The sequence below is a fragment of the Allobosea sp. FG18 genome, from assembly GCF_057809495.1.
On record NZ_JBMDKB010000001.1, the window covers coordinates 167503 to 222818 of the forward strand.

At 66.5% G+C, this 55316-nt stretch carries 54 protein-coding genes and 1 tRNA gene (2 of these 55 only partly in view); 32 read left to right on the forward strand and 23 right to left on the reverse strand.

The genetic code is table 11. The features are described from left to right. The 4 genes from epmA to ACODTJ_RS00845 form a co-directional block, all read left to right on the forward strand. A protein-coding gene (epmA, locus tag ACODTJ_RS00830; protein ID WP_454658143.1) for an EF-P lysine aminoacylase EpmA crosses the window boundary here: on the forward strand, nt 1-280 show its end. It extends 785 nt beyond the left edge of the window; 280 of the gene's 1065 nt are visible here — the last part of the coding sequence; its start codon lies off the left edge, out of view; its stop codon occupies nt 278-280. Then, nucleotides 277-1347 (forward strand): lysine-2,3-aminomutase-like protein, encoded by a 1071-nt coding sequence (locus ACODTJ_RS00835; protein WP_454658142.1) that lies wholly within the window; start codon nt 277-279, stop codon nt 1345-1347. Before epmA ends, ACODTJ_RS00835 begins: the two co-directional genes overlap by 4 nt. A gap of 10 nt (nt 1348-1357) precedes the next feature. Further along, nucleotides 1358-2020, forward strand: a complete 663-nt coding sequence (locus ACODTJ_RS00840; RefSeq protein ID WP_454658141.1) for a DsbA family oxidoreductase — start codon at nt 1358-1360, stop codon at nt 2018-2020. Nucleotides 2021-2162: 142 nt separating this feature from the next. After that, nucleotides 2163-2387, forward strand: coding sequence for a hypothetical protein (locus ACODTJ_RS00845; RefSeq protein WP_454658140.1), 225 nt, complete (start codon nt 2163-2165; stop codon nt 2385-2387). A 139-nt stretch (nt 2388-2526) separates the two neighbouring features. On the opposite strand, the gene ACODTJ_RS00850 is transcribed toward ACODTJ_RS00845, so the two are convergent. Continuing rightward, the gene (locus ACODTJ_RS00850; protein WP_454658139.1) at nt 2527-3291 is read right to left on the reverse strand and encodes a TSUP family transporter; all 765 of its coding nucleotides are present in this window, start codon (nt 3289-3291) and stop codon (nt 2527-2529) included. Between the two features lie 179 nt (nt 3292-3470). Between ACODTJ_RS00850 and pyrF the strand changes: the two genes are divergently transcribed. From pyrF to ACODTJ_RS00865, 3 genes are read left to right on the forward strand one after another with little or no spacing between them, the layout of a single operon-like run. After that, nucleotides 3471-4175: an orotidine-5'-phosphate decarboxylase gene (gene pyrF, locus ACODTJ_RS00855; RefSeq protein WP_454658138.1), complete on the forward strand. Its 705-nt coding sequence runs from the start codon at nt 3471-3473 to the stop codon at nt 4173-4175. Nucleotides 4176-4217: 42 nt separating this feature from the next. Beyond that, nucleotides 4218-4505 (forward strand): DUF1330 domain-containing protein, encoded by a 288-nt coding sequence (locus ACODTJ_RS00860; protein WP_454658137.1) that lies wholly within the window; start codon nt 4218-4220, stop codon nt 4503-4505. 2 nt (nt 4506-4507) lie between these two features. Beyond that, nucleotides 4508-4816, forward strand: coding sequence for a DUF1330 domain-containing protein (locus tag ACODTJ_RS00865; protein ID WP_061965366.1), 309 nt, complete (start codon nt 4508-4510; stop codon nt 4814-4816). 155 nt (nt 4817-4971) lie between these two features. On the opposite strand, the gene ACODTJ_RS00870 is transcribed toward ACODTJ_RS00865, so the two are convergent. Together ACODTJ_RS00870 and ACODTJ_RS00875 are read right to left on the reverse strand one after the other, a co-directional pair. Then, the gene (locus tag ACODTJ_RS00870; RefSeq protein ID WP_454658136.1) at nt 4972-6108 is read right to left on the reverse strand and encodes a helix-turn-helix transcriptional regulator; all 1137 of its coding nucleotides are present in this window, start codon (nt 6106-6108) and stop codon (nt 4972-4974) included. 120 nt (nt 6109-6228) lie between these two features. Beyond that, nucleotides 6229-7170 carry a ribokinase gene (locus ACODTJ_RS00875; protein ID WP_454658135.1) on the reverse strand — a complete coding sequence of 314 codons (942 nt, stop codon included), beginning with the start codon at nt 7168-7170 and terminating at the stop codon, nt 6229-6231. Nucleotides 7171-7231: 61 nt separating this feature from the next. On the opposite strand from ACODTJ_RS00875, the gene ACODTJ_RS00880 reads away from it, so the two are divergent. From ACODTJ_RS00880 to ACODTJ_RS00920, 9 genes are all read left to right on the forward strand, one after another. Then, the gene (locus ACODTJ_RS00880) at nt 7232-8011 is read left to right on the forward strand and encodes a GntR family transcriptional regulator (RefSeq protein WP_454658134.1); all 780 of its coding nucleotides are present in this window, start codon (nt 7232-7234) and stop codon (nt 8009-8011) included. Nucleotides 8012-8198: 187 nt separating this feature from the next. Beyond that, nucleotides 8199-8807, forward strand: coding sequence for a helix-turn-helix transcriptional regulator (locus ACODTJ_RS00885; protein WP_454658133.1), 609 nt, complete (start codon nt 8199-8201; stop codon nt 8805-8807). A 115-nt stretch (nt 8808-8922) separates the two neighbouring features. Then, complete coding sequence (locus ACODTJ_RS00890; protein ID WP_454658132.1) at nt 8923-9717, forward strand: bestrophin-like domain; 795 nt, start codon at nt 8923-8925, stop codon at nt 9715-9717. Between the two features lie 135 nt (nt 9718-9852). Next, nucleotides 9853-11409, forward strand: a complete 1557-nt coding sequence (locus ACODTJ_RS00895) for an ABC transporter substrate-binding protein (RefSeq protein WP_454659042.1) — start codon at nt 9853-9855, stop codon at nt 11407-11409. A gap of 161 nt (nt 11410-11570) precedes the next feature. Further along, nucleotides 11571-12548: an ABC transporter permease gene (locus tag ACODTJ_RS00900; RefSeq protein ID WP_454658131.1), complete on the forward strand. Its 978-nt coding sequence runs from the start codon at nt 11571-11573 to the stop codon at nt 12546-12548. Beyond that, nucleotides 12545-13381 carry an ABC transporter permease gene (locus ACODTJ_RS00905; protein ID WP_454658130.1) on the forward strand — a complete coding sequence of 279 codons (837 nt, stop codon included), beginning with the start codon at nt 12545-12547 and terminating at the stop codon, nt 13379-13381. The genes ACODTJ_RS00900 and ACODTJ_RS00905 overlap by 4 nt, the downstream gene beginning before the upstream one ends. Further along, a complete protein-coding gene (locus tag ACODTJ_RS00910; protein WP_454658129.1) occupies nt 13378-14985 on the forward strand; it encodes an ABC transporter ATP-binding protein in 1608 nt (535 codons plus the stop codon). Before ACODTJ_RS00905 ends, ACODTJ_RS00910 begins: the two co-directional genes overlap by 4 nt. 131 nt (nt 14986-15116) lie before the next feature. Further along, nucleotides 15117-16406, forward strand: coding sequence for an ArgE/DapE family deacylase (locus ACODTJ_RS00915; protein WP_454658128.1), 1290 nt, complete (start codon nt 15117-15119; stop codon nt 16404-16406). A gap of 52 nt (nt 16407-16458) precedes the next feature. Next, the gene (locus ACODTJ_RS00920) at nt 16459-17379 is read left to right on the forward strand and encodes a DMT family transporter (protein ID WP_454658127.1); all 921 of its coding nucleotides are present in this window, start codon (nt 16459-16461) and stop codon (nt 17377-17379) included. Nucleotides 17380-17385: 6 nt separating this feature from the next. On the opposite strand, the gene ACODTJ_RS00925 is transcribed toward ACODTJ_RS00920, so the two are convergent. After that, nucleotides 17386-18243, reverse strand: coding sequence for a LysR family transcriptional regulator (locus ACODTJ_RS00925; protein ID WP_454658126.1), 858 nt, complete (start codon nt 18241-18243; stop codon nt 17386-17388). Between the two features lie 264 nt (nt 18244-18507). Here ACODTJ_RS00925 and ACODTJ_RS00930 point away from each other — a divergent pair, with 264 nt between their 5' ends. From ACODTJ_RS00930 to ACODTJ_RS00940, 3 genes are read left to right on the forward strand one after another with little or no spacing between them, the layout of a single operon-like run. Further along, the gene (locus ACODTJ_RS00930) at nt 18508-19101 is read left to right on the forward strand and encodes an ankyrin repeat domain-containing protein (protein ID WP_454658125.1); all 594 of its coding nucleotides are present in this window, start codon (nt 18508-18510) and stop codon (nt 19099-19101) included. A gap of 14 nt (nt 19102-19115) precedes the next feature. Beyond that, entirely contained in the window at nt 19116-19589 is a 474-nt protein-coding gene (locus tag ACODTJ_RS00935) for a nucleoside deaminase (RefSeq protein WP_454658124.1), read from the forward strand. Between the two features lie 4 nt (nt 19590-19593). Further along, nucleotides 19594-20811: a cyanate transporter gene (locus ACODTJ_RS00940; protein WP_454658123.1), complete on the forward strand. Its 1218-nt coding sequence runs from the start codon at nt 19594-19596 to the stop codon at nt 20809-20811. On the opposite strand, the gene ACODTJ_RS00945 is transcribed toward ACODTJ_RS00940, so the two are convergent. Next, nucleotides 20790-21179, reverse strand: a complete 390-nt coding sequence (locus ACODTJ_RS00945) for a RidA family protein (RefSeq protein ID WP_257733860.1) — start codon at nt 21177-21179, stop codon at nt 20790-20792. The genes ACODTJ_RS00940 and ACODTJ_RS00945 overlap by 22 nt on opposite strands. 224 nt (nt 21180-21403) lie before the next feature. Here ACODTJ_RS00945 and ACODTJ_RS00950 point away from each other — a divergent pair, with 224 nt between their 5' ends. Beyond that, a complete protein-coding gene (locus ACODTJ_RS00950) occupies nt 21404-22567 on the forward strand; it encodes a helix-turn-helix transcriptional regulator (RefSeq protein WP_488847381.1) in 1164 nt (387 codons plus the stop codon). 345 nt (nt 22568-22912) lie between these two features. Here the strand turns inward: ACODTJ_RS00950 and ACODTJ_RS00955 are convergent. The 4 genes from ACODTJ_RS00955 to ACODTJ_RS00970 form a co-directional block, all read right to left on the reverse strand. After that, a tRNA-Thr gene (locus ACODTJ_RS00955) sits at nt 22913-22987 on the reverse strand. Nucleotides 22988-23098: 111 nt separating this feature from the next. Then, on the reverse strand, nt 23099-23818 hold the full coding sequence (pdeM, locus tag ACODTJ_RS00960) for a ligase-associated DNA damage response endonuclease PdeM (protein WP_454658121.1): 720 nt from the start codon (nt 23816-23818) through the stop codon (nt 23099-23101). Beyond that, nucleotides 23815-26319 carry a ligase-associated DNA damage response DEXH box helicase gene (locus ACODTJ_RS00965; RefSeq protein ID WP_454658120.1) on the reverse strand — a complete coding sequence of 835 codons (2505 nt, stop codon included), beginning with the start codon at nt 26317-26319 and terminating at the stop codon, nt 23815-23817. Before ACODTJ_RS00965 ends, pdeM begins: the two co-directional genes overlap by 4 nt. A gap of 231 nt (nt 26320-26550) precedes the next feature. Then, nucleotides 26551-27489: a class I SAM-dependent methyltransferase gene (locus tag ACODTJ_RS00970; RefSeq protein WP_454658119.1), complete on the reverse strand. Its 939-nt coding sequence runs from the start codon at nt 27487-27489 to the stop codon at nt 26551-26553. Nucleotides 27490-27626: 137 nt separating this feature from the next. Between ACODTJ_RS00970 and ACODTJ_RS00975 the strand changes: the two genes are divergently transcribed. Next, the gene (locus ACODTJ_RS00975; protein ID WP_454658118.1) at nt 27627-28697 is read left to right on the forward strand and encodes a ligase-associated DNA damage response exonuclease; all 1071 of its coding nucleotides are present in this window, start codon (nt 27627-27629) and stop codon (nt 28695-28697) included. 7 nt (nt 28698-28704) lie between these two features. Here ACODTJ_RS00975 and ACODTJ_RS00980 read toward each other — a convergent pair whose 3' ends face one another. After that, a complete protein-coding gene (locus tag ACODTJ_RS00980; protein WP_454658117.1) occupies nt 28705-29463 on the reverse strand; it encodes an SGNH/GDSL hydrolase family protein in 759 nt (252 codons plus the stop codon). 125 nt (nt 29464-29588) lie between these two features. Between ACODTJ_RS00980 and ACODTJ_RS00985 the strand changes: the two genes are divergently transcribed. From ACODTJ_RS00985 to ACODTJ_RS00995, 3 genes are all read left to right on the forward strand, one after another. Beyond that, nucleotides 29589-31226 carry a cisplatin damage response ATP-dependent DNA ligase gene (locus ACODTJ_RS00985; RefSeq protein ID WP_454658116.1) on the forward strand — a complete coding sequence of 546 codons (1638 nt, stop codon included), beginning with the start codon at nt 29589-29591 and terminating at the stop codon, nt 31224-31226. A 147-nt stretch (nt 31227-31373) separates the two neighbouring features. Beyond that, nucleotides 31374-32054, forward strand: a complete 681-nt coding sequence (locus tag ACODTJ_RS00990) for a response regulator (protein ID WP_454658115.1) — start codon at nt 31374-31376, stop codon at nt 32052-32054. 281 nt (nt 32055-32335) lie between these two features. Then, the gene (locus ACODTJ_RS00995; protein ID WP_244638997.1) at nt 32336-32590 is read left to right on the forward strand and encodes a DUF6460 domain-containing protein; all 255 of its coding nucleotides are present in this window, start codon (nt 32336-32338) and stop codon (nt 32588-32590) included. A gap of 3 nt (nt 32591-32593) precedes the next feature. Here the strand turns inward: ACODTJ_RS00995 and ACODTJ_RS01000 are convergent, their stop codons facing one another. Both ACODTJ_RS01000 and ACODTJ_RS01005 read right to left on the reverse strand, forming a co-directional pair. Continuing rightward, nucleotides 32594-33682, reverse strand: coding sequence for a quinone-dependent dihydroorotate dehydrogenase (locus ACODTJ_RS01000; RefSeq protein WP_454658114.1), 1089 nt, complete (start codon nt 33680-33682; stop codon nt 32594-32596). Continuing rightward, nucleotides 33679-34023, reverse strand: coding sequence for a DUF952 domain-containing protein (locus ACODTJ_RS01005; RefSeq protein WP_454658113.1), 345 nt, complete (start codon nt 34021-34023; stop codon nt 33679-33681). Before ACODTJ_RS01005 ends, ACODTJ_RS01000 begins: the two co-directional genes overlap by 4 nt. Nucleotides 34024-34189: 166 nt before the next feature. On the opposite strand from ACODTJ_RS01005, the gene ACODTJ_RS01010 reads away from it, so the two are divergent. Continuing rightward, complete coding sequence (locus tag ACODTJ_RS01010) at nt 34190-34819, forward strand: S24 family peptidase (RefSeq protein ID WP_454658112.1); 630 nt, start codon at nt 34190-34192, stop codon at nt 34817-34819. Nucleotides 34820-35075: 256 nt separating this feature from the next. Here ACODTJ_RS01010 and ACODTJ_RS01015 read toward each other — a convergent pair whose 3' ends face one another. The 4 genes from ACODTJ_RS01015 to ACODTJ_RS01030 form a co-directional block, all read right to left on the reverse strand. Further along, on the reverse strand, nt 35076-36524 hold the full coding sequence (locus ACODTJ_RS01015; RefSeq protein ID WP_454658111.1) for a sensor histidine kinase: 1449 nt from the start codon (nt 36522-36524) through the stop codon (nt 35076-35078). 11 nt (nt 36525-36535) lie between these two features. Next, nucleotides 36536-37981 carry an FAD-dependent oxidoreductase gene (locus ACODTJ_RS01020; RefSeq protein WP_454658110.1) on the reverse strand — a complete coding sequence of 482 codons (1446 nt, stop codon included), beginning with the start codon at nt 37979-37981 and terminating at the stop codon, nt 36536-36538. 105 nt (nt 37982-38086) lie between these two features. Further along, nucleotides 38087-40423, reverse strand: coding sequence for a putative bifunctional diguanylate cyclase/phosphodiesterase (locus ACODTJ_RS01025; RefSeq protein WP_488847389.1), 2337 nt, complete (start codon nt 40421-40423; stop codon nt 38087-38089). A gap of 153 nt (nt 40424-40576) precedes the next feature. After that, the gene (locus ACODTJ_RS01030; RefSeq protein ID WP_454658108.1) at nt 40577-41518 is read right to left on the reverse strand and encodes an enoyl-CoA hydratase-related protein; all 942 of its coding nucleotides are present in this window, start codon (nt 41516-41518) and stop codon (nt 40577-40579) included. A 648-nt stretch (nt 41519-42166) separates the two neighbouring features. On the opposite strand from ACODTJ_RS01030, the gene murA reads away from it, so the two are divergent. The 5 genes from murA (at nt 42167) to ACODTJ_RS01055 (ending at nt 46408) form a co-directional block, all read left to right on the forward strand. Next, nucleotides 42167-43456, forward strand: a complete 1290-nt coding sequence (gene murA / locus ACODTJ_RS01035) for a UDP-N-acetylglucosamine 1-carboxyvinyltransferase (protein ID WP_454658107.1) — start codon at nt 42167-42169, stop codon at nt 43454-43456. Between the two features lie 31 nt (nt 43457-43487). After that, nucleotides 43488-43934 (forward strand): DUF2948 family protein, encoded by a 447-nt coding sequence (locus ACODTJ_RS01040; protein WP_454658106.1) that lies wholly within the window; start codon nt 43488-43490, stop codon nt 43932-43934. A 208-nt stretch (nt 43935-44142) separates the two neighbouring features. Then, complete coding sequence (hisD, locus tag ACODTJ_RS01045) at nt 44143-45435, forward strand: histidinol dehydrogenase (RefSeq protein WP_454658105.1); 1293 nt, start codon at nt 44143-44145, stop codon at nt 45433-45435. A 38-nt stretch (nt 45436-45473) separates the two neighbouring features. Then, nucleotides 45474-45962, forward strand: a complete 489-nt coding sequence (locus ACODTJ_RS01050) for a UPF0262 family protein (protein ID WP_454658104.1) — start codon at nt 45474-45476, stop codon at nt 45960-45962. Nucleotides 45963-46003: 41 nt separating this feature from the next. Then, nucleotides 46004-46408 carry an arsenate-mycothiol transferase ArsC gene (locus tag ACODTJ_RS01055; protein WP_257733984.1) on the forward strand — a complete coding sequence of 135 codons (405 nt, stop codon included), beginning with the start codon at nt 46004-46006 and terminating at the stop codon, nt 46406-46408. 6 nt (nt 46409-46414) lie between these two features. Here ACODTJ_RS01055 and ACODTJ_RS01060 read toward each other — a convergent pair whose 3' ends face one another. Next, nucleotides 46415-46582: a hypothetical protein gene (locus ACODTJ_RS01060; RefSeq protein ID WP_454658103.1), complete on the reverse strand. Its 168-nt coding sequence runs from the start codon at nt 46580-46582 to the stop codon at nt 46415-46417. 72 nt (nt 46583-46654) lie between these two features. After that, a complete protein-coding gene (locus tag ACODTJ_RS01065; protein ID WP_454658102.1) occupies nt 46655-47041 on the reverse strand; it encodes a TadE/TadG family type IV pilus assembly protein in 387 nt (128 codons plus the stop codon). 176 nt (nt 47042-47217) lie between these two features. On the opposite strand from ACODTJ_RS01065, the gene ACODTJ_RS01070 reads away from it, so the two are divergent. Both ACODTJ_RS01070 and ACODTJ_RS01075 read left to right on the forward strand, forming a co-directional pair. Next, nucleotides 47218-47592: a hypothetical protein gene (locus tag ACODTJ_RS01070; RefSeq protein ID WP_454658101.1), complete on the forward strand. Its 375-nt coding sequence runs from the start codon at nt 47218-47220 to the stop codon at nt 47590-47592. Further along, nucleotides 47589-49046, forward strand: coding sequence for a methyl-accepting chemotaxis protein (locus ACODTJ_RS01075; RefSeq protein WP_454658100.1), 1458 nt, complete (start codon nt 47589-47591; stop codon nt 49044-49046). The genes ACODTJ_RS01070 and ACODTJ_RS01075 overlap by 4 nt, the downstream gene beginning before the upstream one ends. Nucleotides 49047-49049: 3 nt before the next feature. Here the strand turns inward: ACODTJ_RS01075 and ACODTJ_RS01080 are convergent, their stop codons facing one another. The 5 genes in view from ACODTJ_RS01080 to ACODTJ_RS01100 are tightly spaced (at most 7 nt apart) and all read right to left on the reverse strand, a layout consistent with a single transcriptional unit that may run on beyond the window. After that, nucleotides 49050-50267 carry a phosphopentomutase gene (locus tag ACODTJ_RS01080; RefSeq protein WP_454658099.1) on the reverse strand — a complete coding sequence of 406 codons (1218 nt, stop codon included), beginning with the start codon at nt 50265-50267 and terminating at the stop codon, nt 49050-49052. A gap of 2 nt (nt 50268-50269) precedes the next feature. Next, nucleotides 50270-51898: an ABC transporter ATP-binding protein gene (locus ACODTJ_RS01085; protein ID WP_454658098.1), complete on the reverse strand. Its 1629-nt coding sequence runs from the start codon at nt 51896-51898 to the stop codon at nt 50270-50272. Then, the gene (locus ACODTJ_RS01090; protein ID WP_454658097.1) at nt 51895-53067 is read right to left on the reverse strand and encodes an ABC transporter permease; all 1173 of its coding nucleotides are present in this window, start codon (nt 53065-53067) and stop codon (nt 51895-51897) included. Before ACODTJ_RS01090 ends, ACODTJ_RS01085 begins: the two co-directional genes overlap by 4 nt. A gap of 2 nt (nt 53068-53069) precedes the next feature. After that, nucleotides 53070-54158, reverse strand: a complete 1089-nt coding sequence (locus ACODTJ_RS01095) for a microcin C ABC transporter permease YejB (RefSeq protein ID WP_454658096.1) — start codon at nt 54156-54158, stop codon at nt 53070-53072. 7 nt (nt 54159-54165) lie between these two features. After that, nucleotides 54166-55316, reverse strand: the 3' portion of a protein-coding gene (locus ACODTJ_RS01100; protein ID WP_454658095.1) for an extracellular solute-binding protein. It continues 718 nt past the right edge of the window; 1151 of the gene's 1869 nt are visible here — the last part of the coding sequence; its start codon lies beyond the right edge, outside the window; the stop codon is at nt 54166-54168.

Sequence of the window (55316 nt, forward strand, 5' to 3'; positions counted from 1 at the left end):
GCTCTATGCTTGCGGCGTCGAGCTTGCCAATGCCTTCGGCGAGCTGACCGATCCGGCCGAGCAGCGCCGCCGTTTCGAGGCCGATATGGACGAGAAGGAGCGCATCTATGGCGAGCGCTATCCGGTCGACGAGGATTTCCTGGAAGCGCTGGCGCTGATGCCGGCGGCATCCGGCATCGCGCTCGGCTTCGACCGGCTCGTCATGCTTTGCGTCGGCGCACGCCGGATCGAGGATGTGCTCTGGACGCCGGTCGCGGAACCGGGCAGGGGAGGGGCATGACCGTTCATCAGCCCCCCGGTGGCCAGCCGCTGCGCAGCATCGACGCGCTCGTCGAGGCCGGCTTGGCCGCGCCTGAGCGCCGCGAAGCGCTGCAAAAGGTGGCGGAGCGCTATGCCGTTTCGGTGACGCCGGCCGTCGCCGGGCTGATCGATCCGGCTGATCCGGCCGACCCCATCGCGCGCCAGTTCGTCCCCGACGCGGCCGAGCTCACGACGCTGCCGCAGGAGCTGGTGGATCCGATCGGTGACGACGCCCATTCCCCGGTTGAGGGCGTGGTTCATCGCTATCCCGACCGCGCGCTTCTTAAGCTCGTCCATGCCTGCCCGGTCTATTGCCGCTTCTGCTTCCGGCGCGAGATGGTCGGTCCCGGCGGCGATGCGCTGACCGGTGCGAAACTCGACGCCGCGCTCGCCTATCTCGCCTCCCGTCCCGAGATCTGGGAGGTGATCATGACCGGCGGCGATCCCTTCATCCTCTCCGCCCGCCGCGTGCGTGAGGTGGCCAAGCGCCTGGCCAGCATCCCGCATATCAAGGTCGCGCGCTGGCATACCCGCGTGCCCGTCGTCGATCCCGGCCGGATCACGCCGGATTATGCGCGGGCGCTGCGCATCCCCGGCAAGGCGAGCTATATCGCCATCCACGCCAATCATCCGCGCGAATTCACTGATGACGCCCGCGCCGCGATCGCGACGCTGGCCGATGCCGGCCATGTCCTGATCAGCCAGTCCGTACTGCTCAAGGGCGTCAATGCCGATGTCGAGACGCTGGGTGCGTTGATGCGCGCCTTCGTCGAGAACCGCATCAAGCCCTATTACCTGCACCATCCCGATCTCGCGCCCGGAACCTCGCATTTCCGGCTGACGCTGGAAGAGGGGCAGGCGCTGGTCAAAAGCCTGCGCGGAAACCTTTCCGGCCTGTGCCAGCCGACCTATATCCTCGACATCCCCGGCGGTGCCGGCAAGATTCCGGTCGGCCCCGCCTTCCTCTCCGGCTGCGAGACGCCGGGCGTGGAGGCGGTCGCCGAAGACCGTCACGGTGGGCAGCATCGCTACCCGCCTGAGACCTGAGGATATCGATATGCAGGACAAGATGCCGCTCGCGATCGTCTCGGACATCGCCTGCCCCTGGTGCTTCATCGGCAAGGCCCGGCTGGAGACGGCGCTGGAGCGCTACGGCCTGAACGAGCGCTTCGCCATCACCTGGCTGCCCTATGAGCTGAACCCGGAAATGCCCGAGGAGGGCATGGACCGCACGCAATATCTTGAAAGCAAGTTCGGCCCGGGCAAGCGCAAGGAAATCGAGGTCCGTTTGTCGGAAGCGGCGCTGGAGAGCGGCGTCACTTTCAACTGGGGGAAGGTGACGCGGAGCGTCAACACCCGCATGGCGCATATGCTGGTCGCTGCCGCCTCCACCGTGCAGCGCGGCGGCGACATGACGGCCGCCCTGTTCCGGGCCTATTGGCAGGACGGCCGCGACATCGGCGATATCGAGACGCTGGTCCAGATCGCGGTCGAGCAGGGCTTCGACGAGCAGGCCGCCCGCGATGAACTCGCCAATGACGAACTGCGCGAGACCGTGATCGGACTGGAGGATCACGCTCGCAAGGTCGGCGTTACCGGCGTGCCCTTCTTCATCGTCGACGGCAAGCTCGCGGTCTCCGGTGCGCAGCCACCGGATGTCTGGGGGCAGGTCTTCCAGCAGGTCTTTGCCGCGCAGGCTCCGCAGGAGCCGCAGTTCTGACGCGGTCGTTGCAAGATGCCAGATGGTGAGGCGTTTAAAGGGTGGATGCGGTAGAGAATCTATCGTTATTCTGAGTTGATATTCCAAGATCGAGCGCAATTAATCATCGTGTATCGCTTGTGAGTGTTTCATGGGATTATTGATGAGGAATTATATTGTAGTTATTGGAAGGCTGGTTGAAAATTGGTCGTCTTTGACTATCTCAAATATCTTGCTTCTGATATTTGCTGTAATTTTAGAGTTAACCGGTCTTTTAAATAAGTATACAGCAGTTGGATATGTGGTGATTTGTTGTTTTGTTGGATATCTAATTAATGTAGAGCGTCTTGAAAGAAAAGAAAATCAAAATAAAATTGATCTTGATTAAGTTTTTGCGTCAATTGAATACAAAGATATATTGAATTTTTATTTATATTGATATTCTGGAGATAATAATTTTGATCGATTTTCCTGGATGATTTGACGCGCAAGTAATAGCGCGTGATTTCGCGCGATATTGGCTGGTTTCAGAAACCGAGTAGATGGGCGACGGCTGGCGCGCCGAGCGAGACGCCCGACAAAAACAGCAGCAGGAACACGATCTGCCGCATCGCGGCCTGTGTGAGCGGGGGCGGGTAGCGCCGCGCCAGATGCGTGCCCAGCATCACCGCGGGAATGGCGAAGAGCCCTGAAAGCGTCGATGGCGCGGGAATCTGGTCGGTGGCGATGACGAGTCCCGTGCGGAACAGGGCGTTCAGCGCGAAGATCGTCACCAGCGTTTCCCGGACGACGACGAGCGGCATCGGCTGGCGATAAAAATGGTAGACCAGCGGCGGGCCTCCAGTGGAGAACATGCCGCTCATCAATCCCGCGATGCTGCCGAAGAACAGGTAGCTCGGCGCGCCCGACGGCTGCTTGAGCGGGTCCGGTTTCCGCGCCAGTTGCAGGCTGGAGACGATGATCACGAAACCCAACGCCAGTCGCAGGAGGTCGGCGCGGCTGGCGGCGAGCCATTCCAGCAGATGGAAGCCGATGAAGACGAAGGGCCAGCTCGCGATCAGCACCAATCCGAACTTGCGCCAGTCGACATCGCGCCAGCCCTTGAGCAGCATCTGCGTCGCATTGACCAGCGTGAGCGCGCTGATGAGCATCGCCGCATCCGGCAGTGAGAGCAGGCCGGTCAGGCCGACGCCGCCCATCGCGATCAGCCCGAAGGCGAAGCCGGTCAGCGTCTGCACATAGGCGGCCATGCCGGTCAGCAGCAGGAACCCGATCAGGGCAGCCAGGGACATCGATGGCGTCTCCGAGGAAGCGGAGCGCGACGCCTAGAGGATCGGCCCGAAAGCGGGAATAGATTTCTCGGCAAGGCGCCGATGCGTAGGAGGATGTTCTGCGTATCGGCGCCGGGGCTCCCGCGCTTGCATCCCGCTTCGAATCGTGCGCCTTCCCTCGAAACTCAGGGAATTGACCGATGCAGAAGATCAACGATGTCCGCGACCGCCTGATCGTCGCTCTCGATGTGCCGACCGTGTGGGATGCCTATCGCCTCGTCTCGACGCTCGGAGACGGCGTCACCTTCTACAAGATCGGTTATCGTCTCGCCTTTGCCGGCGGGCTCGATCTCGCGCGCCAGCTCGTCGCCGAGGGCAAGAAGGTCTTCCTCGACCTCAAGCTGCACGACATCGGCAATACCGTGACCGAGGGCGTGGATTCGCTGACCAAGCTCGGCGTCACCTTCCTTACGGTCCATGCCTATCCGCAGACCATGCGCGGCGCGGTCGAGGGGCGCGGCGATGCCGCCCTCAAGCTGCTCGCGGTCACCGCGCTCACCTCCTATGACGATGGCGATCTGCGTGATGCCGGCTACGGGCTGGCGGTGCGCGATCTCGTGCGCCTGCGCGCCGAGCAGGCCCGCACCGCCGGGATCGACGGCATCGTCTGCTCGGCCGCCGAAGCGGAGATCGTGCGCGAGGTCATCGGCAAGGACATGATCATCGTCACGCCCGGCATTCGCCCCTCCGGGAGCGCGGCGGGCGACCAGAAGCGCACGCTGACTCCGGCCGAGGCGATCCGCATCGGCGCCGACCATCTCGTTGTCGGGCGTCCCATTATCCGCGCGGCAGATCCGCGTGCGGCGGCGGGCGCGGTCATGGACGAGATCGTCGCGGCTTCGTAAGCTCCGCCTGTCTCAGACTCGTTTCAGCCAACGGATAGCACCATGCCCAAGGGATATGTCATCGGCCGCGCCAAGGTCTCCGACGCGACCAAGTGGGCGAGCTATGCTGCCAAAGCCTCCGAGGTCATCAAGCAATATGGCGGCACGCCGATTGTGCGCGGCGGCCAGATGACGGTCGGCGAAGGCGAGGGGCGGGCTCGTAACATCGTCCTCGAGTTCAAGGATTTCGAGACGGCGCGAGCCTATCTCTTCTCCCCGGAATATGCCGAGGCTCGCAAGCTGCGCGAAGGTGCCGGCGAGATCGATCTCGTCGCCGTCGAAGGGCTCTGACCGTGGCCAAGGGCTACTGGATCGCGCGCGTCGACGTCGAGAACGCCGAGGCCTACGCCAAGTATCGTTCGCTCAACGCCGTGGCCTTCGCCAAATATGGGGCGAAGTTCCTGGTGCGTGGCGGCGAATACAAGCTCGCCCGCGGCGAGGGCCGCAAGCACAACGTCGTCATCGAGTTCAAGGACGAGGAGACGGCCCGCGCCTGCTATGCCTCGCCTGAATATCAGGAGGCGGTGAAGCATCTCAGCAGCGCCGGCCAGTCCGATCTGGTCATCATCGGCGGCTATGACGGCCCGCAGCCGGGCGAATAGGCCTTTAAAGGCTGGGGGCGTCTCCGTCATTTGGATGACGAAAGGCGCGCGAGAGTTCCCTTAGTCTCTCCTTCGTAGCCTGACGGAGGGGATATCGGGCGGCGAGCCGGGCGAGGCTCGCGAATGCGTCCCGATCCAGCCCCGATGTCGATGTCTCAGCGTGGGCGCAAGGGGAGCGCCGCGCTGCGCAGCAGTGAAACGAGCTGACTTTGCTGGCGCGTGTTCGTCTTCTGGAAGATGCGCGCCAGATGCGTGCGTGCGGTCGAGATCCGGACGCCCTGGGTTTCGGCCGCCTCCGCCAGGGATGATCCGCTCGCGAGCGCGGAGGCGAATTTCGCTTCCGCATCGGTGAGATCGAACAGCTGGCGCGCGCATGTAACGAGATTGGTCGCCGTTTCCAGCCGCCGCAGCGCGATCAGCACCTTGCCGGCCGCATGAGCCTGCGGGGAAGAGGGCGCTGGCATGGCGCAGGCCGAAAGCGAATGAGAGCCGTCTTCGCCATGCAGGATCATGCTGGCCTGTGTCGGGGCGAGCGGGTCTTGCGCGCTGCGAAGGGCGCCTTCGACCAGCAGCCTGAGCTGGCGCTGGTCGGCCGGCTGGCGCGCGAAGAGCCGACCCTGCCGCAGGCCCACCGCGCTGTCGGGATCGGACAGGATCTCGTCGGCACCTTCATTGGCATAGGCGATCCTCATGTCCTGATCGAGGATCGCGATGCCCATCGCGACGCGGTCGAGCGCTCCGCGGGCCTCATCCCGCTGGACGGTCACCCGGCCGATATGGCGCCGCAATTCGACGACGCGCCTGAGCACCGGATAGAGCTTTTCGAGCAGGGCGACCTCCTCGGCGTCGAAGCTCTCCTGCTGCCGGCCGCGCTGGACGTCGAAGAACCAGAAGGCCTCGCCGTTCTTGGCGAGGCGGCAGGCCATGCCGCCATACATGTCCTGCGGCCGCATCCATTCCTGCCAGACGCGCGTGCTGCGCAAGGCTTCCTCGCCGAACACCTCGTTGTCGCGATAGATCGCGCCGAGCGGGATATCGCGCAGGGCGCCGCCCATCTCGATGAAATCGGAGGCGAGGTCACCGAAGCAGCGCTCCTGCAGCGCGGCATCGGGATTGGTCGCATGGGACGCCCAGTCTTCCGGGCTCGGCCCGAAGCTGGCGAAGCAGGCTTTCGAACCGTTGAACAATTGCCGCATCGCCTCGGCCGCGGCCTGCATCTGCTCTTCGTCCATCGCGCCGGCCAGCAACTGGTCGATCACGGACATGACGGTATCGACGTCGAGGCGCGGCATGAGAAATCCCGGCTGGCCACGGAAGGCGCATGCGTGATGCGCCACTCCGAGGCTAGCAGCATGGGCTGCTCTGGAAAAGTCCAAAAACAATCCAAAGATTTTTATCGATTCCGGCTGACCTCATGCGCCGATCATCGCTTTGATGGCGGCAAGGCTCGGGAGTGCGTCGAAGACGCCGTTCCGGGTCGTGGTCAGGGCTCCGGCGATCGCGGCATCGCGCAGAGATTCAGGCAAGGAACGTCCCGTCGCCAGCCGGACGCCGAGCGTCGCAGCAAAGGCATCGCCGGCGCCGAGCGAATCCACGGTCTCGACGGCGAAGCCGTTCTGTTCGGTGACCTGACCCTGCGCTGTAACGGCGATCGCTCCGGCTGCGCCCCGCGTCATGACGATGAGCTCCGGCCCGCATGTCATCAGCCTCGACGCCAACTCCGCTGCAAAGCGCTGCGGCTCCGTCGCTCCGTCTGGCCCCAGGCCCAGCGAGAGCGCCAAGCTGCCGGCCTCGGTCTCGTTGACGATCAGGATCGAGGTCAGCGCCAGCATAGCCTCTGGGATATTCCGGAAGGGCGAGGGGTTGAGCAGGGTCGGGACACCGGCCTGCCGGGCCAGGGCGAAAGCCGCCTCGATAGGCTGATCGCCGATCTCGAACTGGGCCGTCACCAGCGCGGCACCGGCGATGGCTCGCGCCCGTTGCAGGACATGTTCAGCCGACAGGGCGAGATTGGCGCCGGGGGCGACGGCGACGCAGGTCTCGCCCGCAGCGTCGGTGAAGCCGATGCCGCTGCCGGTGTGGCCCGTGAGCCGGACCAGCATGGAAGCCGGCAGGCCGGCTCGTTCGAGCGCCGGCAGGGCGAAGGCGGCGGCAAGATCGTCGCCGACAGCGAGCAGCCCCTCCACGTCGGCGCCGAGGCGGCGCGCCATGATCGCCTGGTTCAGTCCCTTGCCGCCGGGCTCGATCGTCACGGTCTCGGCGGCCAGCGATTCTCCCGGTCGCGGGAAGCGGGCAACCTTCGCCGAGCAGGCGACGACGAAGCTTCCGAGCACGAAGATGGGCTTGCCGGTCACGGCAGTCTCCGAGGATTTGATTTTGCCGTTCACGAACTGCTACGCGGGTTGTGACACGCTCATGCAAGCCACGACAGTGCCTAAGCCTATCGCCAAGCCGCCCTTCCAGAACCTGCTGGAACTGCGCACCGACACCGCCAAGCCGCTCTATCAGCAGCTCGAGGACCAACTGTCTCAACTGATCGGCGACGGCACCTTGCCGGCGGGCACGACCCTGCCGGCGGAGCGCCAGCTTGCCGAGCGCCTGAGCATCAGCCGCGCCACCGTGCAGCGGTCCTACAATGCCTTGCGCGAGCGGAAGTTGTTGAGTGCGCAGGGGCGCCTCGGCTCGATCGTGCAGGGCGCGGGGCCGCGCCTGCATTCAGGCATGGATCGGCTCAAGGGCTTCACCCAGGAGATGCAGGAACTCGGCCGGGTGCCCTCGTCACGGATCGTCGAGCGATCGGTGGTGAATGACCGCTCGATCGCCTCGATCTTCGGCCTCTCCTCGCATGCGCGCTTCCTCAAGCTGGTTCGCATCCGTTCGGGCGACGATATCCCGATGTCGCGCGAGGTCGCCTGGTACAATCTGGAGCGCGCGCCCGAACTGGCCGAAGGCGATCTCTCGGGCTCTGTCTATGCCCGGCTCGCCGCACTCGGCCTGCCGCTGACGCGCTGCGACCAGACCATCGAGGCGGCGGCCCCGACCGAGGAGGAATGGGCCATCTTCGGCTTCGACCGCCCGGTGCCTTGCCTGCTGATCAAGCGGCGCAGCTACGGTGCCGACGGCGACATGCTCGAATATGTCGAGGGCCTGTTCCGCGGCGATACCTATACCTACAAGCTGACGCTGACCGCCTGACATCCTGCGGTAGAGACGGCCGCTTCGGACTTCCCATTTAGATATCCAATAACAGCCCAAAGCCGGAGGGCTTTGAACCTCCCCGCGATCTGCTGCGACCAAGAGGAACGGAGCCGCATCCGGCAAGTCCAGGGTTTCCCGGACGAGGTCGCGCGGCGATCCGGGGATTGCAGGGATGGATATTGCGATGTCGCTTCATGTCTCGATTGTCGGCAGGACGAGCTACACCCCGTTTCCGCCGCGCCATGACATGGCCGCCGATGCCTTCGGGAAGGCATCCAGGCCGGTTTTCGTCATCGATGCCGAACTGAACCAGCGCTTCGGCAATCGCGGCGCGGAGGAGCTTGCCCGCGACGGGCTCGGCGGCCTCGACCGCTTCACCGCCTATGACAAGGGTTTCATGGCGCGCTTGCAGGTCTGGCTGAAGCGCTGCCGCTCCGGCAGTGCGGCCGGCGAGACGCGGCTGCCTCTGGTGCTGCGCAACGGCCGGCAGATCGCGGTCGATGCCGTCCATCTGACGAGCATCGAATTGTTCGTCCTGACGGTCGATGATCCCGAGAGCGCTATCGATCGCAATGTCGCCCGGGTCAGCGAAGCCTGCGGCCTGACGCCGACCGAGGAGCGCATGCTGGCTCTCATGGTCGAAGGGCTCGACACGATCATCGCCGCCAAGCGGCTGGGTATCGCGCCGACCACGGCCCGCACCCATCTCCAGCGCCTCTTCGCCAAGACCGGGACGGCCCGGCAGAGCGAGCTCGTCCGCTTCGTCGCGACCTATGTCGAGGAACTCCGCTGAAATGTGAGTGTCGGTGGCTGCACATCGCCGCCGCACATGTTGACAGGGCCTGCGATCGCACGCCCATCTGGGCCGATCTACGCAAGCACCGCATCCGCCCGGAACGATCGCGACCATGGCCGAGACGCTGGCAGCCTTCATCTTCTGTGCGCTGTTGAGCGGCAGTGCGATCTTCGGCGTCAAGCTGCGTGGCTGGCTGTCCGAGGAGCATCTCTCCGAGCGGACCCTTGAAGCCATCCGGCTGGTGACGAGCCTGCTCGTCACATTCGCCGCCCTGGTGCTCAGCTTGCAGCTCTCCAGCGTCAAAGGCGCATTCGATCAGGCCTATCGCGACCGCAATGCCGATGCGGCCGGGCTGGCTCAGCTCGATGAATGCCTGCGCGGCTACGGGCCCGAGGCTGACCCGATCCGGCTCGACCTGCGCAGTTATACCGCAGGCGTGATCGCCAGCACCTGGCCGCTGGAGCCGAAGCCCGAAGGCGTCTCCTACCCCGATACCACAGGCATGGCCCGCGAAGGCGCCGATCCCTCGCTCGGCGCCCTGATCTCGCGCATCGGCCGGGGGATCAACGGCCTGACTCCGACCGATGCCCTCCATGTCAATGTCGCGACTGAGTGCCGGGCGAGCTATCAACGGGTGCAGCAGCGGCGCTGGGCCGTCATCGAGGACGTTCGCGGCCCCATCTCGCCGCTGTTCACGAGCATCCTGACCTTCTGGCTGATGCTGGTCTTCCTGAGCTTCGGCCTGCAGATCCCGCGCAAGCGCCTCGCCGCGATCGTGCTCGCGATCGGCATCGTCTCGATCTCGACCGTGATGTTCGTGATCACCGATCTCGAGACGCATTACGGCGGCCTGTTCGGCATTTCCAGCGCCTCGATGCGGGACGCGCTGGCGAGCATGATGCACTGACGCGTCCGGGCAGTTGGCGCGGCGCTTGCCAAGAGACGCGTGATCGGGTGCGATGGCATCCGACGGTCCGAACAGGCCCGATTCAAACGATACGATCTCGATACGAGACAGGGGAACGAGCAGATGGTGCGTGGGATGACGGGATTGCGGTTGGGTCTGGCGCTGGCGGCGTCGGTTCTCGCGCTGGGTGCGGCAACCGCGCAGGAGCCGAAGAAGGGCGGGACGGTCCATGTCGTCGTCCAGCCCGAGCCGCCGATGCTGATGCAGGGCCTCAACCAGAACGGCCCGACCAACATGGTCGCCGGCAATATCTACGAGTCGCTGCTGCGCTATAACGAGAAGCTCGAGCCGCAGCCCTCGCTCGCCAAGAGCTGGGAGATCTCGCCGGACGCGAAGACCTACACCTTCAAGCTCCAGGAAGGCGTGAAATGGCATGACGGCAAGCCGTTCACGGCCGATGATGTCGTCTTCACCCTCGACAAGTTCCTGCGCGACGTCCATCCGCGCTGGCGCCCGATCGTCAACGCGCAGGTCGAGAAGATCGAGAAGGTCGACGATCTCACCGTGAAGATCACGCTGAAGCAGCCCTTCGGCCCGATGGTCATGACGCAGGAGGTCGCCTCCGCGCCGATGATCCCGAAGCACATCTATGACGGCACGGATTACCGCGCGAACCCCGCCAACAACACGCCGATCGGCACCGGCCCCTTCAAGCTCAAGGAGTGGAAGAAGGGCTCCTATATCCACCTCGTCAAGAACGAGGACTACTGGCTGAAGGGCAAGCCGAACCTCGACGAGATCTACTGGCAGATCATTCCCGATGCAGCCGCCCGCGCCGTTGCCTACGAGACGGGCAAGGTCGACGTGCTGACCGGCGGCTCGGTCGATGTCTACGACGTCGCGCGCCTCTCCAAGCTGCCCAATACCTGCATGACGACCAAGGGCTGGGAGATGTTCGCCCCCCATGCCTGGCTGACGCCGAACGTGCGCAACGGCATCCTTGGCAACAAGCAGTTCCGTCAGGGGCTGATGTACGCGATCGACCGCGAATTCGGGAAGGACGTGGTCTGGGGCGGCCTCGGCAAGCTGCCGACCGGGCCGATCTCGTCCAAGACCAAGTTCTATTCGGGCGATGTGCCGAAATACAGCTATGACCCCGCAAAGGCGAAGGAGCTGATCAAGGCTTCCGGCTACAAGGGCGAGACGATCAGGCTGCTCAATCTGCCCTATGGCGAGACCTGGAGCCGCTGGTCCGAGGCGATCAAGCAGAATCTCGAGGATGTCGGCGTCAAGGTGCAGATCGAGAACACCGACGTGCCCGGCTGGACGCAGAAGGCGTCGAACTGGGATTTCGACCTGAACTTCAACTTCCTCTACCAGCTCGGCGACCCCGCCATGGGCGTGGCGCGCTCCTACATCTCCTCCAACATCGCCAAGGGCAATCCCTTCGCCAATGTCGGCGGCTACTCCAACCCCGAGGTCGACAAGCTCTTCGCCGATGCGGCGATCGCGCCGACCGACAAGGAGCGCCAGGAGCTCTACACCAAGGTGCAGAAGGTCCTGGCTGACGAACTGCCGGTGCTCTGGCTGCTGGAGATGGACTTCCCGACCATCTACCGCTGCAACGTCAAGAACCTCGTCACCACCGGCGTCGGTGTGAACGACGGCTTCCGCGACGCCTGGAAGGAGTAAAGGCCCGAAGGGACGCGTCATCCCGGACACCGCGAAGCGGCGATCCGGGATCGTATCGGGGTTGGCTCCTGGGTCGCCCCATCCGACGACGGTCCCGCGTCTGCGCTGCGGCACTTCGCGCCGCAGTGCGTGCGGGATGACAGGCTTCACGAAAGTCCTGAATGAACCTCGCGCAATTCCTCGCCGGTCGGCTCGTGAAGGGCGTCATCGTCCTCTTCGCCATCGCCGTGCTGAACTTCCTGCTGATCCGTGCCGCGCCCGGCGATCCCGCCCAGGTGCTTGCCGGCGAGGCGGGTGCCGCCGATGCGCAGTTGCTCGAACAACTGCGCGCGCGCTTCGGTCTCGATCAGCCCTTCCTGACCCAGCTCTGGATCTATTTGAAGGGCTATCTCACCTTCGATCTCGGCTTCAGCTACCGCCAGCAACAGCCGGTGCTGAACCTGATCATGGAGCGCCTGCCGGCGACACTGCTGCTGACGGGCGCTGCCTTCGTCGTCTCGCTCGTCGTCGGCACGGCGATGGGTGCGCTCGCCGCCCGCCGGGCCGGAAAATGGTCCGACAGCCTGATCACCACGCTGGCGCTGGCCTTCTACGCCACGCCGCTGTTCTGGATCGCGCTGATGAGCCAGATCGTCTTCGCGCTGAAGCTCGGGTTCGTGCCCAATGTCGGCTACGAGACCATCGGCGCGAACTATACCGGCCTCGCCCGCGCGCTCGATATCGGCCAGCATCTCATCCTGCCTTCGCTCACGCTCGGCCTGTTCTTCACCGCGCTCTATGCCCGGATGATGCGGGCCTCGATGCTGGAGGTGGCGGGCGCCGATTTCGTCAAGACGGCGCGCGCCAAGGGCGTGTCGCAGCCTCGCGTCTGGCGCCGGCATGTCGCGCGCAACGCAATCCTGCCGGTGGTGACGCTGGCAGGCCTGCAAGCCGGCCAGCTCGTCGGCGGCGCCGTCCTGACCGAGACCGTCTTCGCCTGGCCGGGCATCGGCCGCCTGATGTTCGATGCGCTGGTCCAGCGCGATTATTCCGTCCTGCTCGGCGTCTTCTTCGTCTCCTCGGCGATGGTCGTCTGCTTCAACATCGCGACCGATCTGGTCTACCGGATCGTCGATCCGCGCATCGAGGCGCACGCATGAATTTCCTCAAGCGCTTCGCCCGCAACCGCGGCGCCGTCATCGGCATCCTCATCCTGCTCGCCGTCATCGCCTTCGCGATCTTGGCCCCGACGCTCTATCCGCAATCGCCCTGGCGTCCGGTGGCCCGGCCCTTCCTGGCGCCCTTCGTCAACGAACGCTTCCCGCTCGGCACCGACACGCTCGGCCGCAACCTCGCCTCGGGCCTCGTTCACGGCGCGCGCGTCTCGCTGATGATCGGCGTAGTCTCCACCCTCGTCGCGTTGGTGATCGGCGTGCCGCTCGGCGCGGTCGCCGGCTATGCCGGTGGCTTCGTCGATGACGCGCTGATGCGCTTCACCGAGTTCTTCCAGACCATTCCCTCCTTCGCGCTCGCGATCGTGCTGGTTGCGATCCTGCAGCCGCAATTGGGCTCGATCGTGCTCGCGATCGGCGTCGTCAGTTGGCCGCCCGTGGCACGACTGGTGCGCGGCGAAGTGCTCTCGCTGCGAAGTCGCGAATATGTCCAGGCGGCCGTCACCATCGGCCAGTCGACGCCGCGGATCATCTTCAGCCAGGTCCTGCCCAACACCATCGCCCCGATCATCGTCATGGGCTCGCTGATGATCGGCTCGGCGATCCTGCTGGAATCCTCGCTCTCCTTCCTGGGTCTCGGCGATCCCAACCTGATGAGCTGGGGCTACATGGTCGGCGCCGGCCGCACCCGCCTGCTCGATGCCTGGTGGATCTCGTTCTTCCCGGGTTTCGCGATTTTCCTGACGGTGCTCGCGCTCAATCTCGCCGGCGAGGGGCTGAACGATGCCTTGAACCCGCGTCTCGCACGGGGGCGCGAATGACCGCGCCCGCGCTCTCCATCGAAGGCCTGACGCTGGCGCTGCCGGCGATGGCCGACCGGCCGAATGCGGTCGAAAATGTCACGCTCGCCATCCAGCCGGGCGAGACGCTCTGCGTCGTCGGCGAATCCGGTTCCGGCAAGTCGATGATCGCCCATGCCGTGATGGGCCTGCTGCCCAAGGCGGTGAAGCCGGTCGCCGGTTCCATTAAGCTTGCAGGGCGCGATCTCCTCGCGCTTGACGAAGAGGCGATGCAGGACGTCCGCGGCCGCGAGGTCGGCATGATCTTTCAGGAGCCGATGACCTCGCTCAATCCGGTCATGCGCATCTCCGACCAGATCGTCGAAACCTTCGAGGCTCATGGCCTGCACGACAGGGCGACGCGCCGGGCCCGCGCCATCGATCTCCTGACCGAGGTCGGCCTGCCCGATCCGCCACGCCTCGCCAAGGCCTATCCGCATGAGCTCTCCGGCGGCCAGCGCCAGCGCGTGATGATCGCGATGGCGCTCGCCTTGGAGCCGAAGCTCCTGATCGCCGACGAGCCGACGACCGCGCTCGACGTGACCACCCAGGCGCAGATCCTCAAGCTCATCGACAACCTGCGCCATCGCCACGGCACGGCCGTGCTCTTCATCACCCATGACATGGGCGTGGTCGCCGAGATCGCCGACCGCATCGCCGTGCTGGAGAAGGGCGTGCTGGTCGAGGAGGGCACGGCCGATCAGGTGCTCGGCTCTCCCAGCCACCCCTATACGCAGAAGCTGCTCGCCGCAGTGCCGTCGCTGACGCCGGCCGTGCTGCCGCCGCTGCCGGACACGGCGCCTGTCATCAGCGTCGAGGGCCTCGGCAAGACCTACCGCAAGCGCTCGCTTTTCGGCGTCGCGCGCGAGGTCAAGGCGGCCGACGACATCTCCTTCGCGCTCGTCCGTGGCGAGACGCTCGGCCTCGTCGGCGAATCCGGCTCGGGCAAGTCGACGGTCGGGCGCTGCTGCCTGCGCCTGATCGAGCCCGATCGCGGCCGCATCGCGCTCGGCGATCTCGTCCTTTCCGAACTAAAGCCCGCCGAATTGCGCCGCCAGCGCAAGCGCATCCAGATGGTGTTTCAGGACCCGTTTGCCTCGCTCAATCCGCGCCAGACCGTTGGCCGCATCATCTCGGACGGCCCCGTCGCCCATGGCACGCCGCGCAAGGAAGCGCTGGCGCGGGCGAAGGAGTTGCTGGAGCTTGTCGGCCTTTCCGCCAATGCCATCGACCGCTACCCGCATGAATTCTCGGGCGGCCAGCGCCAGCGCGTCGGCATCGCGAGGGCGCTCGCGCTCGAACCGGATGTGCTCGTCGCGGACGAGGCGGTCTCGGCGCTCGACGTCTCCGTGCAGGCGCAGATCCTCAAGCTGATCAAGGACATCCAGAGCCGGCTCGGGCTCGCCATCCTCTTCGTCACGCATGACCTGCGCGTCGCCGCGCAGATTTGCGACCGCATCGCCGTGATGCAGCGCGGCCGCATCGTCGAGACCGGGCCGACGGCGGCGATCTTCGCCGACCCGCAGCACGCGTATACGCGGCAGCTGCTGGCGGCGGTGCCGGGCGGCGGGCGCTTCGGGCAGTAATAGGGCAGCGCTCCGCGTCATGGTCGGGCTTGTCCCGACCATCCACGTCTTTCCCTTCATCCATGTCGTAAGGCGTGGATGCTCGGCACAAGGCCGAGCATGACGGATTTGGCCTAAAGGAGACCCGCCCCATGCCTCTCGATCCCGCCTTGCGTGAAAAAATCCTCGCCGCCGTCGAGGCGGGCTTCGACGAGCAGGTCGCCTATACGCAGGAACTCGTCCGCTTCGCCTCGACCCGTGGGCAGGAGCATACGGTCCAGGATTTCATCTTCCGGGCGATGAAGCAGCGCGGCTTCACCATGGACCGCTTCGCCATGGACAGGGAGCTGATCGCGGCCCATCCCGGCGGCGCGCCCTTCTCCGACACGCATTCCGAAGCTCCGATCGTCGTCGGCATCCATCGCCCCAGGGAGGAGAAGGGCCGCTCGCTGATCCTGCAGGCCCATGTCGACGTCGTCCCGGCCGGCCCCGCCGATCAATGGAAGCACGCGCCGTTCGACCCTGTCATCGAGGGCGACTGGATGTATGGCCGCGGCAGCGCCGACATGAAGGCCGGTGCCGCCGCCAATCTCTTCTGCCTCGATGCGCTGCGTCGCATCGGCATGCAGCCGGCGGCGACGGTCTATGTCGAATCCGTCGTCGAGGAGGAATCGACCGGCAACGGCGCGCTGATGACGCATCTGCGCGGCTATCGCGCCGAGGCCGCGCTGATCCCGGAGCCGGAATACGAGATGCTGGCCCGCGCCAATGCCGGCGTGCTCTGGTTCCAGTTCGAGGTGCGCGGCATCCCCGCCCATGTCCGCGAGATGGGCACCGGCGCCAACGCGATCGATGCCGCCTATCGCGTCGTGGCGGCTTTGCGCAAGCTCGAGGAGCAGTTCAACATCGAGAAGGCCGGCCGCGAGCATTTCGAGGACGATCCGCATCCGATCAACCTGAACATCGGCAAGATCGAGGGCGGCGACTGGGCCTCCTCCGTGCCCTGCTGGTGCCGGGTCGACTGCCGTGTCGGGCTCTATCCCGGCGTCACCGCCAAGGAGACGGCGCAGCGCATCGAGGATTGCATCCGCGAGGCTGCGCGTAGCGATTCCTTCCTGGCGAACAATCCGCCGAAGGTGACGTTCAACGGCTTCTGGGCCGAGGGCTATGTGCTGGAGCCCGGCAGCGAGGCGGAAGCCGTGCTCGGCCGCGCCCATGAGGCGGCGCTCGGCAAACCGCTCAAGAGCTTCATGACGGCGGCTTATCTCGATGCCCGCGTCCATGCGCTCTACGACAAGATCCCGGCGCTCTGCTACGGCCCGATGGGCGAGAACATCCACGCCTTCGACGAGCGCGTCAGCCTCGCCTCGGTGAAGCGGATCACCGGCGCCATGGCGCTCTTCGTCGCCGAATGGTGCGGGCTCGAAAGCATCGAGGCTTGAGCACGGCCCGGGCATCGGACCGAAAAGTGGGAACCGGTTTTCGGAGCATCCGATGCTGAAGCAAGAAACGGGATCGCCCCGCGTCCGAGAGGACGCGGGGCGATCGGGCAGGGCGCTGCTGCTCGTTCCCCTGCTCGGGCTGCTCTGGGGCTTCAACTGGCCGGCGGTGCGGATCTCGCTGACCGAGATCGCGCCCTGGACCCTGCGCGCTGCCGGCATGAGCTTCGCCGGACTGGTGCTTGTCGGGATCGCGTTGGCACGCGGCGTCCCGCTTGCGGTGCCGCGCGCGCAATGGCCGCGGCTGGTCGTCGCCGGCTTCCTCTCGATCGCCGCCTTCAACGTGCTGCTCGCCTTCGCGCAATTGGCCGCGCCGACCTCGCGCGCGGCGATCCTGACCTTCACCATGCCGATCTGGGCGACGCTGCTCGCCCGCTTCGTGTTGGGCGAGGTTTTCGACGGCCGGCGCCTCGCCGGGCTCGCGCTCGGCATCTCCGGTCTCGTCTGCCTCGGCCTGCCGTTGATCCTCGCCGGGCAGCTTTCCTTCGGCCTGACGCTGGCGCTGCTTGCGGCGGTGAGCTGGGCATTCGGTACGATCGTGACCAAGCGCTGGCCGGTCTCGGCCCCGGCGCTGACCATAGCCGCCTGGCAATTGCTGATCGGCGGCCTCGTCGCGGGCATCGGCATGCTCGTCTTCGAAGGCCTGCCCGTGCCGAAACTGCTCTCGCCGCGCGTGCTGACGGCGCTGAGCTTCCACATCATCGGCGCGCAGGCGCTCGCCTACTTCTTGTGGTTCACGGTGGTGGCGCGTCTGCCGGCCGGCATCGCCAGCCTGGGCACGCTGATGGTGCCGGCTGTCGGCGTGCTGGGCTCGGTACTCTTGCTCGGCGAGCGGCCGACGCCGACCGATTGGCTGGGCCTCTGCCTCGTGATCGCCGCTTCCGGCGCGATCCTGATCCCGGCCCGTCGCGCCTGACGCGGCTCAGTTCGGCGCGGGGATGCTGTAGCGCTGGGCCAGAACCGCGCTCATCGCGGCGACGAGCTCCGCGATGAGCCCGCCCTTCTCCCAGGAGTAGATCGAGACCACCATCGCCGGCTCCACGCCGAAGGCCGCGTAGGGTCGGACGCGGCGGCCGATCGTGGTGCCGACGGGCAGGAGGGAGAGCCCGAGCCCGGCCTCGACCGCCACGATGACGTTGTAGAGATTGCTGCTCGACAGGGCGATGTACCAGCGGTGCCGCTCGCGCTCGATCCGCTCGAACATGGCGTCGCGATAGAGCCCGCCGGGCGGGAAGGTCACCAGCGGCAGCGGCTCGGGCCAGCTCTCCGGTGCCTCGGTGCTCTCGAACCAGGCCATCGCCTCGGGATAGCTGGCGCGGTGGTCGGCGCTGGCAGAGGGCTCCTTGACGATGACGATGTCGAATTCGCCGGCCCGGTAGCGCCGCGTCAACTCGCGGCTCAAGCCCGCGACCACGTCGAGGCGAACTTCGCGATGCTGCCGGGTGAAGCCGGCGAAGACCTGGGCCATGTTGCCGGTCACGATGTCGTCGGGCACGCCGATGCGGATGGAGGCTGTACCGGCGGAATCGCCGAGCATCGTCTCCGCCTCCTGCTGCAGCGTCAGGATGCGCCGGGCATAGCCGAGCAGGCGCTCGCCCGAAGCCGTGGCCTGGACCGGGCGGGCGACGCGGTCGATCAAGCCGCGCCCGACCGCTTCCTCCAGCCGCGCCAGCTGCTGGCTGATGGTCGATTGCGTCATGTTGAGTCGCTCGGCCGCCTGGGTGAAGCTGCCGGTATCGGCAATGGCGACGAAGGAGCGGAGCAGGCGGGGGTCGAGCATCGGTGCCGCAGATCGAAAACGAGGATGCTGACGATATTCGCAAAGCCACTGAGTAATATCCAGATATTTAATTTTCAGATGGACGTCGGGGCCGTTATCCAGAGATCAAGGCAAGCTTGCCTTGCTTTGCTCGATGGGGTGCCGCAGCGCCGGCCGATGCCGCCCGCGCCCCTTAGGGAGACGGAATTGACCCGATTTTCGCCGATCCTTGCTTTCGTTCTCCTCCTGCTGGCCTTGGGCCCGCAGACAGCCTTCGGACAAGCCATGACCGACACCAGATTGCATGCCGCCGCAGCCAAAGACGATGTCGCCGGAATCAAACGCCTCCTCGCCGAGGGTGTTGCCGTCGATGGGCGCGACAGCCGCTCCCAGACCGCCTTGCTGGTCGCGACCCATGAGAACCGCGTCAACGCCGCCCGCGCCCTGATCGAGGCCGGCGCCGACGTCAACGCCAAGGACGCGATGAACGACAGCCCCTATCTCTATGCCGGGGCGCGCGGTCACCTCGCCATCCTCAAGCTGACGCTCGAACATGGCGCCGACCTGAAGAGCACCAATCGTTATGGCGGCACCGCCTTGATCCCGGCCTGCGAGCGCGGCCATGTCGAGACGGTCCGCACGCTGATCGCGGCCGGCGTCAAGGTCGATCACATCAACAATCTCGGTTGGACCGGTCTGCTGGAGGCGGTCATCCTCAGCGATGGCGGCGAGAAGCATCAGCAGATCGTCAAGGACCTGCTCGCGGCCGGCGCCGATGTGAACCTCGCCGATCGCGACGGTGTGACCCCGCTCCAGCATGCCCGCAGCCGCGGCCAGACGAAGATGCAGCAGATTCTGCAGGCTGCCGGCGGCCGTTGAACGGGGTGACGATCATGAGCCAGGCACAGCGTTTCCTTTGTGAGGCCATCGAGCTCGCTCAAACCAACATGGAGCACGGTGGCCGGCCTTTCGGCGCCGTGGTCGTCAAGGACAGCGAGGTCGTTGCGACCGGCGTCAACGAGATCGTCACGACCAACGACCCGACCGCCCATGCCGAGATGACGGCCTTGCGCGCGGCGAGCCGCAAGCTCGCTTCACCGAACCTCGCCGGCTGCGCGGTCTATGCCAGCGGCCATCCCTGCCCGATGTGCATGGCGGCGATGCGGCTCTCCGGCGTCAGCGAAGTCTATTACGCCTATTCCAACGATGACGGCGCCCCCTTCGGCCTGTCGACGGCGGCGATCTATGCCGATCTGGCGAAACCGTTCGCCGAGCAGTCGATGAAGATCGCTTATGTGCCCGTCCGCCCCGAAGCCGGACCCGATCTCTATGCCGAGTGGAAGCGGCGCCAGCCTAAGTCGGCTTGAGCCTATGACACCTGAACGACCCGGCGCTTCGCGCGTGTTGCTGCTTGCGGCTGTGGTGCTGGTCGGTCTGAACCTGCGCCCGTTCCTGACCGGCATTGGCCCGCTCGCGGCGGACATCCAGGCCGCGACGGGCTTGGGTTTTGGCAGCCTCTCGCTGTTCACGCTGGTGCCGATGCTGCTGATGGGCGTCTGTGCCTTCGCTGGCCCCTGGCTCCAGCACTTACTTGGGGCGCGGGTGGCGGTCGTCGGCGCGCTCTGCATCCTCTGCGCAGCCGCGGCTCTGCGGCTGGTCACGACGAGTGGCGAGGGGCTGATCGCGACGGCCGCCTTGTGCGGGCTTGGTGTTGCGGTGGTGCAGTCGGTCTTTCCCGGCATCGTCAAGGCCGAGTTTCCCGGTCGGGTCGCGGTGGTGATGGGGCTCTACTCGGCGATGCTGATGGGCGGCGGCGCCCTGGGCGCGCAGCTCTCGCCGGTGATCGCCGAACGTTTCGGAAGCTGGCATCTCGGCCTCGGCTGGATCGCGTTGCCGGCCGCCCTGGCGGCGCTGGTCTCGGCTGTGGCTCTGCCTTCAGGACGCGCGGGGCAGCGCGGCGGGCTGCCGACGTTTGCTCTGTTGCGCCGTCCGCGCAGCTGGCTCCTGATGGTCTGTTTCGGACTGGTGAATGGCGGCTATGCCTCGGTGGTCGCCTGGCTTGCGCCTGCCTATCAGGCGATGGGCTGGTCGGGGGCGCAGAGTGGCGGTTTGCTGGCTGTAATGGCCGCAAGCCAGGCCGTGGCGGCGCTCGGTATTCCCGCATTGGCGGCGCGCAATCCCGACCGCCGCTTCTGGATCTGGCTCGCGCTGGCTTGTCAGATCGCCGGCTTTGCCGGCTTGGCGTGGTGGCCGCTCGCGGCGCCGACCGGCTGGGCGGTGGCGATCGGTGTCGGGCTCGGCGCCGGCTTCGCGCTCTTCCTGATCGTGGCGCTCGACCATATCGACAATCCCGCCAATGCTGGCGCCTTGTCGGCGCTGATGCAGGGCGGCGGCTTCCTGATCTCCGCCATTCCGCCGGGGATCGTCGCGCTGCTGCGCGATGCCGGCGGCAGCTTCACCGCCGGCTGGCTGATGCACCTGATCTGCGCGGTGCTGGCGGGGTTGATGGCGCTGCGCTTCGCACCGCGCGGCTATGCGCGCGCGATGCGGCTGGCGCCGGAGGCCGATCAGGCCTTGTCGCCGAGATAGGCGGTCGCGTCGATCTCGACGATGCAGTTCGGAGAACCGAGTCCGTTGACGATGCAGGAGACGCGATGCGGCGTCGCCTCGGCGAAATTGGCGAAATAGACCTCGTTCATCGGCTCCCAATAGGCGCGGTCGGTGACGTAGACCGTGCACTTCACGACATCGTCGAGGCTGCCGCCGGCCTCTTCGAGCAGTGCCTTGATATTGTCGATGCATTGCTGGGTCTGCGCCCGGGGATCGCCGATGGCGAGCTTGCCGTCCTTGTCGGTCCCGACGCAGCAGACGAACATGAAGCCGCCGGCGACCGTCGCCTGGGCGAAGGGCAGGCGGCCCTTGTGGATGCGGTCCGAGGTGATGATGCGCTTGGGCATGGTAGGCTCCGTCAACGGGCGGTCACCCTAGCGGCCGGGCGCGCCCGGCGGAATGCGGCGTTCGGGAAACGGTGTAAGTCTCGTTGTTGCACCCGTACCCTGTCGTCACCGCAAGATTCCGCAATCTCTCTTCTCTCATGTACTTAAATGACTAATCTGGAGGCGGGCCGGGTTGATCAACCATGGCAAGGTCACCACTGCCGAGGGCTTGGGACGCATCGGGAATGGGATGGGTATCGCTGGACGCCTATGACGAGGACCGCGTGTCGGTCATCAGCCGGAAGCTGGCGGCGGCTATCGATGCCGCGACATTCGGCGAGGGATCATGGGGCGAGGTGCCGGCGATCCTGAGCGAGGCCTTCCCCGGTTCCTGGGGTGGGCTCGCCAATGTGAGCTTCCCCGAAAACCGTCTTAACTTCCTGTCGCTCCAGAATATGGAACCGGCCTTCATGGCCGCCTACGCGGAGCATTTCGCATACGTCAATCCTTGGAATGCGTATTGGGGGCGCATCAAGGGAACCACGATTGCGGCCTCGGAGGAGGTCTCCCCGGCGCAGAACTTCATCAAGACCGAGTTTTACAACGATTGGCTGCTTCCCCAGAACCGCGCGGTGGCGGCCGCCACCATGAAGCTCGTCGGCGAGAGCGGCGAGGTCGTGAACCTCCTTGTGCATTACCCTCTCTCGAAATCCGGCGTCTACGACAGGGCGGCGGTGAAGGTCCTGGCCGGTATCCGCGGCAATCTCGATCGTTCGCTCAATCTGGCCCGCCTCCTGCGCGCGGATCTGGAAACGGCGGTCGCCGAAGCGGCCCTTGTGGAACGCAGCCGCTGCGCGGCCTTCATCGTCGATGGCGACCGTTGCCTGCGCGAGGCAAACCGGCTTGCGGAACGTCTCTTCGCTTCGGGGCATGGCGTGACTGTTCGACATGGCCGCTGCCATCTTGCGGATGCGGCTGCGGATGCCCGCTTCGCGATGGCTCTGGGGAAGCTGTCCCGAGGAGAGCCGACGCCGATCTCGCGGATCGGTTTCCGCACCGCGGCCGGTGCATGGCAGGTATCGCTTGCCGCGTTGCCGATCGCGCAGCCGCCCGGCCGATCGCGTCGTGCCTTGCTTCCGCTCCGGCGCATGGTCCTGGTGCTGGCCGTCGATCTCGGCTCAAGGGCATCGAACGCCGGCAGCCTCGAGGCGCTCGGCGGAGGCTTCGGCCTGACGCAGTCGGAGATCGCCTTCTGCAAGCGCCTGCTGCTGGGCGAAACGATCGCCGAGGCGGCAGAGAAGCTGGGCATTACCCAGGGAACCGCCCGGACGCGCTTGAAGGCGATCTTCCAGAAGACCGGCACGTCGCGGCAAGCGGAGCTGATGCTGCTGCTGGTCAATATGAGCTGATCGGGCAGGGTGCGCTGGAGCTGCGATTTCCTCCCCGACACGACCAGCGGTGATCGTGGCTGCAAGGGGCTCGCCATCGTCGATCGTGGACGCCGGCCGACCAGTCATTGGCCGGTGCCAGGCAACTCGTCTCAGCACAGAGCGAACCCGTCTCTTTAACTTAACCGCCAAGCTATTCGGAAAATCCAGAATCGGCCTTCAGAGACAAAGGCCCTGATGGCCGCACGCTCAGCCGCTCGACGCCCCTCCAACGGGGCTTTCTGCGGGTGGGATAAACGACAAGCCGCGCCAATTGCGCACCAATTTCGTCGTCGCTGGAAAATCCCCGGTTACCAGGAGAACGGCTGGTGCTGCGAGAGAGGATTGAACTCTCGACCTCTCCATTACCAATGGAGTGCTCTACCACTGAGCTACCGCAGCAGGTCCGGCAGCCGATGCGTTCGCGGTTGCTCTGAGGCGGTTGCGGGCGCTGGCGTCGTTCCGAAGCGGCGCCCTGATGCCACAACCTTGTGACGGACGCAACCCGCTCGATCAATCCGGCAACAATAACCGTGGATCGATCCGGAAGAGCCGGCCGTCGCCAAGCAGATGGGCGCTCAATCCTTCGCGGAACAACGGCCGGAAAGCGGCGTCGCGCAGGTTGAGGCCGCCGGCATAAGCACCCATCGCCGGCATCACACAGCGCTGCGCCGACAAGGCGAAACAGCGCCGCCGGATCGCCCGCCCGCGCATCCTGACCTTGGCGGCCGGATGCAGATGCCCGGCGATTTCGTAGCCGCCCTCGCAAGCGGCAGGCTCGTGGCGCAAGGTCACGTCGGCAATCACGATCTCCGCCATGCTCTCGCCACCCATGGCGCGGCTGATCGCCGGGTCATGATTGCCGGTGATCCAGACCCAGTCGCGGCCCTGCTGCATCGCAGTGAGTCCGGCCCGCATCTCCGGCGCGAGACGGTTTTCCGCATCGCGGTCATGGAAGGAATCGCCCAGCGCGATTACGCGGGCCGGCTGGTGGCGCCGGATCGCGGCGGCAAGCGCCGCAAGCGTCGCGGTCGAATCATAGGGCGGCAACATCACGCCGCGCGCCGCATAGGCCGAGCCTTTCTCCAGATGCAGGTCCGCGACGACGAGCGTGCGTTCCTCCGGCAGCCAGAGCGCGGCGGAGAGATCGGGCACGAGCGCGAGCCGACCCAGCGTGAAGGCCTCGCCTGTCTCTCCGGGTCCTTTGGCCGGCACTGCGGCTGCAACCGTCACGCCATCGCCTCTTCCGTCAGCATCGCCTCTGCTTCCGCCAGGATCTCGTCCGCCGCTTCGCCGAAGACTGCCTCGCGCCCGATCTCGAGCATCACGGAGACGCCGAGCGGCGAGACATGGTCGAGCGGTTGGTGCACGATTCGGCCGCTGATCCGTGTCAGCATCTCACCAAGCCGGCGAATGTCGAGCAGGCCCGTCGCCGCATCGGCCCGCGCGGCCTTGAGCAGGATATGGTCGGGCTCGTGCCGGCGCAGCACATCGTAGACGAGGTCTGTCGAGATCGTCACCTGTCGGCCGCTCTTCTCCTGGCCGGGGAAGCGGCGCTCGATCAGCCCGCCGATGATGGCGCAGGAGCGGAAGGTGCGCTTCATCAGCGCCGATTCCGCCATCCAGTCCTCAAGGTCGTCGCCGAGCATGTCCTGCGCGAAGAGTTCGTCGAGATCGAGCGCGCCGCGTGCGATCGCGGCCGTCATGTCGCCCAGCGTCCAGCAGGCCATGCCGTAGTCGTTGCAGACGAAGCCGAGCGGGCGCATCCGGGCGCGCTCCAGGCGTCGCGTCAGCAGCATGCCGAGCGTCTGGTGCGCGAGGCGGCCTTCGAAGGGGTAGGCGGCGAGATAGAAGCGCCCGCCGCGTGGAAAGGTCTCGACCAGAAGCTCACCGGGCTGCGGCAGACGCGATATCCGCTTCTGCGCGTGCAGCCAGGCGGAGACTTCCTCCGGAAGCGTATGCCAGAGGCTGGGCGAGGCCAGGATGGCGCGGACGCGGGCGGCGAGGAAGGTCGAGAGCGGGAACTTGCCGCCGTCATAGGACGGAATCTTCGGATCGGTGCCGGCGGCGGCGCGCGAACAGACCGCCTCGTTCTCGACGATGCCTTCGAAGCGCAGCACCTCTCCGGCGAAGATGAAGGTGTCGCCCGACACCATCGTCTCGGCGAAATACTCCTCGATCTCGCCGAGCACGCGCCCCCCGCGGGTGATCATGCCGGCAACCTTTGGCGTTGAAGAACTGCCGGGCTTTCCGGCCCGCGCCCGGCCGAGCCGCACCTTCAGCATCGTCGCCTCGACGATGGTGCCGACATTCATGCGGTATTGCTGGATGACGCGCGCATTGCTCGCCCGCCACAGCCCGGCCTTGTCCTGCCGAAGCTTGGCGAAGCGCTCATAGCTCTTCAGCGCATAGCCGCCGGTCGCGACGAAATTGACGACGGCGTCGAAATCCGCGCGGGTGAGATCGGCGTAAGGCGAGGCGGTCCGAAGCTCCTCATAGAGCGCATCGGCCTGAAACCCGTCGGAGCAGGCGACGCCGAGGACATGCTGGGCGAGGACATCGAGCGCGCCGATGCGTGGCGGCGGCGTGTCCTGCGCGGCCTCGTGGACGGCTTCGAGCGCGGCGCGGCACTCCAGCAGCTCGAACCGGTTGGAGGGCACCAGCAGCGCCTCCGAGGGCTCGTCCATGCGATGGTTCGAGCGGCCGATGCGCTGGATCAGCCGGCTCGCCCCCTTGGGCGCGCCGAGATTGACGACAAGATCGACATCGCCCCAGTCGATGCCGAGATCGAGCGTCGCGGTGCAGACCACGGCCTTGAGCCGGCCATCGGCCATCGCCGCCTCGACCTTGCGGCGCTGCTGGGCATCGAGCGAGCCGTGATGCAGCGCGATCGGCAGGTTGTCGTCATTGAGGTCCCACAAGGCCTGAAATGCGAATTCCGCCTGCATGCGCGTGTTGACGAAGACCAACGTCAGCTTATGTGTGCGGATGGCCTCATAGACCTCGGCCATCGCATGCCGCGTGGTGTGGCCTGCGATCGGCAGGCGGCATTCGGTGTCGAGAATGCCGATGCGCGGCTTGGCGCCGCCGGCGACGGTGACGAGCCCCGCCGGTGTCCCGGCGCCGCCGAGATAGCGTTGCAGGTCGGCCGGTTCACGCACGGTGGCGGAGAGCCCAACGGCCGAGACCTGCGGCGCCAGCGCCTTCAGTCGTGCGAGACCGAGCGCCAGCAGGTCGCCGCGCTTGGAGGTCACCAGCGCATGCAACTCGTCGAGCACGATGCGGCGCAAGGATGAGAAGAACGGCGCGGCGTCGCGATGCGAGACCAGCAGCGCGAGCTGCTCCGGCGTCGTCAGCAGGATATCGGGCGGGCGCTGGATCTGGCGCGTGCGCTTGGCGGCGGAGGTATCGCCGGTACGCGTCTCGATCGTGATGGGCAGTCCCATCTCGCGTACGGGCGCTTCGAGATTGCGGGCGATATCGACGGCGAGCGCCTTCAGCGGCGAGATATAAAGGGTGTGTAACCCGTCATGCCGGCCCTTGCGCTCGGCCAGCTCGACCAGCGAGGGCAGGAAGCCGGCGAGTGTCTTGCCGGCGCCGGTCGGTGCGACCAGCAGCGTCGAGCGTCCGGCGCGGGCCTCCTCCAGCAGCGCGAGCTGATGCGGCCGCACGCTCCAGCCGCGACCAGCGAACCAGGCCTCGAAGGCAGGAGGGAGCGGGGAGGGGGCGGCCATGCCGGCCGAAGATAGGGGGAGACGGGGGAGAACGAAAGGGGAATAAAGCCATCGCTTCAATTGGTCGACTCAAAGTGTCAGCGTGTGGCTGTCACCATGCATCCAAAGGCGCAGTCGCAGCGTATACACTGCGAGGTGTGGCCCCGCCTCAACGCCGCATCTGGGGCTGGCCCGGTCGCGACCCCCCCCTTGCGGCCGGGTCTTATTTTTCGTTGCCGAGGCGGATGGTTTTCACCGCTTCTCCGCCACGACCAGCAGCCCCGGCACGGGGGCGCCCCGATCCTGCCGCGTACTGGCGGGCTCGACGAGTACGGGGGTGAGCCCGGCTTCGACCAGCCGCTCCCTCAGCCAGCCCTCCGCATGTGCGAACCGCCTGTCCTCGCCCACCACCACGCCTTCGCCGTCATGGCTCTGCACCGTGAAGGCCAGCAGCCCGTCCGGCTCCAGCACGCGCGCGCTCTGGGCGAAGCAGGGGGCGAGATCGCCGAGATAGACGAAGACATCGGCCGCGACGACGAGATCGGCGGAAGCGTCCGGCCGGCTGGCGAGGAAGCTCGTCAGGCCGGCAACCGCAAGCTTGTCGTAGAGCGGCGTGCCGTCCGGCGCCATCTTGGCCCGGGCCCGCTCGATCATGCGCGGCGAGAGATCGCAGCCGGCGATGAAGCCGCTCTGCTCGTGGATCGCCTCGCCCATCAATCCGGTGCCGCAGCCGAGATCGTAGACGATGTCGAACCGGAAGGGCCGGCCGGCGTTGCTGCAGCAGCGGACGAGAGCCTCCTTCAGCAGGTCGGGCGCGTTGTAATGCAGGGTTTTTGTGAGATGGCTGTCGAAGCGGTCGGCATAGGCGTCGAACAGCGCGCCGGAGAAGTTCTCCGAGGTTGCCTGCTCGGCCGGCAAGGCGCCGATGCGGGCAAGGTCGAGCCGCGCGCCGAAATGGTCGTTGGGGTCGAGGTCGAGGCATTGCCGCCAGGCGGTTGCCGCATCCTCCCTGTGGCCGAGCGCTTCCTGCGCCAGCCCGTAGAGGTGCCAGGCGGCTGTGAAATGGTAGGCTTGCGCCACGGTTTGGTCGAGGATGTCTACCGCGGCTTGTGGATCGCCATCTTCCAGCGCGGCTTTGGCTCGGCCGTAACGGCGGTCGAGCACCGGGTCGCCGGAGCTGGCAAAATGCATGGGCGAATCCTCGGACGTGGGGGAGGCGGGTCTAGAGCAACGCAACGCGAAGCTAAATCCGCCTTTCGAAGCAGTCCAAGGCCGATTTCGGGTGGCGGGCGGCCATGCGCCCGCATCGCAACGCTGCACGGAGGAACATGACGCTGGCCAGACAAGGCGCGCGCTGGCGCCCCTCCGAACTGCTGCTGCCGACGCCGGCCGGGCTGTATTGCCCGCCCGCCGACATCCATATCGACCCGGTTCGGCCCGTGGCGCGGGCGCTGATCACCCATGGCCATTCCGACCATGCCCGCGCCGGCCATGGCGCCGTGCTGGCGACACGGGAGACGCTGGCGATGATGGCTCTGCGCTATGGCGAGGGCTTTACAGGCTCGCAGCAGGTCGCGGTGCCCGGCGAAGCGACCCGCATTGGCGAGGTCGATTTCACCTTCGTGCCGGCTGGTCATGTCCTCGGCTCCGCCCAGATTGCGGTCGAAAGCCGGGGCCTGCGCATCGTCGCCTCCGGCGACTACAAGCGCGAGCGCGACCCGACCTGCGCCGGTTTCGAACCCGTGCCCTGCGATATCTTCATCACCGAGGCGACTTTCGGACTGCCGGTCTTCCGCCATCCGTCTGCGGCAGCAGAAGTGGCCAAGCTCGTCGAATCCGTCAGGCTCTTCCCGGAGCGAACCCATATCGTCGGCGCCTATTCGCTGGGCAAGGCGCAGCGCGTCATGGCTCTGATCCGCGAGGCCGGCTACAACAGGCCGATCTATATCCACGGCGCCGTCGAGAAGATCACCGCCTTCTACGAAGCCGAGGGCATTCCGCTCGGCGAGATCAGGCTGGTCGCCGACACCGACCGCAAGACGCTGGGCGGCGAGATCGTCATCTGCCCGCCGAGCGCGACGCAGGATTTGTGGGCGCGCCGCTTTCCCGATCCGGTCACGGCCTTCGCCTCGGGCTGGATGCGGATCAGGGCACGGGCTCGCCAGAAGGGCGTCGAGCTGCCGCTCGTCATCTCTGACCATGCCGATTGGGACGATCTGCTGGCGACGATCAAGGAGGTCCAGGCCGGCGAGATCTGGGTGACCCATGGCGAGGCCGATGCGCTCGTCCATTGGTGCAGCACGGCGGGCCTCAAGGCCAGGCCGCTGCATCTCGTCGGCTATGGCGACGAGGGCGAGGCCGATCCCGTAGGGGAGGCGGCCGATGTGGCTTCTGTCTAGGCTCCGATCAGCGCGAGGCGGCGACGACCGGGCGCGAGGGCGCGGCCATGCCGAGCATGGCATTGGCCATGTCGCGGGCGAGGCAGTCATAACCGGCATCGCTCATGTGGAAGCCATCGGTCCAGAGCGCGGCCTTGAAGGCCTCGGCATCGTTGCGGTGCCATTCGCGCATCGCGTCATAGCGGCCGAAGACCGGAACGGCCTCGCGGCGGGCGACTTCGCCGACCGCTTCGACATATTGGCCGTAGCGCTGCGGATCGCGCACGGCGGGGAAGAACTGCGGGTCGAGGATGGTCAGCGCCGGGCCGGCCTCGCGGACGAGCGAAATGCCTTCACCGATCATCGCCTTGAAGGCGTCGAGATCGCCGCCTCGGACGGCGTCGTTGGTGCCGACCTGCCAGATCACGAGGTCGTAGGGACGCGCGGCCATCGCAGCCTTCATGCGCGCGAGCGTCTGCGGCGCGGTCTCGCCGCCGATGCCGGCATTGACGATCTCGACCTGCGACTTCGGCCAGGACTTGGCGAGCAGGGCCTGCAGGCGGGCGGGATAGGTCTTGTCCTTGGCGCTGGCACCGACGCCTTCGGTCGAGGACGAGCCGATGGCGAGGATCGTCAGGGCCTTGCCCTGCGAGACCTTGGCGGAGAGCGGCGCAAGCGCAGCGTTCGAGCGCACGATCGGCGTCTCGCGGCAGGAGAAGCTCGCCGCTTGCGCGGGGGCTCCGACCGACACCATTGCAGCGATGACAGGCAAGACAAGGAACCGCATCGCGGCACGCATCGGCGTCTCTCTCCCAGCTACTCCATTGCCGTTAAGGTTTGCTTCATGAACGGTATCTGAACGATGCGCTGCAACAGAAACGAACCGACGCGGTGTGGCGCGGAGGCGACAGCATGAACCGCTTCGCCTGGCTGCTCGATCGCCTGGCCTATGAGCCGCGCCGCAACGCCAAGATTGCGCTGATCGCCGATTACCTGCGCACCACGCCCGACCCTGATCGCGGCTACGCGCTGGCGGCGATGACCGGTGGGCTCGTCTTCCGCAATGCCAAGGCCGGGCTGATCCGTGCCCTGATCGCCGAGCGCACCGATCCCGTGCTCTTCGCCCTGTCCTATGACTATGTCGGCGATCTCTCGGAGACGGTCGCGCTGATGTGGCCGGCCCGGCATGGCGCCAACGCGGTGCCGCATCTGCCGGAGGTGGTGGAGGGGCTGCGTGAGGCCGGCAAGACCGACCTGCCGCGCCTCGTCGCCGGCTGGCTCGACGCGCTCGACGAGACCGGCCGCTGGGCGCTGCTGAAGCTCATCACCGGGGCCTTGCGCATCGGTGTCTCCGCCCGCCTGGCCAAGACGGCCGCGGCCAGCCTCGGTGGCGTTCCGCCCGACGAGGTCGAGCAGGTCTGGCACGGGCTGGAGCCGCCTTATGCCGAACTCTTCGCCTGGCTGCAGGGCAAGGGCGCGCGGCCCGAGGCGCGCGATCCTGCGCCGTTCCGTCCGGTCATGCTCTCGCATCCGATCGAGGATGGCGATTTCGACAAGCTCGACCCGGCCGAGTTCTCCGCCGAATGGAAATGGGACGGCATCCGCGTTCAGGCGGTGAGCGGCCGCAAGGCCGACGGCACGCGCCTGACGCGGCTCTATTCGCGCACCGGCGAGGATATCGCCGCCGCCTTCCCCGACCTCGTCGAGGAACTGACTGAAGATGGCGTGCTCGACGGCGAATTGCTGGTGATGCGCGAAAGCACGGTTCAGAGCTTCAATACCCTCCAGCAGAGGCTCAACCGCAAGACCGTCACCGCCAGGATGCTGGGCGAATTCCCCGCCCATATCCGCGTCTACGACCTGCTCGTCGACGGCGAGGAGGATATCCGGCACCTGCGGCTGGGGGAGCGGCGCCAGCGGCTGGAGGCTTTCCTGTCGCGCCTCGCCAGCATCCGCTTCGATCTCTCGCCGGTGATCCCCTTCGCCTCTTGGGAGGAGCTAACGGCGGCTCGCGCCGATCCCGCCGGTGCCGGGGCGGGCGCCGATGCGGAAGCGGTCGAGGGCTGCATGATAAAGCGGCGCGACTCGCCCTATCTGCCCGGCCGCCCCAAGGGTTATTGGTGGAAATGGAAGCGTGACGCCCGGCTCGTCGATTGCGTGCTGATGTATGCCCAGCGCGGCCACGGCAAACGCTCCTCCTTCTATTCCGACTACACTTTCGGCGTCTGGCGTGTGGGTGAGGATGGCGGGGAGGAGCTCGTCCCGGTCGGCAAGGCCTATTTCGGCTTCACCGACGAGGAACTGATCGAGATCGACAAATATGTCCGCAAGAACACGCTGAACCGTTTCGGCCCGGTGCGCGAGGTCTCGCATGATGCGCAATCGGGCCTCGTTTTCGAGGTCGCCTTCGAGGGCTTGCAGCGCTCGACCCGGCACAAATCCGGTCTCGCCATGCGTTTCCCTCGGATCAACCGCATCCGCTGGGACAAGCCGCCTGTTGAGGCCGATCATATCGAGGTACTGGAAGCGCTATTGCCGACCAATGGTTGAAGCGGAATGGGTTGCAGCCTTGCGCTTGCAATGCTTGTGATGCGCGGCCTGCCTGAGGCAAAATGCCCGGGTCGGACAAATGCATCGGCCCGAAGCGAGTAATGTGGCTTTCGGGCGGGGGCGGTGCAGGCTTTAAGGAGTGGGGCGATGAGCAAGCAGCCTTCGACGCGGATCGTCATCGCGGACGACCATCCGCTGTTTCGCGGTGCGCTGCGTCAGGCGGTGTCGAGCGCCATCGGCGGGGCCGAGGTCAGCGAAGTCGGCTCGCTGGAAGCTCTGACGGAGGCGCTGGCGAGCGGCGGCGATGCCGATCTCGTTCTGCTCGATTTGACCATGCCGGGTGTGCAGGGCTTCTCGGGCCTGCTTTTTCTGCGGGCCGACCACCCGGAGATCCCGGTCATCGTCGTCTCTGCCAATGACGATCCGGCGGTGATTCGCCGTTGCATCGAGTTCGGCGCGCTCGGCTTCCTGCCTAAGACGGCCGATGTCGCGCAGATGGGCGAGGCGATCCGCGCCGTGCTCGACGGCAGCGTCTGGACCCCGCCCGGCGTCGATCTCTCGGCACCCGTGGATGCCGAGGTCGCCGATATGGTCCGCCGCCTGTCGACGCTGACGCCGCAGCAGGTGCGCGTGCTGATGATGCTGTCGGAGGGGCTTCTCAACAAGCAGATCGCCTATGAACTCGGTGTCTCCGAAGCGACGGTGAAGGCGCATGTCTCGGCGATCCTGACCAAGCTCGATGTCGACAGCCGCACGCAGGCCGTGATCGCCGCCTCGAAGATCGCCGGCACTGCCTGGGCGACGACGGGCGCCGCGGCGACGGCCTGACGATCGTTGCCTGACAGTTGAGCTGCCTTCGAAAACCTGGCGAGGTCATCCCGGGCTTGACCCGGGATCCATGCCTGAGCGTTTCCAGAAAAGGTTCGGGCATGGATCCCGGATCTCCGCTTCGCTGCGTCCGGGATGACCCGCGCTTTATGCGGGCAGTTTGGTCTATGAGAAATCGAAGGCGGCGTTCAGTCCCCGTTCAAGCGCGGCCTGTTTCAGGGTAAGACAGCGCGGAAGCGCCCCGGATCGACTTGGGGTGCAACAGGATGACGATGGCTTCCATGGAACGGTTTCTCGGCGGCTCGCCCCTCAGCGTCCTCGTCCGCCTGATCTTCATCTCGCTTCTGGTCGGCGCGGCGATGGCTTTCCTCGGCCTCTCCCCGCAGAGCCTCTATGAGGCCGCCGCGCGCTTCCTGCGCTCGATCACCGGGCTCGGCTTCGGCGCGGTGCGCGAGGTCGGGCAATGGGTCATCGCCGGCGCCCTGATCGTCGTCCCGCTCTGGCTGCTGATGCGTCTCTTCGCGGCGCGGAAGTAAGCCTTACAGCCCTTCGCCGCGCGCGATCGCCGCCGCATCGCGCCCGATCAGGGCGGTCAGGCGTGTCAGCCCGGCGCGCCGTGCCCGCGTGGCGAGGCCGGTCTTGATCTCCTTGGCGAGGCCCGGCCCCTTGAACACCATCGCCGAGTAGAACTGCACCAGCGTGGCGCCGGCACGGATCTTGGCGAAGGCCGTCTCGGCCGAATCGACGCCGCCGACGCCGACCAGCGGGAACTGCCCTTCGACGCGCAGGAAGGCCTCGGCCAGGATGCGGGTCGAGGCCGTGAAGAGCGGCTTGCCGGAAAGCCCGCCGGTCTCGGCCTTACTGGCGCTGCGCAGGCTCTCCGGCCGTGCGATCGTGGTGTTCGAGACGATCAGCCCGTCGACATGGCGCTTGCGCGCGACGGCGATCATGCCGTCGAGCTCGGGCAGGGTGAGGTCCGGCGCGATCTTGATCAGGATCGGCGTGCGCTTGCCGCCGGCCGCGACCTCGTCCCGCGCGGCGAGCGTGCGCGCGACGAGATCGTCGAGCGCGCTTTCCGCCTGCAGGTCGCGCAGGCCCGGCGTGTTCGGCGAGGAAACGTTGATCGTCAGGAAATCGGCGAGCGGGGCGAGCCGGCGCGCCAGCGTGGCGTAGTCGGCCGCGCGGTCGGCCGATTCCTTGTTGGCGCCGAGATTGACGCCGACGAGCCCACTGCGGCCCCGGCGCGCCTCGAGCCGCTTCGCCACGGCCTCCATGCCCTCGCTGTTGAGGCCGTAGCGGTTGATGACGGCCTCGTCCTCCAGCAGGCGGAAGACGCGCGGGCGCGGGTTGCCGGGCTGCGGCAGCGGCGTTACGCCGCCGACCTCGACGAAGCCGAAGCCGAGCCCCAGCGCGCCGTCGATCGCCTCGGCATTCTTGTCGAAGCCGGCCGCAAGGCCGACCGGGTTGGAGAAGGACAGCCCGAAAGCCTCGGTCGCGAGCACGGGATCGTCGGCTCCAGGCTTCAATGCCGGTGCCGTGGCGAGCGCGGTGACGGTCAGCCGGTGCGCCGTCTCCGCATCCATGCGGTGGATCAGCGGGCGGGCGAGGTTGAACAGGCCGCCGATCATGCGAGCGTCTCCGGAAGAATGTGGCTGCCGTCGGTCTTCAGCGGCATGGGGGCGATCCAGCGGACAACCTTCGGATCGAGCGGGGCATAAAGATGCGGGAAGAGCGCGCCGCCGCGCGAGGTCTCGTAGCGTAGGGCCGGGCCGAGGCGTTCGTCCTCGATGGCGATGAGCAGGAGCTCGTCCTGTCCGGCGAAATGCTTCGCCGCGGTCTCGGCGACCTGGGCGCCCGTGGAGAAATGGATATAGCCGTCGGCGAGGTCGACCGGGGCGCCGTCGAAACGGCCCTTGGCCTCGGCTTCCGACCAGAGCGCGGCAGGGCATATCTTGTAGATCAGGGGCACCGGAAGTCTCGCGCGGACATGTCGGGCACCGGCTTAAACGCTGGCAGGAGGATTCCGCAAGCCGTTGTCTGATTGTGGCGAGATTCGGATTGAAATCTTATACGATAGGGGATATTTCCTATCTTCAATCCCCGCCCCACGGCAAGAGCGAAGCGAGGCCTGCGCGATGCTGTCACATGACCAGATCTGGGGGGCGATCGACACGCTCGCCCAGCGCTACGGTTTCACCGCCTCGGGGCTGGCGCGCAAGGCCGGGCTCGATGCCACCACCTTCAATCGCTCCAAGCGCGTCGCTCCCGATGGGCGTGAGCGTTGGCCCTCGACCGAATCGATCTCCAAGATCCTGGTCGCGACCGGCGCGTCTTTCGACGAGTTCATGAGCGTGGTGCTGCGCCGGGAGCCCGCGCCGGCGCGTACGATTCCCTTGATCGGCTTCGCCCAGGCAGGCTCGGGCGGCTTCTTCGACGATGGCGGTTTCCCCGCCGGCACGGGCTGGGAGGAGGTCGCCTTCCCCGGCGTTGCCGACGAAAAGGCCTATGCGCTGGAGATATCAGGCGATTCGATGCTGCCGCTCTATCGCGACGGCGACACCATCATCGTCTCGCCGACCGCGACGGTGAGGCGCGGCGACCGGGTCGTGGTCAAGACGGTGGAGGGCGAGGTGCTGGCCAAGCAGCTCAAGCGCCAGACGGCCAAGACGGTCGAGTTGGCCTCGCTCAACCCGGAGCATGCCGACCGCGTGCTGAACAATGCCGAGATCGCCTTCATGGCGCGGGTGATCTGGGCGAGCCAGTAGGTACGCTTCTCACTCGTTGTCATTCCGGGGCGACCCATAGGGTCGAGCCCGGAACCCATGAACACACCATTTCCGTCATGGTCGGGCTTGTCCCGACCATCCACGTCTTCCTGTCTGCAATGCGGTGCTCAAGACGTGGATGCTCGCCACAAGGGCGAGCATGACGAAAACTGGAACAAGGTTGCGGTCATGGGTTCCGGGCTCTTCGCTGCGCGAAGCCCCGGAATGACGGCGTAGTTTCGTCAAGCACAGCGCCTTAATGCCCGTTGGCGCGCCGCGCCGGCAGCATAACCGCGAAGATCGCGCCCGTGCTCGAAGGTTCCAGCGCGATCGAGCCGCCATGGAGCCGGACCAGCTCGGCTGCGACCGCCAGCCCGAGACCGGTGCCGCCGGGCGTCACCGAGCCGCGGAAGGCCTGGAACAGGTTGGCCCGCGCCCGCTCCGGCACGCCGGGGCCGTTGTCGATGATGCGTAGCGCCACCGAGCCGTTCTCCGGCCCACCCGTCACCGTCAGGACCGGCAGGTTTCCGGCCTCCGCCCCGGCCCGCGTCAGCGCCTGGATCGCGTTGCGCATCAGGTTGGTCAGCACGCGCGCCATCTGGTCGGGGTCGCAGGGCGCCGACAATTCGGGGGGGACGCGGTTCTCGAAGCGCGGCTGCTTGCCCTCGCCGAGGCCGAGCATCTCCGCTTGTTCGGCGACGAGCTGCCTCAGCGGGACGTCGCGGATCGCGGGTGTCGCCTCGGCGGCGCGGCCATAGGCGAGGGTCGCCTGGCAGAAATCGATGGCGCGGCCGAGCGTCGCGATCAGGCGCGGCGCGAACCGGCGGATCTTGGCGTCGCGGGTCTCGATCAACTGGTCGGACATGAGCTGCGCTGCCGCCAGCATGTTGCGCAGGTCGTGATTGATCTTGGAGACGGCGAGGCCGAGTTCGGCGAGATGCTTCTTGGTGCGCAGCTCATCGGCCAGCGTCGCCTCCATGCGGGCGAGCGCGCGCTCCGCCTCGCCGATCTCGTCGGCGCGCAGCGAGGGCTCGATGATCCGCCGGGGGTTCTCGGGGTCGGCCTCGAACTCCATGACATTGGCCGCCAGATGCCGGATCGGCCCGATGATCAGCGCATTGAGCGCGATATAGACGGCAAGCGCGGTCAAGCCGGTGAGCAGCAGCGAGATCAGCAGCAGGCTCCAGGAGAATTTCAGCATCGCCCGGCGCAGCGGCGCCTCGTCGATGACGATCTCGACGAAATCGGCACCGCCGACCGCTTCGCCGACCACGCGGATCGGCATGGTCGCCGGCGAGACGAGCACGGCCAGTGCTTCGTTGATCGCGCTCAGCCAGCTCAGGTTGCGCAGGTCGACCGCGCGCGAGACCTCCGGCGGTGGCATTGAATCGAGGCTGAGCAGGCGCCGCGCTCCGCCGACGCGGGCGGCGATGGCGCGGGCGCCGACGCCCATCAGCAGGCGGTTTTCGCTGCCCTCCGGCAGGCCGTCTTCGGGCGCACCTTCGAGCACCAGCGCGGCGACCTGCGCGGCGGCGATCCGGTCATTCAGCCAGTTGCGCCGGAAGTTCGCGATGGAGGGCAGGTAGATCAGCACCTCCGCCAGCATGACGAAGAGCACGGTGACGAGCAGCAGCTTGGCCGAGAGGCCGAGGCGCGTGAGGCCGCGCGGCTGGCTGACCGACAAGGCTGGCTTGGGTGCATGCATCGTCGGTGATCTTAGCCGAAACGACGCAGAAAGCCGATGAGGCGGCGCAAGGCCGGCCGTGTCGTCAAAGCCGCATGGAAAGAGAGCGCGGCGCGACGCGAGGCGTCGGAGCGGGAGCTGAATGGCAACGGCATGCCGGCGACCGAGCCGATGCTGAGCCCGGCGCGCATCGCGACGCACCACGGTGCGATCAGTTCGCCCGCGTCTTCACCGACGATGGTGACGCCGAGGATATGGCCCTTGCGATCGACGATCGCCTTGACGAAGCCTTCGGTCTCGCCGTCGGCCTGCGCGGCGGCGGTCTCGGAGAATGGCCAGCGCAGTACCCGGATTGACCCGGCTGTCGTGCGAGCCGCCGTCTCCGAGAGCCCGATCGAGGCGACCTGCGGCTGGCTCCAGACGACGCGCGGCTCGCTTTCCTGATCGATTTTTACGGGCTGGCGGAACAGGATGCCGCGCAGCACGAGTCCGACATGGTCGTTGCCGGCGCGATCGGAGGGAGCCGCCGCCGCCCCGCCGGCGCAGGCCCCCAGGGCGTAGACGCGGCGATTGCTCGTCCGCAGGCTCCGATCGACCATGATGCCGGAGGCGTCATGGCGGATACCGCCGAATTCGAGGTCGAGCGTATCGATCGCGGGCTGGCGCGGGCCGCAAAGGATGAGATGCGAGCCCTCGATCGTCGCTTCGTCCGAGGGCGAGGTCAGGACGAGGCGAAATCCCGAGCGCGTGCGCTCGACCCGCAGCGGCTCGTTGCCCTCATGAAGCGCCAGCCCCTCGCGCAGCAGGCGGCGGCGCAGGATCGTCGCGGCTTCCTCGTCATGGCCCGCCAGAAGGCCCTGAGGTGCGACGAGGGTCGCGGCGCAGCCGAGCCGGCGCAGGGCCTGGGCCAGGGCGGTGCCCGCGCCGCCAAGGACGATCGGCCGTTCCGGCAGCCGGGTCAGGCCGGCAAGATCGGCCTCCCGAAGAACCGGTATCGAATCAAGCCCCGGTATCGCGGGCGGGACGGTGCGCGCGCCGGTGGCGACGACGAAGCGGCGCGCCTTGATCGGCTGCCCCTCGACGGTGACCGTGCTACGGCTGGTGAAGCGGGCTTCGCCCCGGATGACGGTGATGCCGAGCGTGGCCAACCGCTCGGCCGAATGATTGGCCCGGTCGGCCGCCGAGGCGCGCTGGATATGGTCGTGGATCTGGGCCGGGTTCGGCTGCGGTTCGGTCGCGGTGAGGCCGAAACGCCCGGCATCGCGCAGGGCTTGCGCACGGGCTCCGATCTCGATCAGCGCGCGGGCGGCGAGCGGCCCTCGGTCTCCGCCGATGGCGTCTCGCTCGACCAGGACGACGGGGACGCCGAAGGCCGCCGCGGCAATCGCCAGCGCGCTGCCGTTTCCGCCCGCGCCGATGACGCAGATGTCAGGTGTCAACGCGGCTGGTTTCGCCGCCTTGGCCGTGCCGTCGCCCACCGGATGTCCCGTCTCGCTGGCTTTCCCTATCGCTGATGCGTTGCCGGGCCGGCGGAATCAAGGCCCGGGAGCAGCCGGCAGAGAAAAAGAGCGCGTTACCCGTGCTCAGGCGACGCTGCGATTGCCGTTGCCGTTGCGGTCCTTGATGCTGGCCAGCGCTTCCGGGCGGCCGAACAGGAAGCCCTGGGCGCGGTGGGCGCCCAGCAGCTGGACGGCGATGCGCTGCTGCTCGGTCTCGATGCCTTCGACCACGACATTCATCTGGAGCCGGCGCGCCAATTGGCAGACCGCTTCGATGACGGCCTTGGAGGCCTCGTTGGTATGGACCTCGCGCGCGAAGCTCTGGTCGATCTTCACCTGCGCGAACGGGTAGGTCGAGAGGTAGGCGAGCGTGGAATAGCCGGTTCCGAAATCGTCGAGCGCGAAGGTCACGCCCAGCGCCCGCAATTCGTCGAGCACCGAAAGCGCCAGCTTGTCGTCCTCGATCAGCAGCGATTCCGTGACTTCGAGCATCAGGCGCCGCGATTCGAGCTGCGAGGCGAGGAGGGCGCCCTTGACCGTCTCGACGATCCGGCGCGGCTCGCGGAACTGCAGCGGCGAAACGTTGACGGAGACGCCGATGCCCGGCTCCCAGCTCGCGGCATCGCGGCAGGCCTGACGGATCGCCCAGTCGCCCATGCCGGCGATCAGGCCGGATTGTTCGGCGATCGGGATGAACACGCTGGGCGGCACCATGCCGCGTGTGGGATGGCGCCAGCGCATCAGCGCCTCGCGCGAGACGACCTTCTGGGTCTTCAGGTCGATGATCGGCTGGTAGTAGAGTTCGAGCGAACCATCGATGCAGGCCTTGCGCAGATCGACCTCGATCTCGTGCCGCTCCATCATCTCCTCGGCCATGGCCGGATTGAAGAATGTCAGCTTGTTCCGGCCGGCGGACTTGGCCTTGTAGAGCGCCGTGTCGGCATGGCGGAGCAGGTCGGCCGGATTGGCGCCGTCGAGCGGCGCCATGGCAATGCCGATGCTGGCGGTGACGTAGACGGTCTTGCCCTCGACATCGAAGGCCCGCGCCATCACGTCGATCATGCGCTGGGCGATGGCGGTGACGACGAGATGGTCCGCGGACGGCAGGATCAGCAGGAACTCGTCGCCGCCGAAGCGGGCGAGCATGTCGTTGCTGCGGATCGCGCTGCGCAGGCGGCTCGCGGTCTCCATCAGCACATGGTCGCCGATATCGTGGCCCAGGCTGTCATTGACCTGCTTGAAGCCGTCGAGATCGAGATAGAGCAGCGCGAAGCCCTCGCCCGTGCGCTCCAGCTTGGCGAAGGTTTCCGTGATTTGGGTGGTGTATTCGAAGCGGTTCGCCAGCCCTGTCAATTCGTCGAAGCGTGCCATCTGCTCGATGCGCGCCTCGGTCGCCTTGCGTTCGGTGGCGTCCTCGGTGAGCATCAGGATGCCGCCCTCGGCCGCCGGCGCGAGCGTCACGACCAGTACGAGCCCGCCGCGCGTTACAAGCTCCCTGCTGGTGGCCTGCTGGGTCGACTGTACCTCGGTCAATGCCGTGCGGATGTCGCGCAACTGCTCCTGGCTGATCACCTGCCGTTCGACGAGGAAGCGCGCGATCGCCGTCAATGGCGTGCCGGGCAGGGCGAGCGTCTCCGGCAGGCCGTAGAGCGTGCTGTGGGGCGCATTGCTGACCGCGAGTTTGAGGCTGCGATCGAACATCGCCAGCCCGTCGATCATGGTGTTGAGCGCGGCGTCGAGCGTCAGGTTCTGCGAATGCAGGGCGGAGGCGAGCGCCTTGGACTGCTTGTTGGCGTCGCTGAGCGCGAGCAGGTTCCGGTGCAGCGAATTGGTGATCGCGATATTGGCCGCCACGTACAGGAAGGCGAAATAGCCGATATAGCGATAATAGGGGTTATGGGCGCCGATCAGCCCGATCGCCATCGGGATGCAGAAGGTCAGGAGCTGTACCGCGACGAATTTCGGCCGGCCGGCATTGCGTGCGACATAGCCCGAGGCCAGCGCGATGGTCGAGGCGACCGAGGTGATGTGCGCGGCAGGATCGTCCGTCTGGACCAGCGCGACATAGCAGCTGTAGCCGAGGACGGCGCTGAACACCGTGGCGCCGAGGAAATAGTCGCGGTCCCAGCGCCGGGTCTCGGCGTAGCTGTCCTGGGCGTGGTTGCGCCGGCGATAGGCCACGACCGTCATGATGCGCAGGATGACGATGAGCGTCACCAGGATGGTGAGGCTCATGAAGATGTCCATGCCGGTGGAGATCCAGCACCGGAAAGGCGTCAGGATGCCGGCGATGCCGCCGGGAATGATCGAGGCCGGCGAGGAGAACAGCGAACTGACCAGCAGCGTATAGCCGGTCAGGTCGATGGTCTCGCCCTGCTCGCGCCCGCGAGCCGTTACCAGTCGCTTGAGCGCGCCTGCCATCTACTCCTGCCTTTGCCGCCCCACGCGGTACGACGTGCGGTTCCCGCACGTCGTGCATCATGCCAGTGGGTTGTACGAGAGCAGAGGTAAATGCTTCGTGTGGTTTTCCGGGGGCGTGCTCCGGACAAGGGGTGGCGAGTGCCGCGCCCCCGGTCAGACCGGGGCGAGGTGGCGCTGGTAGACGCGCGCCAGCATCCGGTCTTGCGTCTGGGCGATGCGCTGCAGCTTCGAGATCGCGCTCGGGCTCAGGCGCAGCATGCAGTCCGTCCAGATCTGGCCGAGATGGCCGAGCTCTTCGCGCAGGTCGCCATGGCGACGGTTGAACGCCGAGAACAGGGCGGTCTTGGCCGCATGGATCGGCAGCGAGTCCGCGCAGTATTTGCGGATCCAGCTTTCGCCCGTGCCGGTCGGGACCACGGCCTCGAGGCCGCCTGCCGCCATGAACTCCTGGGCGCTCATCTCCTCGCCGGAGAGCAGCATCTGCTCGGCGGCGCGCTGGCCCATGCGCCGTGACAGGATGGCCACCGCCGTGATCGGGAAGTGGTTGAACTTGATTTCCGGGTAGACGAACGAGGCCTGCTCCTCGGCGATCATGACATTGCATGAGCGCGGCGCGTCGATGCCGCCGCCGATCGCCTTGGCGTGGATCGTCGAGAGCGTCACCACGAGGCCGTTGAGGCCGCCGGAGTTCCAGATCGCGCCCTCCGCCGAGAGGCGGGCATATTCCGCCAGCGACGCGCGGTCGTTCTTGGCCAGACAGTCCAGATAGAAATCGAGATCGCCGCCGAGTGTGAAGAACGGCCCTGCGCCGCGGAAGGCGAGGAAGCGCACGGGAGCGCGGTGATACTGATCCGGAGCCCCCCATAGCGCGACGATCGCGCTCTGAATCTTCACCAGGCTGTCGAGCAGCTGGAGCGTGAAGACGGGCTTCAGCTCCGGCCGGATCGTGACCCAGAGCGTCTTGATGTCCGGCTCATACGCGATCTCCACCTCCGGCAGGAAGCCTGCGTTGTAGCGGATCGCATCGATGACTTCGCAGCTCTCCAGCAGGGTCGGCGCGAGGTTTCCTGTTCCCAACTTCAAGGACTGCAACATGACGCTACTCCACAAACTCCTTGATGCCGGGCAGCGTAAACGTTCTTAACGAAGTGTAAACGAAATCTCCCGGAAATGGTTAATAGCATTAAGGATTTTTACCTTACCAATCGTCATGGTGGGTGTGTGCCGCCGCCTTGGGTCCCTGCGAGGCAAGAGCCGCGCCGCGGCCGCTCGGGCGAAAATTTCGCGCCGATGGCGTGATCGGGAAACAATTGGAATGCTGCGGCGGGAGATTGGAGAAGGATCGTCCGATGCCGGAAAGCGCGGTCCCGGGCTGACTTGCTTCGGCACGATTCCGCCCTGCTGCTGGGCAGTGCCGTGCCGTCATCGTCGTGCTTGTCCGGCGGCGGCTCAGGGTCTAACGATACCGCCGCGAATTCGCCGCGTTCCCGCGTTCAAACACCCCATCCAGAGCTGATGCCGTGACCCGCCAGACAGCCGAAGACGAGAAGCAGGCGCGCCTTGCCGCCGCGCTCCGCGAGAATCTGAAGCGCCGTAAGGCCCAGGCTCGCGCTCGCCGTTCGGACGAAGCGCAAGCGCGTGAGCCGGAGCCGCCCTCTCAGGCCGATTCCTCCCGGACCTGAATTTCCTTATTCTCCCACGCGCCGCCGGCCCTGAGTCCGGCCGGCCGAGCAGGACCCGACGATGGACAAGATCCGCATCACCGGCGGCCAGCGCCTCAATGGCGCCATTCCGATTTCCGGCGCGAAGAACGCCGCCTTGCCGCTGATGATCGCGAGCCTGCTGACCGACGAGACGCTGACGCTGACCAATGTTCCGCGCCTCTCGGACGTGACGGCGCTCTCGCGCATCCTGTCCAACCAGGGCGTCGATCGTACCGTCGCCGGCAAGCGCATCGGCCAGTCGGCCGAGACAGGCCAGACCATCTCGCTGACCGCCCGCCAGATCGTCGATACCTGCGCGCCCTATGAGCTGGTCTCGACCATGCGGGCGAGCTTCTGGGTGATCGCGCCGATCCTGGCCCGCATGGGCGAGGCCAAGGTCTCGCTGCCCGGCGGCTGCGCCATCGGCACGCGCCCGGTCGATCTTTTGCTGATGGCGCTGGAGAAGCTCGGCGCCGAGATCGTGATCGAGAACGGCTATGCGCTGGCGCGCGCGCCCAAGGGACTGAAGGGCGGCGAGATCGTCTTCCCGAAGGTGACGGTCGGCGGCACCCACACGGCGCTGATGGCTGCGGTTCTGGCCCAGAGCACGACCGTGATCGAGAACGCCGCCTGCGAGCCGGAGGTCACCGACCTCGCCGCCTGCCTCGTCAAGATGGGCGCCAAGATCGAGGGCGCGGGCACCCCGCGCATCGTCGTGACCGGTGTCGCGCGCCTCGGCGGCGCGCATCATGCCGTTCTGCCGGATCGCATCGAGGCCGGCACCTATGCGATGGCCGTGGCGATGACCGGCGGCGACGTGATGCTGGAAGGCGCGCGGCCGGAATTGCTGCAATCGGCGCTCGACGTGCTCACCAAGGCCGGCGTCGATATCGACTCGACCAACGAAGGCATCCGCGTGCGCCGCAACGGCCGCGGCCTCGAGGCGGTCGACGTTGACACCGATCCCTTCCCGGGTTTCCCGACCGACCTGCAGGCGCAGTTCATGGCGCTGATGACCCGGGCCAAGGGCACCTCGCGCATCCGCGAGACCATTTTCGAGAACCGGTTCATGCATGTGCAGGAGCTCGCCCGCCTCGGCGCGAAGATCCGGCTGGATGGCGATGTCGCTCTTGTCGAGGGCGTCGAGAAGCTGACCGGCGCACCGGTGATGGCGACGGACCTGCGTGCCTCGGTCTCGCTGGTCATCGGCGGGCTTGCCGCCGAGGGCGACACCACGATCAATCGCGTCTACCATCTCGATCGCGGTTTCGAGGCGCTGGAAGCCAAGCTCAGCCGCTGTGGCGCGCTGGTCGAGCGCATCAGCGGTTGATTTTCTCAGGGCGGCTCGTCAGAACAAGATCATGTCAGACGATGCCGCCGACCCGCTGAAGCTCATCGCGCTCGACGCGGATGACCTTGCGATTGTCTCAGCCCATCTCCAGGATGCGGTGCTGAAGGCAGCCGACCTCGTCTATCTGCCGCGCGAGCAGCGCTTCGCGCTCGCGCTGCGTCGCTTCGATTGGGAGGGCGCCCAGCACGGCCAGCGCAGGCGCCGCCTGACTGCGCTGCATTTTGACCGCGTCCAGTCCGTGCGCAGCGCCAAGCTGAACAAGAACGATCCCGACAAGGTCCTGAACCTGCTCGCCGTCACCTTCGATCTGAGCGAGGAGCCGGCCGGCGAGGTGACCCTGCATTTCTCGGAAGGGGCGGCGATCCGCCTCTCGGTCGAATGCATCGAGGCCCAGATGAAGGATCTCGGCCCGGTCTGGGAAGCCGTGGCGACGCCCGGCCATCCCGACGGCGCCTGAGCCCGTGAGGTCGGCGCAGCTTTTCAGCCGTCGCCCGCTTCAACCTTACATACCCTTCGTCTAAGAACGCGCCGTCATCCCGGACAAGCCGCGAAGCGGCGCCGATCCGGGATCCATCGAAGGGGGCTGTGCTCTACGATGGATTCCGGGTCTTCGCTGCGCTACGCCCGGAATGACGATTTAGAGTTCGAATTCCCCGAGGATACCCATGCCGATCAGGCTCGACGATAGGGATGCCCGCTTCGCTGAGGACTTCATGGCGCTGCTCTCCGCCAAGCGCGAGGTCTCCGAAGAGGTCGATCGCATCGCCGCCGACATCATTGCGGATGTCCGCGAGAAGGGCGATGCGGCGCTGATCGACTACACATCCCGCTTCGACGCGCTCGACCTGACCCCTGAGGCATTACGCGTCTCCGAGGCCGAGATCGACGCGGCCGTCGCCGCCTGTTCGCCCGAACTGCTGGCCGCGCTGGAGACGGCGCGCGCGCGCATCGAAGCCTATCATCGCCGCCAGAAGCCGGCCGATTCCTGGGTCGAGGACGCGGCTGGCGTCGGCGCCGGCTGGCGCTGGAGTGCGATCGAGGCGGTTGGGCTCTATGTGCCCGGCGGCACGGCAAGCTATCCCTCCTCGGTGCTGATGAATGCGATCCCGGCGAAGGTCGCCGGCGTGCCGCGCATCGTCATGGTCGCGCCCACACCGCGGGGCGAAACCAATCCGCTGGTGCTCGCCGCCGCCCGGCTCGCTGGCGTCGACGAGGTCTATCGCATCGGCGGCGCGCAGGCCGTCGCGGCGCTCGCCTATGGCACGGCCACGATCGCGCCGGTCGCCAAGATCGTCGGCCCCGGCAATGCCTATGTCGCCGCTGCCAAGCGCCGCGTCTTCGGCCAGGTCGGCATCGACATGATCGCCGGTCCCTCCGAAGTGCTGGTGATCGCCGATCGCAGCGCCAATCCAGACTGGATCGCCGCCGACCTGCTGGCGCAGGCCGAGCATGACGTTTCCGCCCAATCGATCCTGATGACCGACGATGCCGCATTGGCCGCCGAGGTCGAGAAGGCGGTGATGGCGCAGCTCGCGACGTTGCCACGGGCGGAGATCGCCGGCCGCAGCTGGCAGGAGTTCGGCGCGATCCTGCTCGTCGCCGATCTCGAAGCCGCCGTGCCGCTGGTCGACCGGCTCGCGCCCGAGCATCTCGAGATCATGACGGCCGATCCGGACCGACTCGCGGGGCTGATCCGCAATGCCGGGGCGATCTTCCTGGGAGGCCATACGCCCGAGGCGATCGGCGACTATGTCGGCGGTCCCAACCACGTCCTGCCGACGGCCCGCTCGGCCCGCTTCTCGTCGGGCCTCGGCGTCGGCGATTTCATGAAGCGAACCTCGCTCCTGAAATGCGGCCCCGAGGGCCTGCGCGCGCTGGCTTCCGCCGCGACGCAATTGGCCGAAGCCGAGGGCTTGCAGGCGCACGGCCGATCCGTGACGATCAGGTTGAATCTCTAGAGCTCCGTCCGACAGGCGGCGCCATGGCCGGAGGAGTGATGTCCGACGTCTCGACTGCCACCAACCAGCGCCTGGTCGGCCTGACCCTCGACGAGAATTCCCTCGGCCGGGGCACGCCCGATCAGGAGCATGAGCGCGCCGTCGCGATCTACGACCTGATCGAGCGCAACAGCTTCGCCGTTCCCGAGCATGACGGCGGACCGTATCTCGCACATCTCGCCATGGTCGAGCGGCGCCTCGTCTTCGAGATCAAGGCGGCAGACGGCGCGCCGGTGGTGACGCATCATCTCTCGCTCAGCCCGTTCCGGCGCATCATCAAGGACTACGAACTGGTCTGCGACAGCTATTACGCGGCGATCCGGACCGCGACGCCCACACAGATCGAGGCGATCGACATGGGCCGGCGCGGCCTGCATGACGAGGCCGCCGGCATCCTGGCGGAGCGGCTGGCCAACAAGGTCGAGGTCGATTTCGACACGGCACGCCGCCTGTTCACATTGATCTATGCCCTGCATTGGAAAGGCTGACGCGCTTGGAGGCCCCGCGCAAGGTCCAGAGCGTGCTGTTCATGTGCGCGATGAACGCCGTGCGCTCGCCCATGGCCGAGGCTCTGGCCAAGCATTTCTTCGGCAAGTCGATCTATGTCCAGTCGGCCGGCGCCCGCAAAGGCGAGCCGGACGGCTTCGTGCACGCGATCCTTGACGAGATCGGCATCGATCTCAGCAAGCACAAGCCGAAATCGATCGAGGAACTGGAGGAGTGGGAAGGGCTCAATTTCGACCTGATCATCACGCTCTCGCCCGAGGCCCATCACAAGGCGTTGGACCTGACGCGGACCCATGCCGCCGAGGTCGAGTACTGGCCGACCGTCGATCCCACCGTGTTCCAGGGCTCGCGCGAGCAGAAGCTCGATGCCTATCGTGACGTCAGGGACGGGCTGATCAAGCGGATCAAGCAACGCCTTCAGAGCTGACGAAGCTCACCGTACCAGCACCGCTCCGCCGCAGCGGACGCCGCTGCCCCAGCTATCGGCCTGGCCGAGCCCGATGCAGAGCGTGCCGAACCCGACCAGCACGGTGGCAGAGATCGCGAAGAGGATCGCGGCGCCGCCCCGCTGATTCCCGGCGAAGTTCCTGAGCCTGAGCATGCGTGTCCGCCCCTTTGCCTCGAGATCGCGGAAGCCGTTCAATATCCACCGCGCTGGGCGATTGCCCGGCGCTCAATTATGGGTTGTGGCGGCGAGGCCGGTCGGCGGAAGGTTGTCATAGACCGAGCCGCTCATGTCATAGGCGACGGCAACCTCGAAGCTCCGCATATGCGGGCCGGTCTGGCCGATACGGACTCTCGGCTTGGTCGGGTCGATGAAGGTGTAGGACCGGGCATGGGCGGCGATGAAATCGCGGGCGATCCGGGAGCGTTCGGCGTCGTTGAGGCCGGATACCGACGAGCGCGCCGCCTCGGCTGCGATCTGCTGGATGCTGTGGTCGATGCCGAAGACGTAGTCCATGATGCCGAAGAGCAGCAGCAGGATCGGCGCGACGAAGGCGAACTCGACTGCGTGAGTGACGCGCTGATTTCGGGGGAAACGTGGCAAGGCAGGCAGCATGCCGTTCCTCGACAAGTATATGCAACTAAAGGTCGCAAATCTCTCCTCTTTATGAAAAGTAAACACGTTCTCGGACGAGCAAGCGCCGTTCAACCCGAGTGAAAGGCTTAAGCAAAATTTTACGCAGCTACGGTTGCTTCGCTTGTATGCCGCCTTTGCCCCGAGTGATGCCCCCGATGCCTTCGATATCTCCAGCGGAACCCGCTGCGGCTCGCGCGGAGCGACTGTCGCCCGGTGGCGGTCTTCTGGTCGGGTTGGTCTGCCTGCTGGTCAGCTTCGGAGCCCTCGCCAGCCTGCCGCGCCCGACCGACGGCAACGAGCCGGTCGCGATCGTCTTCCCGCCCTGGACCGAGGGCGCGGAAGCCGTGGCGTTGAGCTTCGCTGCCGGTCATCGCGTGTTGCGCAGTGGCCGTTTGAGCGCGGTCGTCATCGTGGCGCCGACGCTGAACGGACAGGCGCCATTCCTGCCGAAAGGCGCGTGGTTCTCCCTCGTCCTGGCGGGTCTTGCCGGATGCCTCGATAGTCCCGACCGAACGGAGGCATCGTCATGATCTGGACCCTGTCAGCGGTACGCCAGAGGGTCGCGCAGGCCCTGCTCGCACTCGGGCTGTTCCATGTGCCGCTCCTCGCGCTCGGCTTCTGGGCTAACGGCACATCAGGCACCGTGCCGGTCGCGATGGCGGCGCTGGCCGCGCTCGCAGCCGTGCTGGTCTATCGCCTGGTCGGCCCGGCCATCGTGACGCAGCTCATCATTGCGGCCGTGCTGATCGGGCAGGTCTCCATCCTGGTGTTCAGCTTTGCCGGCCACCCCTGGCAGCCGGACATCCACATGTACTATTTCGCGGTGCTGGCGCTGCTGGCCGGCTTCTGCGACTGGCGGCCGATCCTGATGGGCGCGACGTTGACCGCCGCGCACCATCTCGTGCTGCAATACGCCTTGCCGGCCGCCGTCTTCTACCAGGGTGGCAGCCTGCTACGGGTGCTGCTCCATGCGGTGATCGTCATCATCGAGACGACGTTCCTTGCGATCTTCGCCGTCGTGCTGCAGCGCATGTTCGCCGTGAACGAGCAGAATCTCGCGCGAGCGCAGGAAGTGGCCGAGCGCGAGCGCATCGCCGGCGACAAGGAGCGCAACCTTGCCGAGGAGCTCGGCCGGCGTGCCGAAATGCTGCGCGACGTCGTCGCCGGCTTCCGCGCGCAGATGGACCAGGCGATGGCCGTGCTGGACCATTCTGCCGCGGCGATGAACACCGAGGCCGGGGCGCTGACCGAAACCTCCGACCATGTCCGTCGCCAGACCGCGATGGTCTCCGATTCCGCCGCCGGCACCATGGACAGCATCGATCATCTCTCGGCGGCCAGCACCGAGCTCGTCGCTTCCATCGGCGAGATCGGCCGCAATGCCGGTCAATCGGCCGACGGCTCGAAGGTGGCCGCCGATCTGGCTCGTCGCGCCAGCGCCGAGATCGAGCACCTCGCCCAGAGCAGCGAGAATGTCGGTGCCGTCGTCGAGATCATCCGCGGCATTGCCGCCCAGACCAGCATGCTCGCGCTCAATGCCACGATCGAGGCGGCGCGCGCCGGTGAGATGGGCCGCGGCTTCGCCGTCGTTGCCAGCGAGGTCAAGACGCTCTCGGCCCAGACGGCCAAGGCGACCGACGAGGTCTCGCTCCAGATCGGCACGATGCAGCAGGCCTCGCAACGCTCGCTCAAGGCGATCCGCGACATCGTCGAGGCGATCGGCGATGTCGAGAGCGTCGCCAATGCGATCGCGCTTTCCGTCGACGAGCAGAGCCGCGCCACCGCGGAGATCGCGCATCAGGTTCGGCTGTCCTTCGAGGGTGCGCAGCGCAGCGCCGACGTCGCCGGCGGCTTCGAGGTCATGACCCGCCAGACCCATGGCGCCGCCCAGCAATTGCAGAGTGCCGCCAGCACGCTCGCGCAGCAGGCGCAGGAGATCCGTCAGGAGGTCGCGAGCTTCTGTGGGCAGGTCGCGACGGCCTGACGGCTACCAGGGGCGGCCGGGGCCGACCGGTCCGATGCCGAGGAAGGTGCCCAGGCTCGCCGCGATATCGGCGAAGCTGCCGCGGCGCCCGAGCGGCTCTGCACCTATGCCGGGACCAAAGGCAATGATCGGCACATGCTCGCGAGTATGGTCGCTGCCGGGCCAGCTCGGATCATTGCCATGGTCGGCGGTGACGACGGCGATGTCGCCCGGCCGCAACGCGGCTTCGATATGGGGCAGGTGGCGGTCGAAGGCTTCGAGTGCGGCGGCATAGCCGGGAATGTCGCGCCGGTGACCGAATTCGGTGTCGAAATCGACGAGATTCACGAAGCAGAAGCCGCCGTCGGGCAGGCCGTCCCAGGCTTCCAGCGCTGCGTCGAGCATGGCCGCATTGCCGAAGGGCTTGATCTCGGTGCCGGTCGACCGATGGGCGAAGATATCGCCGATCTTGCCGACAGTGACGACCGTCCGCCCTCGGCTCGTCAGCCGGTCCAGGATCGTCTCGTCCGGCGGCGGGATGGCGAAATCCTTGCGGTTGCCGGTGCGGGTGAAGCCTTCCTCCGGCGAGCCGACGAAGGGCCGCGCGATGACGCGGCCGATCCGCAGGGGATCGACGAGCCCGCGCGTGACCTTGCAGAGCGCATAGAGTCGCTCGAGCCCGAAATGCTCCTCATGCGCCGCGATCTGCAGCACGGAATCGACCGAGGTATAGCAGATCGGCTTGCCCGTCCGGATATGCTCCGGTCCGAGTTCGTCGATGATCGCGGTGCCCGAGGCATGCTTGTTGCCGAGGATGCCGGGAAGGGCACCTTCCTTGATGATGCCGGCGACGAGCTCCGGCGGGAAGGAGTTCTCCAGATCGGTGAAATAACCCCACTGGAACGGCACCGGGCAGCCGGCGATCTCCCAATGGCCGGACGGGGTGTCCTTGCCCTGGCTGATTTCGACGCCGTAACCCCAGCGCCCTTCGGGCCTGGCCGGCTTCGCGACGCCGGCGAGCGGCCGGCCGGTCGAGGCCTCGCAGGCATGGGCGAGGCCGAGCCGCACGAGGTTCGGCAGCTTCAGCGGTCCGCTGCGCAAGCCCTCGCGGTCACCGCGTCCATCCGCGCAGGCTTCCGCGATATGGCCGAGCGTGTCCGAGCCGGCGTCGCCATAGGCCGCCGCATCGGCTGCGCCGCCGCAGCCGACCGAGTCCAGCACGATCAGGAGCGCGCGCGTCATGCTCAGTCCCTCACCGCGGTGGTTCTGGCGGTATCGAGGTTGAGCGCGGCGGCGAGTAGGGCCTGGGTATAGGCCTCGCGCGGCTCAGCGAAGATCGCCTCGGCCGGACCTTCCTCGACCACCTTGCCGTTCTGCATCACCACCACCCGATGCGACAGCGCCCTGACGACCTTGAGGTCGTGGCTGATGAAGAGATAGCCGAGCTTGCGCTTCGCTTGCAGCCCGCGCAGCAATTCGACGATCTGCGCCTGCACGGACATGTCGAGCGCCGAGGTCGGCTCGTCCAGCACCACGAATTTCGGATCGAGCGCCATGGCCCGCGCGATCGCGATGCGCTGGCGCTGGCCGCCCGAGAACTCGTGAGGGTAGCGGTCCATCGCCGCCGGATCCAAGCCCACATCGATCAGCGCCTGCGCGACGATCTCGCGGCGCTGCGGATAGGTCAGGTTCGGCTGCTGGATGGCGAGGCCTTCGGCCACGATCTCGGCCACCGACATGCGCGGCGAGAGTGAGCCATAGGGATCCTGGAAGACGACCTGCAGATCCTTGCGCTTGGGCCGGACCTGCTTGCTGGACAGGCCGTCGATGCGGTCACCGAGGAAGACGATCGGCCCTTCCGAGGCGATCAGCCGGAGGATGGCGAGGCCCAGCGTGGTCTTGCCCGAGCCGGATTCACCGACGACGCCGAGCGTCTCGCCCTCCCGGACTTTCACCGAGATGCCGTCCACCGCCTTCACATGGCCGCTGACGCGGCGCAGCAGGCCGGACTTGATCGGGAACCAGACCTTGACCGGCCCGGCCTCCAAGAGCGTCGCAGCGTCGCTCGGCACAGGGGCAGGGCGTCCCTTCGGCTCGGCCGCCAGCAGGCGCTTGGTATAGTCGTGCTGCGGGTCGGCGAAGATCTCGGCGACGGGGCCGTGCTCGACGATCTTGCCCTTCAGCATCACGCAGACCCGGTCGGCGATCCGCCGGACGATGCCGAGGTCATGGGTGATGAAGAGCATCGCCATGCCGAGCTTTTCCTGAAGCTCCTTGAGCAGCTTCAGGATCTGCGCCTGCACGGTGACGTCGAGCGCCGTGGTCGGCTCGTCGGCGACCAGCAGTTCCGGCTCGTTGGCGAGCGCCATCGCGATCATCACGCGCTGGCGTTGCCCGCCCGAGAGCTGATGCGGATAGGCGTCGAGCCGGCTCGCGGCGTCGCGGATGCCGACGAGGTCCAGCAATTCCAGGGTGCGCGCGCGCGCCTTCTCACCGCGTAGGCCCTTGTGCAGTTCGAGGATCTCGCCGATCTGCCGCTCGATCGTGTGCAGCGGGTTCAGTGAGGTCATCGGCTCCTGGAACACCATGGTGATGTCGTTGCCGCGCACCTTGCGCATCGCGTCCTCGTCGGCCGCGATCAGGTCCTGCCCGTTGAACATCACCTTGCCGGAGGGGTGATGCGCCGCCGGATAATTCAGGAGCTTGAGGATCGACAGAGCCGAAACGGACTTGCCCGAGCCGGACTCGCCGACCAGCGCCAAGGTCTCGCCTTTGGCGATCGAGAAGGAAACGCGGTCGACGGCCAGCGTTTCCCGCCCGCCCTGGCGGAAGGCGACGGAGAGGTCTTCGACGGAGAGAAGCGGCGCGGTCATGCGAAGGTCTTCCGCGGGTCGAAGGCGTCGCGCACTGCTTCGCCGATGAAGATCAGCAGCGACAGCATCAGCGCGATCACGATGAAGCCGGAGAGGCCGAGCCAGGGCGCCTGCAGGTTCGCTTTGCCCTGCGCCAGCAACTCGCCGAGCGATGGCGAGCCCGGCGGCAGGCCGAAGCCGAGGAAGTCGAGCGAGGTCAGCGTGGTGATCGAGCCGTTCAGGATGAAGGGCAGGAAGGTCAATGTCGCCACCATCGCATTCGGCAGCAGATGCCGGATCATGATGGTGCGGTTGGAGAGCCCGAGCGCGCGGGCCGCACGAACATACTCGAAATTGCGCGCCCGCAGGAACTCGGCGCGGACGACGCCGACCAAGGCCACCCAGGAGAACAGCAGGAGGATGCCCAGCAGCACGAAGAAGCTCGGCGTGATGATCGCGGCGACGATGATCAGCAGGTAGAGCGCCGGGATCGAGGTCCAGATCTCGATCAGCCGCTGGAAGATCAGGTCGGTCCAGCCGCCGAAATAGCCCTGGATGGCACCGGCCGTAATGCCGATCACCGAGGAGAAGGCGCAGAGGATCAGCCCGAACAGCACAGAGATGCGGAAGCCGTAGATCAGCCGCGCCACCACGTCGCGGCCCTGGTCGTCGGTGCCGAGCCAGTTCCATTCGAGGTCGCGGCAGGTCTTGCCGCCGATGCGCTCCGCGATCGTCTTGCACTGCTCGTCCTTGAGCAGCCAGGTCGGCGGGGCAGGGGCCGGGACGGGAAGGTCGAGATTATGCGTGCGGTAGGAGTAGCGGACCAGCGGCCAGATCGCGAAGCCGTTGGCCGCGATCTCCTTGGCGATGACCGGGTCGCGGTAATCGGTGGTGGCGAGGAAGCCGCCGAATTTCTCCTCCGGGTAGTTCACCGCGACCGGGAACAACCACTCGTCCTTGTAGCGCACGACGAGCGGCCGGTCGTTGGCGATGAACTCGGCGAAGAGCGAGAGCACGAACAGCGCGAGGAAGAGCCAGAGCGACCACCAGCCGCGCTTGTTGGCCTTGAAGTTGTTGAACCGGCGCCGGTTGATCGGCGAGAGCTTGAGCCAGCCCTGTTTGGCCTCGGCCGGCGCGAGGGGTGCGTCGCTGCGCAGGGCAGGCGGGGGAGCGTCGATCAGCGTGTCCATGCTCACGCCTCCCGGCTCTCGAAATCGATGCGGGGATCGACCCAGCTATAGGTCAGGTCGGTGATCAGGTGCACGACGAGGCCGATCAGCGAGAAGATGAAGAGATTGGCGAAGACCACGGGATAGTCGCGGTTGACGATCGCCTCGAAGGAGAGAAGGCCGAGCCCGTCGAGCGAGAAGATCGTCTCGATCAGCAGCGAGCCCGCGAAGAGCGCATGCACGAAGGCGCCGGGGAAGCCGGCGATGACGATCAGCATCGCGTTGCGGAAGACATGGCCGTAGAGCACGCCGCGTTCAGACAGGCCCTTCATCCGCGCGGTCAGGACGTATTGTTTTCGGATCTCGTCGAGGAAGGAGTTCTTGGTCAGCAGCGTCGAGGTCGCGAAGGCGCCGAGCGCCATGGCCAGAACCGGCAGCGCGATGTGCCAGAGATAGTCCTTCGCCTTGCCGATGAGGCTGAGTTCCGCCCAGTTGTCGGAGGTCAGGCCCCTAAGCGGGAATATCTGCCAGAACGAGCCGCCGGCAAAGAGCACGATCAGCAGGATCGCGAACAGGAAGCTCGGGATGGCATAGCCGACGATGACGACCGCGCTCGTCCAGGTGTCGAAGCGCGAGCCTTCCTTCACCGCCTTGCGGATGCCGAGCGGGATCGAGATCGCATAGGAGATCAGCGTCATCCAGAGGCCGAGCGTGATCGAGACCGGGAGCTTTTCCTTGATCAACTGGAGAACCGGCGCGTCGCGGAAATAGGAGCGGCCGAAATCGAAGCGGGCATAGTCGCCGAGCATCTTCAGGAAGCGCTCATGCGCCGGCTTGTCGAAGCCGAACTGCTTCTCCAGTTCCTTGATGAAGGCTGGGTCGAGCCCCTGCGCGCCGCGATAGGCCGAGCCGTCGCTCTGCGCCCCGGCATCGCCCATCTGCCCGCCGCCGACGCGATCGGCCGCGCCGCCGCTGTTCGGGTTCTGGAGCTGCGAGATCACGCGCTCGACCGGTCCGCCCGGCGCGAACTGCACGATGACGAAGGAGACGAGCAGGATGCCGAACAGGGTCGGCACCATCAGCGCGAGGCGCCGGGCGATATAGCTCAGCATGCCCCGCTCACGCCTTTCCGATCCGCTTGGCCTTCTCGGCGTCGTACCACCAGATGCCTGGCGCGCCCGAGGAATATTTCGGCTTGGTCGCCGGCCGGTCGTACATATCCCAGTAGGCCAGCCATTCCTCGTCGTTCCACCACATCGGGATCCAGTAGCGCCCGGCGCGCAGCAGGCGGTCGAGGCATTTGGCGGCGACGATGCACTCGGCATAGGTCTTGGCCTGCCCGATCGCCTCGATCATCGCATCGATGGCGGGGTGGCTGATGCCGCCGACATTGCGCGAGCCCTTGGTCTTCGCCGCTTCCGAGCCATAGACGATGCGCATCGTGTCGCTCGGGATCGCGCCGCCCGAGAGCGCCCGGCTGATGATGTCGAAATCGAACTCGTCGAGGCGGCGCTGATATTGCGCCGCGTCGACGAGGCGCGAGGTGGCGTTGATGCCGAGCCGCTTCAGATTGGCCTGGAAGGGCTGCGTATGCGGCTGCAGGGCGGGGTTGGAGTCGAGGAACTCGATCTCGAAGGGCTGGCCGTTCGGCAGCTTCATCACATTGCCGTCGCGCTTGCAGCCGGCCGCACGCAGCATCTCGTCGGCCTTGCGCAGCAGGTTGCGGTCGCTGCCCGAGCCGTCCGAGACCGGCGGCAGGAAAGGCTCGCCGAAGACCTCGTCCGGCACCTTGCCGCGCCAGGGTTCCAGCAGCTTCAGTTCTTCAGGTGAAGGCTTGCCGACCGCCTTCGAATCCGAATTCTCGAAATAGGACGTCATGCGCTCGAACGAGCCGAACATGATGTTCTTGCGCGTCCACTCGAAATCGAAGGCGAGGCCCAGCGCCTCGCGGATGCGCGGATCGGCGAATTTCTCGCGCCTTGTGTTGTAGACCCAGCCCTGCGAGCCGACCGGCTCGGTCTTGGGCAGGGTCTCCTTCTTGACTTTGCCCTCGTGCACGGCCGGGAAATCGTAGCCCGTCGCCCAGATGCGCGAGGTGAACTCCTCCTGGAAGGTGATGGCGCCGCCCTTGAAGGCCTCGAACGCCACCTGCCGGTCGCGGAAATACTCCCAGCGCACCCGATCGAAATTATTGGTGCCGATATTCACCGGCAGATCCTTGGCCCAATAGTCCGGCACGCGCTCGAATTCGATGAAGCGGCCCTGCTCGA

Coding starts and splice junctions, on each gene's coding strand:
- ACODTJ_RS00835 (WP_454658142.1), top strand. CDS start 277: ATGACCGTTCATCAGCCCCCCGGTGGCCAGCCGCTGCGCAGCATCGAC.
- ACODTJ_RS00840 (WP_454658141.1), top strand. CDS start 1,358: ATGCAGGACAAGATGCCGCTCGCGATCGTCTCGGACATCGCCTGCCCC.
- ACODTJ_RS00845 (WP_454658140.1), top strand. CDS start 2,163: ATGAGGAATTATATTGTAGTTATTGGAAGGCTGGTTGAAAATTGGTCG.
- ACODTJ_RS00850 (WP_454658139.1), bottom strand. CDS start 3,291: ATGTCCCTGGCTGCCCTGATCGGGTTCCTGCTGCTGACCGGCATGGCC.
- pyrF (WP_454658138.1), top strand. CDS start 3,471: ATGCAGAAGATCAACGATGTCCGCGACCGCCTGATCGTCGCTCTCGAT.
- ACODTJ_RS00860 (WP_454658137.1), top strand. CDS start 4,218: ATGCCCAAGGGATATGTCATCGGCCGCGCCAAGGTCTCCGACGCGACC.
- ACODTJ_RS00870 (WP_454658136.1), bottom strand. CDS start 6,108: ATGCCGCGCCTCGACGTCGATACCGTCATGTCCGTGATCGACCAGTTG.
- ACODTJ_RS00880 (WP_454658134.1), top strand. CDS start 7,232: ATGCAAGCCACGACAGTGCCTAAGCCTATCGCCAAGCCGCCCTTCCAG.
- ACODTJ_RS00885 (WP_454658133.1), top strand. CDS start 8,199: ATGTCGCTTCATGTCTCGATTGTCGGCAGGACGAGCTACACCCCGTTT.
- ACODTJ_RS00890 (WP_454658132.1), top strand. CDS start 8,923: ATGGCCGAGACGCTGGCAGCCTTCATCTTCTGTGCGCTGTTGAGCGGC.
- ACODTJ_RS00895 (WP_454659042.1), top strand. CDS start 9,853: ATGACGGGATTGCGGTTGGGTCTGGCGCTGGCGGCGTCGGTTCTCGCG.
- ACODTJ_RS00900 (WP_454658131.1), top strand. CDS start 11,571: ATGAACCTCGCGCAATTCCTCGCCGGTCGGCTCGTGAAGGGCGTCATC.
- ACODTJ_RS00905 (WP_454658130.1), top strand. CDS start 12,545: ATGAATTTCCTCAAGCGCTTCGCCCGCAACCGCGGCGCCGTCATCGGC.
- ACODTJ_RS00910 (WP_454658129.1), top strand. CDS start 13,378: ATGACCGCGCCCGCGCTCTCCATCGAAGGCCTGACGCTGGCGCTGCCG.
- ACODTJ_RS00915 (WP_454658128.1), top strand. CDS start 15,117: ATGCCTCTCGATCCCGCCTTGCGTGAAAAAATCCTCGCCGCCGTCGAG.
- ACODTJ_RS00920 (WP_454658127.1), top strand. CDS start 16,459: ATGCTGAAGCAAGAAACGGGATCGCCCCGCGTCCGAGAGGACGCGGGG.
- ACODTJ_RS00925 (WP_454658126.1), bottom strand. CDS start 18,243: ATGCTCGACCCCCGCCTGCTCCGCTCCTTCGTCGCCATTGCCGATACC.
- ACODTJ_RS00930 (WP_454658125.1), top strand. CDS start 18,508: ATGACCGACACCAGATTGCATGCCGCCGCAGCCAAAGACGATGTCGCC.
- ACODTJ_RS00935 (WP_454658124.1), top strand. CDS start 19,116: ATGAGCCAGGCACAGCGTTTCCTTTGTGAGGCCATCGAGCTCGCTCAA.
- ACODTJ_RS00940 (WP_454658123.1), top strand. CDS start 19,594: ATGACACCTGAACGACCCGGCGCTTCGCGCGTGTTGCTGCTTGCGGCT.
- ACODTJ_RS00945 (WP_257733860.1), bottom strand. CDS start 21,179: ATGCCCAAGCGCATCATCACCTCGGACCGCATCCACAAGGGCCGCCTG.
- ACODTJ_RS00950 (WP_488847381.1), top strand. CDS start 21,404: ATGGGATGGGTATCGCTGGACGCCTATGACGAGGACCGCGTGTCGGTC.
- ACODTJ_RS00965 (WP_454658120.1), bottom strand. CDS start 26,319: ATGGCCGCCCCCTCCCCGCTCCCTCCTGCCTTCGAGGCCTGGTTCGCT.
- ACODTJ_RS00970 (WP_454658119.1), bottom strand. CDS start 27,489: ATGCATTTTGCCAGCTCCGGCGACCCGGTGCTCGACCGCCGTTACGGC.
- ACODTJ_RS00975 (WP_454658118.1), top strand. CDS start 27,627: ATGACGCTGGCCAGACAAGGCGCGCGCTGGCGCCCCTCCGAACTGCTG.
- ACODTJ_RS00980 (WP_454658117.1), bottom strand. CDS start 29,463: ATGCGGTTCCTTGTCTTGCCTGTCATCGCTGCAATGGTGTCGGTCGGA.
- ACODTJ_RS00985 (WP_454658116.1), top strand. CDS start 29,589: ATGAACCGCTTCGCCTGGCTGCTCGATCGCCTGGCCTATGAGCCGCGC.
- ACODTJ_RS00990 (WP_454658115.1), top strand. CDS start 31,374: ATGAGCAAGCAGCCTTCGACGCGGATCGTCATCGCGGACGACCATCCG.
- ACODTJ_RS00995 (WP_244638997.1), top strand. CDS start 32,336: ATGGAACGGTTTCTCGGCGGCTCGCCCCTCAGCGTCCTCGTCCGCCTG.
- ACODTJ_RS01000 (WP_454658114.1), bottom strand. CDS start 33,682: ATGATCGGCGGCCTGTTCAACCTCGCCCGCCCGCTGATCCACCGCATG.
- ACODTJ_RS01010 (WP_454658112.1), top strand. CDS start 34,190: ATGCTGTCACATGACCAGATCTGGGGGGCGATCGACACGCTCGCCCAG.
- ACODTJ_RS01015 (WP_454658111.1), bottom strand. CDS start 36,524: ATGCATGCACCCAAGCCAGCCTTGTCGGTCAGCCAGCCGCGCGGCCTC.
- ACODTJ_RS01025 (WP_488847389.1), bottom strand. CDS start 40,423: ATGGCAGGCGCGCTCAAGCGACTGGTAACGGCTCGCGGGCGCGAGCAG.
- ACODTJ_RS01030 (WP_454658108.1), bottom strand. CDS start 41,518: ATGTTGCAGTCCTTGAAGTTGGGAACAGGAAACCTCGCGCCGACCCTG.
- murA (WP_454658107.1), top strand. CDS start 42,167: ATGGACAAGATCCGCATCACCGGCGGCCAGCGCCTCAATGGCGCCATT.
- ACODTJ_RS01040 (WP_454658106.1), top strand. CDS start 43,488: ATGTCAGACGATGCCGCCGACCCGCTGAAGCTCATCGCGCTCGACGCG.
- hisD (WP_454658105.1), top strand. CDS start 44,143: ATGCCGATCAGGCTCGACGATAGGGATGCCCGCTTCGCTGAGGACTTC.
- ACODTJ_RS01050 (WP_454658104.1), top strand. CDS start 45,474: ATGTCCGACGTCTCGACTGCCACCAACCAGCGCCTGGTCGGCCTGACC.
- ACODTJ_RS01055 (WP_257733984.1), top strand. CDS start 46,004: ATGTGCGCGATGAACGCCGTGCGCTCGCCCATGGCCGAGGCTCTGGCC.
- ACODTJ_RS01060 (WP_454658103.1), bottom strand. CDS start 46,582: ATGCTCAGGCTCAGGAACTTCGCCGGGAATCAGCGGGGCGGCGCCGCG.
- ACODTJ_RS01065 (WP_454658102.1), bottom strand. CDS start 47,041: ATGCTGCCTGCCTTGCCACGTTTCCCCCGAAATCAGCGCGTCACTCAC.
- ACODTJ_RS01070 (WP_454658101.1), top strand. CDS start 47,218: ATGCCTTCGATATCTCCAGCGGAACCCGCTGCGGCTCGCGCGGAGCGA.
- ACODTJ_RS01075 (WP_454658100.1), top strand. CDS start 47,589: ATGATCTGGACCCTGTCAGCGGTACGCCAGAGGGTCGCGCAGGCCCTG.
- ACODTJ_RS01080 (WP_454658099.1), bottom strand. CDS start 50,267: ATGACGCGCGCGCTCCTGATCGTGCTGGACTCGGTCGGCTGCGGCGGC.
- ACODTJ_RS01085 (WP_454658098.1), bottom strand. CDS start 51,898: ATGACCGCGCCGCTTCTCTCCGTCGAAGACCTCTCCGTCGCCTTCCGC.
- ACODTJ_RS01090 (WP_454658097.1), bottom strand. CDS start 53,067: ATGGACACGCTGATCGACGCTCCCCCGCCTGCCCTGCGCAGCGACGCA.
- ACODTJ_RS01095 (WP_454658096.1), bottom strand. CDS start 54,158: ATGCTGAGCTATATCGCCCGGCGCCTCGCGCTGATGGTGCCGACCCTG.